Origin of the sequence: Acinetobacter haemolyticus, assembly GCF_900406815.1 — a bacterium.
GTDB lineage: Bacteria > Pseudomonadota > Gammaproteobacteria > Pseudomonadales > Moraxellaceae > Acinetobacter > Acinetobacter haemolyticus_A.
Genome location: NZ_OVCN01000008.1, coordinates 115,343 through 158,623, shown reverse-complemented (window position 1 = coordinate 158,623; position 43,281 = coordinate 115,343). Strand labels below are relative to the sequence as shown.

Below are 43,281 nucleotides of genomic sequence, written 5' to 3'. Positions count from 1 at the left end.
ATATAAGGTTGGGATTGATTTCGAGATGTTAGTAATAAGACGAATCTTTGTTCATAAATAGAAATTTTAATAATCTGATAATGAAATATGATTTTATTTATATTTAAAGGAAAGTAAGGGGGTTCTTTTTTGCATCTGGCTATTATACAAATTTTAGAAAATTTCTCTTTCAGAGAGCGGACAGCGAAAAGTTTCCAACATAAAAATTGGACTACTAGTCGATAAAAAGATTAGCTAGAGGAAGTGCTTAGTAATAGAGATAAAATGAGCTCTGTATGAGCAAAGATAAACTCATGGTAATTATCCATAGCAAACGATTCTGGGTTACATGAAGGTTATCTTAAGGAAATAATAGCTAGGGAATGGAGTTTGAGATCCACAAAATTATTATTAGATTCAACTAACTAAAATGCTCCAGAGGTGCCGCTGCATGGTCGTTACCCTGAACCCGATGAGTTCAAGGTGGAGGTGACGCATATTTAATGGGTTTCCTACTCGGAGGTAGGCATACACTCAAAATATACAGAACACATCCATAAATTTAAGTATCGGCAGGGGACTAGACGTACTGGCGAACACCCTAGAGACAGTATTAAGTATAACTGATCTTGCCCTGATGGCAATGTTTGATAGCCTTTTATCTGTAACGATACTTACTAATTGATGAGGCTTTGTGCAATTTTACTCAACAGTTTGTTCAACATCTTCTAAAATTGTTTGCAGCAAACGTTCACAGTGTGCATATTGCTGTAAAGACTTGTTTAAACTAAAAACTTCCTGAGCCATTTGCAGAGCTACCATAATCACTAATTTATTATGTTCCACTCTCGGAGCATTACGACGCATATCATGAAATTTTTGATTCAATAATTCAGCTGCACGCTCTAATTCTTCACGTTTGTCCTCAGTTGTATTGAGACGAAAAGTTTGCTCAATTAAACGGAGTTCAACAACAATAGTTTCACTCATGATTGTGACTCCTCTTGAGGTTCGGCAATAGGGTGGGCGAGCTGTTGGATTTCTTGTGCATTTTGATCTTGGGCGGTGCCTAGAATCGCTAGACGTTGAATAATTGCTTCAACTTTTGATTTTGCCAATTCATTTTTTTGCAGTAAACGATCACGATCTTGTTGTAGATCCTGAATCTCTTGTATGTTGTTACGCTGTTGCGCTTGCAACTTTTCTTTGATTACACGTAAATCATTTCGCTCAGCCAAAATTTCTTGGAAGCGATTTTTTAGATCCGTGGTGCTTTTTTCCAAACGGCTATAACGTTCAGCTAAAGCTGTTGCATCATTATTCAGTTGTTTGAATTGATCTTGTAACTGAGTGAGTTGTTCAGTTAAGTTATCAACTTCATCCTGTTTTTGCGTGATGATGCTATTTTTTTGCACAATTTGTGCATGATGATCAGTTGCAGCTAATTGTTTAGCTTCAGAAAGCGAGTTATTTTCTCGCTCTAAATGACTTAAGCGTGTTTTTAAAACACCAATATGCGCTTGTAGACGCTGTAATTGTTCTAACATAACGAAGGTCGCACAGAGTTGCAATCAAAGGTAATATATACAGCAGTATAGAGATTGGATAAACGAATGCAAGACGATATTTCAGGTTGGAACGAATGGAATGCTCATTTTGACGGAATTGAAGAGATTTCAAGCCCAAGTGAGTTACATGGTTTACTAACAGGTATAGTTTGTGTGACACAAGCGCCAACTTCAGATGAATGGTCACAAATCTTAAACACCCTCAATGTACCTTCACTTTCACCCGAAGCCCTCAGAAGTTTAACCGATGAGACTGAAGATGTAGCACATGCTTTATCCGATGATGAATTAGATTATTTACCAATGCTGCCAGATGACAGCCATATACTTGCAGATCGAGTTCAAGCATTGGCAGATTGGTGTGCTGGGGTAGTACTGGGTTTTGGTTTAGCTTCTGGACATATTCGAGGTGAAGAGCAAGAGCTGATTGAACATTTACAAGATGTTGCAGCTGTTGAATTTGAAGATTCTGATAATGATGAAGAGGGTGAAGAAAGTTATCAGGAGTTGTATGAGTTTGTCCGACTCATTCCTGTTAGTCTTTCGATTGGCCGAACAAAAGTTCCCGTGGCTGAAAGCTCTTTATTGAGAAATTTCCATGCAAAAAGCCGCAATCAAGATGAAACCATTTCAGATCCACAAACGATTGTAGAAATGTTTACACCACATCGCCCGAGCTAATTGCATCTAATTTTTAAATCCCTCTTCGGAGGGACTTTTTAGTCGTAGGATAATATGAAACTAACTCAAGCAGATTTTAAACAACGTCGAGATCGCCTTGCGGAACAAATGGGCAGTAATAGTATTGCTGTTATTGCGACGCGAGCGGAAATGTATCGTAATCGCGATGCAGATTATAAATATCGTGCAGACAGTAGTTTTTATTATCTTACTGGATTTGCTGAACCTGAAGCTGTTGCAGTGATCGAGACTTTTGCTCAGGGTGAGGCATATCGTTATACGCTATTTTGTCGTGAACGTAACCGTGAAATGGAAATTTGGAATGGTTACCGAGCAGGGCTAGAAGGTGCAGTCGAACAATATCGTGCAGATCAAGCATTTGCCATCCATGAATTGGATCAGAAAATTGTTCCTCTACTTTTAAATAAATCGAAACTCTTTGTTCGATTAGGACAAACGAAAAAGTTTGATGCTGAAGTTGGTGGTTGGTTACACAAAGCAAAAGCAATGCAACGTCAGGGTGGTGATGCACCTCAGCAAATTATTCAAATTGATTCGATTATTGATGAAATGCGTTTGAAAAAATCGGCGCAAGAAATTGAACTGATGCAGATCGCATCCAATATCAGTGCAGAAGCACATACGCGTGCGATGCAAACTGTAAAGCCAGATATGATGGAGTATGCACTTGAAGCAGAACTCAATTATATCTTCGGTAAAAATGGTTGTGTGCCTGCTTACAATAGCATTGTAGGCGGTGGTGAAAATGCCTGTATTTTGCATTACGTTGAAAATAATAAGCCGTTAAAAGATGGTGATCTGGTTTTAATTGATGCAGCTTGTGAGTATGAATGCTATGCCTCAGATATTACCCGTACATTCCCTGTAAATGGTAAGTTCAGTCCAGAGCAAAAAGCACTTTACAATATTGTTTTAGATGCCCAGCTTGCTGCAATCGACGCCACTCGTATTGGCAATAATTATAAATATCCGCATGAAGTAGCAGTAAAGATTTTAACTCAAGGTTTGGTTGATCTTGGTTTACTGCAAGGTGATGTAGATGAGCTGATAGAGAGTGAAGCATTCCGTCAATTCTTTATGCATGGTACAGGTCATTGGTTAGGTATGGATGTGCATGATGTCGGTTCTTACAAGATTGATGAAGATTGGCGTGCTTATGAAGCTGGTATGGTGGTTACCGTTGAGCCAGGTTTATATATTGCACCTGATGATGAAACGGTTGATGCAAAATGGCGCGGTATTGGTATTCGTATCGAAGATGATATTGTCGTGACAGAAAATGGTCCATTGGTTCTGACCAAAAATGTTGTTAAAACTGTTGAAGAGATTGAAAGCTTGATGGCGAGCCATTAAGTTGAGATTGAAAAAAGGTCTATCGATTGATAGGCCTTTTTATTTAGCTTAATGCTCATAGCAACTTTTAAACATATTTTAAAAACACAGACCAAACAAAGTACAAATTCCCTTCCTGATTTGAGTTAGAGTAAGATAGTCCCGAAACTTAAGTCATGAAAAACTGATAAGGAATAATATTATGCAGCAACAAGTCATCATTGTCGGTGGGGGTATGGTTGGACTCAGCCTTGCTTTAATGTTGGCAAAATCTAATATTGCCGTAAAGCTATTAGAAGCTGTGAAATATCCAAATTATGATGATGAAAACCTTGCGCCTTATCATTCTAGTTTTGATGCAAGAAATACCGCATTGTCACGCCGTAGTGTGCAGATTTACCAAAAATTAGATTTATGGGATGCATTACAACAACATGCGACTCCGATTTTACAAGTGCATATTACCGAGCAGGGCAGCTTTGGCAAGGCACGCCTAGTGGCTGAACAAGAAAAAGTAGAAAGCTTTGGGCAGGTGATTGAGAATGCGTGGTTAGGTCGAGTATTGCTGACTCAAGTGCGTCAGCAGCCACTGATCGAATTGATTGATGGTGTACAAGTAACTTCATTGACGCAAGATGCAGATCAGGTACAGATCGAAGCGATGCGCAATGGAGAATATATTCATTCGCTCAAATCCAAGTTGGTGATCGCAGCAGATGGTCGTGATTCGTTCTGTCGTCAGGCGATTGGCGTGGGTGTCGATGAACATGATTATGACCAAGTGGCGATTGTCACCACTGTGCAAACTTCTAAACCACATCAACAAGTTGGCTTTGAACGTTTTAGCGCTTTAGGACCGTTGGCATTATTACCTCTACCGGGTGAATACCGCCGTTCAGTGGTTTGGCCTGTGAAAAAGGGTACGGAAGCAGAATGGTTAGGTGAAGAAAATGATCAACATTTCCTTGATGCTTTACAGGAAACTTATGGTGATCGTGCAGGTAAGTTTGAAAAAACAGGCAAACGTTTTAGTTATCCATTGTCTCAAGTCTTAGCACATAAACAAGCAGTTGGGCGTGTGGTGTTGATGGGCAATGCAGCACACACTATTCATCCTGTTGCAGGACAAGGTTTTAATCTTTGCTTACGTGATGCAGATGTGCTGGTTCGTTTCTTGATGGAACAGTTGGCCAAGTCAGATGATATTGGAAATCCAGATAATTTGCTGGCTTATGAGCAAGCACGCTTGAAAGACCAACAACGTGTGATTAAGTTCTGTGATTCAGTCGTTCGTGGCTTTAGTAATCAAAACCCAATCCTGAAATTATTGAGAAATACAGGCTTGGTTGCCTTTGACGTGATTCCTGGAATTAAACCTTTAGTTGCGAACTATGCGATGGGGCTAAAAGCATGAGTGAAATGTTAGATGTCGTCATCGTAGGTGGTGGCTTAGTCGGTGGCTTAACGGCTTTGTTGCTCGCGCAAGGTGGTGTGCAGGCAACAGTATTAGATGCTGCACCAGTGCTCGATCAAGATAAAACTTTAGCCGTGATGAACCCGCGCGTGTTAGCCCTCAGTCAGGCAACCATTCATCTATTAAAAACTGTGGATGTTTGGGATGATTTAGCCCGCCAGATGCCATATTCAGGCATGCAAGTCTGGAATAAAAATGGTTATGGCGAAATCAATTTTGGCCATGCATCAGAACAGCGACCACATGCAGATCAGGCATTGGGTTCAATGGTTGAGCCAAGTGTTTTAAATATTGCGATACAACAAAAAATGTTGCAGCAGCTCAACGATTATCGCACTCAAGTAAAAGTGGTTCGGATTGAGCCGATTTCACAAGGCTGGTTGATTCAGCTAGCAGATGGTACAACGCTGAAAACTAAGCTGTTGATCGGTGCTGATGGGGCAAACTCATTTGTACGTGAACAAGCTTATATCGATTTGGATGTCTTAGATTACAAACAAGCCGCAATCAGTTGTGCGATTAAAACCACTCAACCGAATCAATATGTGGCACGCCAAATTTTTCTACCAACAGGACCACTGGCTTATTTACCCATGGCAAGTTTAGATCCTCAAGAAAATGGTTATTGGCAATCAATCGTTTGGACATTACCCGATGATTATGCCGATGAATATTCAGCACTCAGTGATCATGCATTTATGCAACTGCTAACTCAAGAAAGTCTTCAAATGTTAGGTGAGGTGGTTGATGTACGTTCAAGAGCTCAATTCCCGTTAAAAGCACGTGCCGCACAACGATATATAAAATCAGGCCTAGCATTGATAGGCGATGCCGCACATGTGATTCATCCTTTGGCTGGACAGGGTGTGAATATCGGTTGTCTAGATGCGGCTGTTCTATGCGATGTGTTGTTGCATGATTTAAAGCGTGGGGTATGGGCAAATGAACAAACTTTATTGCGTTATGAACACCAGCGTAAAGGACAAAACGATGCCATGATGCACAGTATGTCAGCAATAGGATGGTTAGAAAGTTCAGAGTTATTTCCTTTTGTTTGGGCGAGAAATTTAGGTCTGAAACAGGTTGAACAACTGGATTGGCTTAAAGATCGTTTCATGCAACAAGCCAATGGATTGGTCGCATTGAAAGAGACGCGTTATGCGTGCTAAAAAACAGTAGATATTTTTTAAACAATCATTTATAAATCAGAGTGAATTTGGTTGAAAAAAGCGCAAATTGATAAATATTTTGCTTTGATAAACGAGAAGAGCTTGTTAAATTTCATCAAGTTCTGATGACCAAATAGCGATGATGAAGATTTAGTCATTGTGGGGAGAGTAATATGACGGAAATGAATGATTACGACGAAAATACAGAAGATGCGACTGTAGATGATGAGGAAGCGAAAGCCGCCGAGAATGGTGCGACTGACGAGGAATCAAGCATTAATGATGCAGATCTAGCTGAAGCTGAAAGCTTAACTGTTACTGCTAAGCAGAAACAACGCCAGGCTTTAGAAGATGAAGTTGCAGCATTCCTTGCACGTGGTGGGCGTATTACTGAAGTTCCGCCGGGCGAAACTCACGAATAAGTTAGAAGATTCAAAAAGCATCACGATTGTGGTGCTTTTTTATGCTGGTGTGATTCGTGTTCGCATTCTAATGGTTGGTGTAGTTCTTTTAAAATTCCACATTGTTCAATTGTACGATGTTGAGAGCATTGTTGTTTTAAGTGCATTAAATCTTGTTTAAGATGCTTTAAGTTGTTAATTTTTTGCGATACATCGGCAAGATATTGGTCAATCAAACGATCAACTTCACTACATGTCTGATCGGGGTTAGTTGATAACTCTTTGAGTTTTTGTATATCTTGCAAAGTGATACCTAACTCTCGACAATGTTTTAGAAATAACAGTTCTGAAAGCATTTGTTCAGAGTAATTTCGATAATTTCCAGCAGTTCGTTTTGCTTTTTCAAGTAGTCCTATTTTTTCATAATAACGAATGGTATCGACAGAAACACCTGCCTTTTTTGATAATTGTCCAATTGTAAAGTTCATCATGCTTGACTCTGGAGTTACTCTAGGGTTTTAAATCACTATAAAATATTAAGTGAGAAAAGTCATGGCTGGATGTGGATGTAGTACAACCTGTTCCCCAACACAAAAAATTAGCCCAAAATTCCGAAGAGCATTATGGATTGCGCTGGTTTTAAATGCATTAATGTTTTTTGTGGAGATTATAGGTGGATCGCATGCACGCTCAGTTTCATTGTGGGCAGATGCACTAGATTTTGCTGGGGATGCTGCAAACTATGCAATTTCTTTAGCCGTACTATCGATGACATTGTATTGGAGAGCAACTGCGGCATTATTAAAAGGAATGACTATGGCTGCATTCGGCGTGTTTGTTATTGTAAAAGTATTTTGGTCATGGTGGCATGGTATGGTACCAGAACCAATGTTGATGGGTGCAATTGGTGTCCTCGCGTTGCTAGTAAATGTTGCTGTAGCAGTAATGCTTTATGCCTTTCGAGATGGTGATGCGAATATGCGTTCTGTGTGGTTATGTAGTCGTAATGATGCAATTGCAAATATTGCGATTATTGTCGCAGCTTTAGGTGTCTTGGGAACGGGCACTATGTTTCCTGATTTGTTTGTTGCCTTTATTATCGCGTACTTAGGTGTTTCTTCAGGTTATGCTGTTATTAGACAGTCATTGCGAGAAAGAAAACAATCGAGTATTACAATGGGGCGAGAAGCATAGATATGTGTTGTTTAAAAAGTATCATCTACGGATGATACTTTTTCGTTTTTAATAAATTAGAGGAGTAATGAAATTGCGATGCTCCACATCATACAACCAATCATAAAATCTAAGACCTTCCATGCCTTTGGGTTAGTAAATAATGGTTTTAACAGTCTAGAACCATATCCCAGACTAAAAAAGAAAATCCATGATGCAACAATACTACCGAGGGCAAAACTGATCTTGTCCTCAAACTGTGTTGCTACAGATCCAATTAAAACAATTGTATCTACATAGACATGTGGATTCAACCAAGTGAAAGCAAGACCTGTTAAAAGCACTTGAGTTAAGGTCTGCTTTTGATGGCTCATAAGTTCTATGCTTTGAGTGTTTTTAAAAGCTGCATGAAATGCTTTAGCGCCATAGACCAGTAAAAATGTCGCACCTAAATATTTAGCAATTGTTATTAACAGTGGTGACGTAGCCATGATCTCGGCAAAACCCAATACACCTAATGCAATTAAAATGGAGTCAGAAAGTGCACACAATAAGCATAGCCAAAATACATATTGTTGCTTTAAACCTTGTTTGAGAACGAAAGCATTTTGAGCACCAATAGCCACAATAAGACCGCTACCAATACCAAAACCTTTCATAAAGACGCTAAGAGAGAACATAACAAATAAAACGGAAAATCTAGATGTGAGAATTATCTGACTTTTAAAGGTAAAATAAGTAATATTAAGAATAATTAGGTTTGGCTAAAAATAATTTAGGTGGGTGAGTGTTAGATAGTAAACAATGTGAAGCATTTCTTGCTGTAGCTGAAGCAGGAAGTTTTGATGCGGCAGGAGAACACTTATACATTACACCTTCTGCAGTATCGTTACGTGTACAAGCTTTAGAAAAGTATTTAGGACAAGTTTTAATTATTCGCGGACGACCATGTGTGCTTACTCAGGCTGGGCAAACCTTATTGCAACATTTGCGTCATACTCGGTTAATGGAACAAAATCTTTTACAAGGTTTGATGGGAAAATCCTCTGAATCGGAATTTTATAAGATTGCTTTGGCATCCAATGCGGATTCATTGGCAACATGGTTGTTGCCGAGTATTCAGTCCACATTGTTTAGAGAAAAAATTGTGTTAGAGCTTAAAATTGATGATCAATCGCATACCCATACATTATTAGAAACAGGACAGGTGAATGCCTGTATCACTGCCGAAGAGCAGGTTATGTCAGGTTGTTTAGCACAACCCCTAGGCAAAATGCGTTATAAAATGCTGGCTTCTGCCGACTTTGCAGCTCATTGGTTTAGGAAGGGTGTAAATAGAGAAAGTTTAAGAAAAACACCAGCAGTTATTTTTAATCATAAAGACTTAATGCATTCAGAGATTTTATTAAAGGGGTATGGCTTACCGATGCAAAGTTATCCCTATAGTTTTATTCCAGCAACAGATGCTTTCGTCAAAGCAATTCAATTAGGTTTGGGTTATGGCATGGTGCCTGAGTTGCAGGTTCAACCGCTACTCGAAAATGGAACGCTTGTTGATATTATGCCTGATGCCCAACTTGATATTCCACTATATTGGCATCATTGGAAACGACAATCTAAACAACTGGATGTATTAACTGAACGCATTGTTCAAACGGCGAAGCAAGTGTTGAAATAACGGTTGAGCGCTGAAAAAATGGCAAGGTAATACTCTCAGGTGATTACCTCGCATCAATATTTCCAGTTAAGCTTGAGTTAACTCTAGCGCGCGTTGATATGCCACTTTCTTTTTAATTCCAGTTAAGTCTGCGGCAAGTTGAGAAGCTGCTTTTACGGATAAATCTTGCAGTAAGCGTTTTAATAGCTCATCCAATTTATCTTGTGCCATATCTTTTTCAGTGGTTGCACCCCCAACAACGACGACAATCTCACCTTTCTCTTGGTTGTGATCATTTTGAATGAAATGAAGTAACTCTTTTAAAGTCATTTTTTTGATGGTTTCAAAGGTTTTGGTAATTTCACGGGCAAAACCTACAGGACGATCTTCACCAAATACTTCAACCATATCTTGAATACACGCCAAAATACGATGTGGGGCTTCATAAAAAATTAGGGTTTGCGTTTCATCCTTGAGTTTCTCAAGTTGGCTAATTCGTTGAGATGCTTTAGAGGGTAAAAAACCTTCAAAACTAAAGCGGTCACTTGGTAAACCGACTGCACTTAATGCAGCAATTGCCGCACATGCACCCGGTACTGGAATCACACGAATCCCATGTTCTTGAGCAGCTCGAACAAGTTTAAATCCTGGGTCACTAATCAAAGGTGTACCCGCATCGCTGATTAACGCAACTGTTTCTCCATTTAACATTTTTTGGAGAAGTTGATCAATTTTGTTACTTTCGTTGTGATCATGACACGCAGTGAGTGGAGTTGAGATATTATAGTGCTTGAATAATTGAGCAGATTGTCTGGTATCTTCTGCTGCAACCACCGAGACAGATTTTAAAATATCGATTGCACGAAACGTCATGTCATCCAAGTGCCCAATCGGGGTTGCTACAACAAATAATTGAGCACTCATAAAAGGTAACTCCATAATGTATTCAAAAAAATATTGGTTGCTACTCAGTTTGGCAGCATTGATTAGTCCAGCCTATGCGGACGTATTGGTCATTCTACCTGAATCAGGCCCTATGGCGCGAGCTGGTGAAAGTATTAAACGAGGTTTCTTGAGTGCTTATACAGCATCGGGAAGTAAAGAAAAAATTATTTTTGTGGATTCTGCAAAAAGCAACATTAATCAGATTTTTAAAAGCAGGGTCAATAAAAATACAAAATTGGTCGTTGGCCCCTTAGGGCGATCTGATATTGAGACGGTGATTAAATTAAAACCGAAAGTGCCTGTGTTAGCGTTAAATGATGTGAACTCACAGGCAGCGAATGTATGGCAATTTAGTTTGGCTAAACAGCATGATGCTGAAGCTTTAAATAAATTATTGGTCAAGGATCAAATTCAAACTTTATGGGTGTTGCGTGAATCTGGGACTGAGTCAGCAACAGAGCTATTTATGATGTCTCTAATGTCTCAGTCGCATGCTGTGATTGAAGTTATACATGAGTTACCAAAGAAACTACCCAAGAAAACAGGACTATTACTTCTTGGGGATCATGAATGGGTAATGCAACTTGGCTCTTTACCAAAACAAAATATTTATGCGACCCCAATTAGTATAGAAGAGGGTAAGTCGATTCCTATCGGACTACGTTTTTGTGATACCCCAGCTTTATATAATGGACAATGGGCGGACTTAATTGAAGCCTATAAAGAACAACCAGAGAATATGGCATTTCAACGCTTATTGGCTTTTGGTGGTGATGCATGGACGCTTAGCCAGCAGTTCCTAGTCGGTGCTGATAACCAACAATTTTCTTTTGTTGGTCGAACGGGGGCTATTGAGGTGAATGCGGGCAAGATCAATCGACAGCCTTATTGCTTTGAACAGCAGAAAAAACACATCCAAATTTTAAAATAAGATATCTCACGCATGGAACAGCAAACAAATTCTATGGGGCAATGGGCTGAGGAAGCAGCAAAGACATTGCTCCATTCTCATGGGTATCAATGTATCAGTCAAAATTATCATTCACGTTTTGGTGAAATTGATTTAATCGTTAGGCGTGGTCAAGAGCTTGTTTTTGTTGAAGTAAAAGCTAGATCATCGGGTAGTTATGCCCATGCTTATGAAGTCATTACACAAGCGCAAAAACGTAAAATTATTAAAACGGCAAAATTCTTTTTACAACGTTATCCTAGTTATTATGACTTTGATTGTCGTTTTGATGTGATTTGTTTTGATTTTCCACAGAAAATTGCAAAAACAGTACAACCAGATTTTTCAAAATTGCAGTATGATCAGCAATGGATTGAACATGCATTTACTTTGGACTGATTCTGGCAATATGATCTAAAAGTAGATGTGGAAGAATGAGCAAATGTGTGAATAGGGAGTCTTGCCAAGTGTTAAAACGTTTATCGATCACGTTACTTTGCGCTGCAAGTTTATCGGGTTGTGCGAGCTTTATTTCTGGCGGAACAGGGACTGCACCTGTTGGCACAAATAGTGGTGATCGTAGTCTAGGGCAGGTTTTTATTGATTCTTCAATCAAACGTACTGCCAATGTTAATTTATACAAATTAGACCATCGCTTTAGACAGTCTCGTATCAATATTGAAAGTTTCCACAGTAATGTGCTTTTAACTGGGCAAGTGCCTGATCCGTATTTGAAACAGCTCGCTGAAGATAATGTACGTGCAATGACGGATGTGAAAGCGGTACATAACTACATTACAGTCGGCGATAAAGTAGGTTATAGCACCATCATGCAAGACGGGACTGTTACTGCTAATACACGTGGGCTATTGATGAGAGCACCTGTTGTTTCTGATAGTAAAGTCTTAGTCCATACCGAAAATGGTGTGTTGTATGTGATGGGACGATTAAATACAGCAGAAATGAATGACTTGGATGATGTTTTACAAAAAGTTGGCAATGTGACTCGAATTGTGACTTTGGTGGATAACATTGACCAAATGCCAGGAACCACGACTGCGCGCATGGGAGCAACAACACAACCTTTGGTTGAAACCCCTGTGGCTATTGATCCTGATCAAGTTGAGCCTGTGACTATTAATCCTAGTAATCCCTAATTTATGAAACAACTTATTCAACAAGTTCAAGAAAATGTAATACGGGCGAGAGACTTTTATAAAGAATTTCGCCTGTATGACTTTGCAAGTTATTCGATTAACTATTTAACCCCAAAAGATACCTTTGAAAAGGATGAACACCTTGCTTATGGATTAAAGGCACGCCAACGTTTAGATCTATATCGAAGTAAAAATGCGAAGCCACAAAAACCGCTGATCGTTTTTGTACATGGCGGATCATGGCAGCATGGCAATAAGCGGGACTATTTATTTATTGGTGAAACGTTTGCCCGTGAAGGCTATGACGTCGCCGTAATCAATTACCATCTTGCGCCTGAGCATATTTTCCCTGCTTTTATTGATGATATTGCACAAGCTATCCATTATTTGAATCAGAATCAAACCAAATTAAAGATCTCAACGGAGAATCTGATTTTGATGGGGCATTCTGCTGGTGCATTTAATGTGATGTCTGTTGTTTATTCTGCGCAAGCGAAAAACTTTAAATATAAAGATCAAATCAAAGCAATTGTCGGTTTAGCTGGCCCTTATCATTTTGATTATAAAGGTGATCCACTTGCTGAACATGCTTTTGATCTGAATATTTCCTATCAGCAAGTTATGCCATATTATTTTATTGAGCCTAATCAAATTAAGCATTACTTGTTAATAGCCGAACAAGATCAACTTGTGGAGAAAAGAAATACACTTGATTTGGATATTGCATTAAGGGAAAAGGGTAATCATAGTCATATTTCGATTATTCCCAAGACTGGGCATATTACCATTGTTGCGACACTGGCAAGTCTGATGAGCCATTATTTCAAGACCAAACGAACCATTTTACATTTCCTGGATGAAGCATTAGATCCATGAAGTCATAAGAAAAGCATCGATTAGGATGCTTTTCTTTTTTCAGTCATCTGCATAATCATGCTATGGGCAATACTTCCTTTAAATGGAATCTGTGGTAACTGATCGAATTTAAAAAATTGAGCATCACTGATCTCTTCAAGCTGTAATTGGATCTCTCCAGACTCATACTCAGCATGAAACGCGATCATCAGATTGCTTGGGAAAGGCCAAGGTTGGCTTGACATATAACGTATATTTTTAAGCTTCAGACCAACTTCTTCCATCGTTTCACGTTGTACTGCTTCTTCTAAGGTTTCACCAACTTCAACAAAACCTGCAATCAAACCGTACATATTGCTTTTATTATGGGCTGATTTGGCGAGTAATACTTCATTGTTACCGCGTGTGATAATGGTGATCACACAAGGTTGCACACGTGGATATTGATGATAGCCACAAGCTGGACAAATCATGGCATATTCTTTGGAGTGAATTTCAGTTCGATGGCCACAATGACTACAGAACTTATGATTGCGTCGCCATTCGAGCAGTTGTACTGCACGACTAGCCTGAAGGAAATCATTCGTTGACCAAGTCTGAATCAAATCGCGGATGGGTACAAGTTGAAGACCTTCAGGAATGATTTCATCTTCTAACAGGTCACGTGCGATGACATGATCATTTGGATGTATGAGAAGATCACTTGCTAACTTTTCAACTTTGGGTAGTTGAAGATTTTCATCGACTAACAGTTTTTGGTGTTGAAAAATATAAGCAAGTGATCGTTGAGACATTAGGCTGCTATCGTTTGTAATTGCTGACTATTTGATAATGCCACATCAAACATAGATTGCAATACAGGTTGTTTATTTCTCAAGTTATCAACCAACAAATCTAAACCTGCAACAACATTCAAAAGGCAATTGATTTGTTCAGCATCTAAGGTTTGGTTTTGGACCAAACGGTGTTGAGCAAAATCAGCAGCACCTAATAACGCCGTTTGTTGAGCTGTACTGCCTAAGAATTGCGCTGCACCTGAAAGTTCTTTGAGATAATCAGGCAAAGCATCAATATTGTGTGAAGTTGGATCCTGAGCATATAAACTCAATGTCTGAGTTAATGTTTCGATCAAGGTTTTCGTTTCGGTTAATAACGCTTTGTGTGCTTCATCTAAACGATCAAGTGAGATTTGCAGGTTATTTACACGGAGCTGTAAACGACTAGATGTATAATTACGCTCTAAAATTCCAATGGAATTCATTGAAGCCAAAATACCGTTCATTAATTGCTGAACAGAATTGGCATCGGTTAAGAAGTCTGAATGACTGAGTTTCTCAGCTTGCTGTGTGATTTCGTGAGCAGCTTCATTTAAATTGAGTACTTTGAAAACATTGGCAAGTTGATTGAGCTTTTGCTGAATCTCTTGAGTCTTTTCAGTAGACATGTTTTGGTAGTTGTACTCAATTTCATTTCGAATTTGAGCCATCTCATCCGTCATTAATCGGCTAACAGTATGAATTGTTTCATAATCTGGGCCATATAAATGACGACTTAATACTTGAAGCTGGGTGTCGCTCAGCAATTCGTCACCAATATTGAGTTGATCACGAATATGATGCGAAATATTGTTTTCTTGACTAATACAAATCGACAAGACGTCAGCAAGATCACTGAGTTCAGTTTGATATGTAGAAGGCTCAGTTAAGAATTTTGCAATATTGGTTTCAATTTGAATGAGTGTACGTAGTCGAGCTTCAGTAATGGTCACTTCATCAATCAAGCTTAATGCGACGTTGACTAATTGCCAATATTGTTGACTTGGTAGATCAGTTGACAGTCCAGCCAGATAAACACCAACAAGTTTGATACCTTGTAAATCAAGTGGGGTTTCAGTCTGTTTAATCAGTTTATGCAAACATAACTTATAAAGTTGATGGATGTATTGAGATTTTTCTAGCGTTGGGGCAAGTGGCAAATTGAAACGCGGGCTGATCAAACTAAGTAGAGGCTGAATTGTTTGGCCTTCTTTGGTTAAAGGCTTGCCTAAAGCCAGCTCTAAACGATTCAAGGTATCGAGCAAAAACTGAGGGACTTTAACTTCGCGTAAACAGATAAACTCAATATAGCGTTTCAGCATCGTGGTACCTTCACTCAACGCCACCACATCACTGGTTTTAATCTGTTGAGGTTGGGCCATGATCTTACGCATAAGTTCACTTGAGTATTGAGTAATTTGCGATAAATGCGGCATATCGATCAGTGCAAGTACCTGCGTGCATTGCTCAAACTGATTGAGTGCATCATCAATCCCGAAGGGTAAAGCTTGTTCTTCGGCAAGGGTATTGACCGCTGTTTCTACCAATTTAATCGAATTGTCGATTTCATTTTTTATTATTAGTAATGCCGTTGGGTCGAAATGAATCGAGGTTTGGTAAGACATATGACCTACACCTTTCCTGAGTTGTTATATCCATGGACCTCCTTGGGAGGAGGTCTAAATCACTTAGAGTTAATATAACTTAACTTTGAAGGCTTGAAATATAAAAAGCGACATTGATTCAAAAATTTATTTTGCGAAAAGGCAGGGTTCTCCATGTTTTTCCTCAAATTGTTTGACCCACGTCTCATGTTCATTTAACTCATGTTCAGATGGTCGAATCACCGCTAAGTCAATTTGGACGCGTTGACGTGTGGTTTTATTTTGATTTTGTTCGTTTTGAGATAAGGCATCGATGTCAAAAGAAACCTGCCCACCGGTCATCGCGAGATAAACATCGGCTAAAATTTCAGCATCGAGTAATGCGCCATGGAAAGTACGATCTCGTGCAGGAATCTCATAGCGTCTAACCAATGCATCTAAGGAGTTTTTTTGCCCTGGATGTTTGTTCTTTGCGAGTGCTAAGGTATCCGTAACTTCACACACATCTGAAAGTAAAGGTAAGCCCACTCGTTTGAACTCCATATCGAGGAAGTTCATATCGAATGTTGCGTTATGTGCAATGATTTCAGCACCCTTTAAATAAGCAAACAGGGCATCTGCGATTTCTGCATATTTGGGTTTATCTTGTAGAAATTCATCAGTGATACCGTGCACATCAACAGAGTCGCCTACAGGTTTTTCTGGATTGATATAGATATGAATGGAACTACCAGTGAGTTTACGATTGATCATTTCAATCGCGCCGACCTCAATGATGCGATCACCATCTTGGTAATAAAAACCCGTGGTTTCAGTATCGAGGATCAATTGACGTGGACCTTGTAATTTTAACTTGGCATCAGTCACGACAATATGCGGATGTTGAGTAGTTTCGATTGATTCTGTCGTTTGGACTGAACTCTCTATTTCTGTTTCTACCACTGGAGTTTCTAACTCATTTTCAACCTCTAATTCATCGATCATTTCATCTGTATCAAGGTCTAAGCCCAAAGGATCATTTAAAAGCCAATCGGCTTCAGGCTTTTTTATATCAGCGTTAGCCTGTATTGATGCTTTGAGGTGTTGAGCAGTTTGTTCTGCACCTAAGTTTGCGAGTTGATCCGCCATTTCATTGCCCGCATGGCCAGCATGACCTTTGATCCAATTCCATTCGATATCTCGGTTGGCACATACGGCATCTAATTTTTTCCAAAGATCGGGATTTTTAACATCTTTCCAGTTTTTCTTTTTCCAACCATGAATCCATTCGGTAATTCCCTGTTTTACATAGTTAGAATCTGTCCAAATGATCAGGTGTGCATCGATCGGACAAAAAGAAATGCCTTCAATCGCTGCTTGTAGTTCCATGCGATTATTAGTGGTTTCAGCTTCACCACCGAACAGTTTATGTTCTTCTTGCTCTGTGATGATGTATGCCCCCCAACCACCTAAACCCGGATTGCCTTTACATGCGCCATCAACATAAAGTGTGATTGTTTGTGACATATTTGAACCTGAACAATATTTGAGTGAAAAGCTTGAACTATTTTGCAATAAAACCAGCAAAATGGGTAAAGAGAATATTAGCATTCCCCCGAAGATCATGCATTGTAAAGCTAAAATCAAATGTTGTGAGTTACAAAACTCATGTTTTTTAATTTCTTGTAACATTTCCATGCAAATCGCGTTAAATTATTGCCTTGTCTATGTAGCAGGCTTTACTACAATGGCTATCAAAGTAATAACTAGCGTAAGTTGACTGGAAGATTTTATGTCTAAATCGAGCACATTGGTGTCGCGCACATCTGCAACATCATTATTCAAAATTACTGTACTCACTTCTGCTTTAGCTGCGCTGGGAATTACAACAGGTTGTTCATCGACACCTCATTCTGCAAAAACTTCATCTTCTAAGCAACTTGGCTCAGGTTATTTGGATGCGAGTAGCTTAGACTCGCTTGAGGATTTGTTATCTGCAACCGATATGCGTGCTGTAGAGGGTGATCGTTTATTGGTCTTGAAACATGGTGATGTATGGAAACGCATGACTGTGGGTTTTAAGATGGATTTGAATCGTTGGGACTCTCGTATTGAAGCTCAGCGTGGTTGGTTTATTTCTCGCCAACCGTATTTGGATCGTTTGAGTGCACGTGCCAGCCGTTACTTATATCACACAGTGAAAGAAGCTGAACGTCGTGGTATGCCGACAGAGTTAGCATTATTACCTGTAATTGAAAGCTCTTATGATCCAGCAGCAACAAGTAGTGCGGCTGCAGCAGGTCTATGGCAATTTATTCCGAGTACAGGACGTATTTATGGTTTACAACAAACCAGTCTTTATGATGGTCGCCGTGATGTAGTTGAATCTACTCGTGCAGCCTATGAGTTTCTAGGAAGTTTATACAATCAGTTCGGTTCTTGGGAGTTGGCTCTAGCCGCGTATAATGCTGGCCCAGGTCGCATACAACAAGCGATTAACCGAAATCGAGCCGCTGGTTTACCGACTGACTATTGGTCATTGAAATTGCCGCAAGAAACCATGAACTATGTGCCACGCTTCTTGGCAGTTGCACAGATTATTAAAAATCCAAGTGCGTATGGTGTGGCTTTACCACCGATTGCGAACCGTCCACACTTTCGTGAGGTATCATTGGCTGGGCCTATGGCACTGAACGAAATTTCTGCAATCACGGGTCTAAGTCGTGCTGAGTTATATGCATTGAACCCAGCACATCGTGGTGAGGTGATGGATCCGACAAGCCCGATGCGTATTCTGATCCCCGCAGATTTAAGTCCATCTATTGATGCTCGACTTCGTTCAAATAAATCATCTGGCGGTTTCTGGGCGAGTAAAACGCCACCGCCAGCAATGAATACCTCATCCAATACCAGTACAACAGTTCGTACTACGACAAGTGCGACGTCACCGTCTAGCTCCACTGCCGTAAAAACAACACCTACCATAACGGCAAGTAGTACTCCAAATCGTCCAACTACCACGACGGCGAATACCAAGATCTCTACACCTAAAGGTTCTGATGCATTGGCCTCATTTGCGGCAGCAGCAGATGTGCCAAGTGCCCCACGTATTCCAGTGGCAGTTACACCAGCTGCAAATGTAAAACCAGTGAGCACTGAGCCACCGATTTCGGGCAAGGAACGCGAGCAAATTCTTGCAATAATGAAAGCTGAAGGCGAACAAAAATCAGTTGCTCAAGTATTAGAGCCACAAGCCACGCAAGCTGAAAAAGATCAAGTTGTAGCTGAAATCAAGGCAATTGCGCCGAAGGGCACTGAGATCGTCGATCCATTTGATGGGAAAATTAAGTTAACAGCGATCCAAACCAGCCAGTCTGTGGCGGATGAGAAAGGACAAGAGGTCAGTAAAGGCTTTGCTTACCCTAAAAATCTGGTCGAAGATAAAGTTACAGCAAGTAGTGATGATGCCAAACGTAACCAAGGTAAACCTTATATCAGCACAGATACAGAGGTGGTTGTAGTTGCACCAAAAGGTAAGCGTAGTACTTATGTGGTACAGCCAGGGGATACTTTAGCTGTTATCGCTCAGAAAAATGGTGTCAATTGGCGTGATATTGCGAAGTGGAATCAAATTGATCCTACGGGCACTTTATTCGTTGGTACGAGCTTATATCTATATGACGCGAAGCCTCAAACTGAGACTGCTAAAGCGGCTGAAACAAAACCTGAAAGCTATGTGGTTCAGTCTGGTGATAGTCTGACCAGTTTAGCCAGTCGTTTTGATCTAACAATTAAACAATTGGCGGACTATAACAATCTATCTATTACGGATGGATTATTGGTTGGTCAACGATTAACGTTAAAAGAACCAAAGAATAATTCTCGTACATCACAGCAAACAGCGCGTGCAACAGAAACAAAAGCGGCAAATTCACAAAAAGTCGCGACCAAAACATATACCGTTAAACGTGGTGAGTATTTGAAACTCATCGCAGATCGTTATGCGTTGTCAAATCAAGAGCTGGCTGATTTGACGGATGGATTGTCTGCATCAAGTAGTTTGATGGTGGGGCAGCGAATTAATGTCCCATTACAAGAAGTGGGACAGACTGAAGATACGAGCAATACCAAGAACTCGGTAAAACATGAAAATGTGACTGCTTCAACTAGTTACAAGACTGAAAATTATACGGTGCAGCGTGGTGATACCTTGTCGAGTATTGCCACTCGATCAAAGATCACATTGAATGAGTTGGCTGAATTAAACAATTTAAAAACCAACAGTGGCGTTCGACTTGGACAAAGCCTGAAGATTCCTGCTGGATCCACGGTGCCAGAGCAGTATGTGGTTCAGTCAGGCGATAGCTTGAATGCGATTGCGAGCCGATACAATTTACAGGTGAGTTACTTGGCTGATTTGAATGGTTTAAAACCGACCTCTGGCGTTCGGATCGGACAGCGTCTGCAATTAACAGGTGAGGTTGCAAGAGCTGAAACTCCAGCGCCTACAGAACCAACAAGAAATAATGCAAGTACATCAAGCAATCGTAATGCGAATACTGAGCAATATACTGTGAAAGCAGGTGAGTCTTTAAACAGTATTGCGACTCGTTTGGGAATGACAGGGCGCGAACTTGCTGATCTCAACCAGTTGCGTGCAAATACAGGCTTACAACGTGGTCAAACCATCTTGATTCCAAAAACAGTGACTGAATATCGTGTTAAACGCGGCGATACTTTAATTGGGTTGGCAAGTCGTTATGGGATGCAAACCACTGCATTAGCAGAAATGAATGACTTGGCTCCAAATACGCAGTTACGTATTGGGGATGTTATTAAAGTTCCAAATTTATAAGGATAAATATGCACTTGTCTCATGGAAGAGCACAAACTCTCATCCTTTTATTTGGTTTAGGATTGAGCAGCCAATTCAGTTTGGCTGCTCCACAAACTACGCCTTTTTTGGCTGTACACGCAACCCCTCAATACACTCAGTTAAAAGTGATGCCTTATGCAAATGCCAATGCACCTAAAGGTGGGATTCTAAGCCAATCTAGCAATGGTACCTTTGATAACCTGAACAGTATGAATGGCAAAGGCAGTTCAACAGATGGGATCAATTATCTCTTTGATACGCTCATGGATCGTTCTTTAGATGAACCGAATGTCATGTATCCATTGCTTGCAGAAAAGGCAAGCTACGATCCGCATAAGCCTAAATTTGTTATTTTTTATTTGAATCCTAAGGCTCGGTTTAGCAATGGTGATGCGCTAACCGCTGATGATGTTAAATTTACCTTTGATACCTATCAGCAAAAAGCCAATCCCGGCTTGAAGATGTATTTATCAGATTTGGAAAAGACAGAGGTTTTATCGAGGCATCAAGTCAAATTTACCTTTCGGTCTGATGATAATGCAGAAATGCCGCTGATCGTGGCAAGTTTACCGATTTACTCCAAAAAAGACTGGCAGAATAAAGATTTTACTCGGGTAACGATGCAGCCAATTTTAGGCTCAGGTCCTTATTTGATTGATCGGATTGATGCAGGGCGGAGTATTACTTATAAACGGAATCCAAATTATTGGGGCAAAGATCTTCCAGTCAATCGTGGACGTTATAATTTTGAGCGTCTCAGATATGTGTACTATCGCAATTTAGATGTGACCTTTGAGGGGTTTAAATCTGGGCAATTTACATTACATGAAGAAAATACTTCACGCCGTTGGGTGACAGAATATCAATTTCCTGCCATTCAAGCAGGGCTTGTCAAAAAATATAGTGCAAATCTCACTAAGCCTTTAGATTTCCAGAGTTTTGTATTTAATACGAGACGTAAACCTTTAGATGACATTTATTTGCGCAAAGCTTTGAGTTATGCCTACGATTTTGAATGGCAAAATAAGGCTTTGTTTTATGGACAATATCAACGTTTACAAAGTTATTTTGCAAACAGTGAATTAGCCGCAGTGGGACGACCGTCTTCCGCTGAAATGTCGGTCATTGATCCTTACTTATCAAAATTAAACCCATTGATGCAAAAAGGCTTTTTGGCAGATTGGAAATTTCCTGCATCAGATGCCAGCGGTTTTAACCGACAAAATCTTTTGTCTGCTCGCCAAATCCTACAGGACGCGGGCTATCTGGTAAAAAATGGGCGCTTGCTTGATCGACATGGTAAGCCGATTGAAATTGAAATGCTCATTCATCAAGATGGTTTGCAACGCACGCTGATGCCTTTTGTTCGCAATCTAAAGCGCTTAGGAATCACGGTAAATATTCGGCATGTTGATGTGCCGCAATATATTGAAAGAATGCGCCGTAGTGATTTTGATATGACCACCATGCGTTTACCGCAAACCATTACCCCAGGTAAAGAGCAAGCTCAGTTTTGGGGTAGCAAGGCCGCAGATGAGGAAGGGAACTATAATTTTGCAGGTATTAAAAATCCTGCGATTGATCAAGTGATCCAAAAAATTATTGCTGCTGAAAGTCGTGAACAAGTGGTATTACATACCCGCGTATTGGATCGTTTACTACGTGCTGGTTACTATCATATTCCAACCTATGGCAAGCCTGAAACATGGTTGGCCTATTGGGATATGTATCAACAACCTAAGAAAAAACCAAAATTATCTGTTGGTGTGGATTACTGGTGGGTAGATGCTGACAAAGCGAAGAAAGTAGATCAATATTTACGTAGAAAATAATCAGTCTGGACAATAGGGATAAGATTGATGAGAACATATATATTAAAACGGCTATTACTGATTATTCCAACTTTGTTCTTCATTTTGTTGATTAATTTTGCAGTGATCCAAATCGCACCAGGTGGCCCTGTTGAACAAGCAATCCAACAGGCACAAAGCTTTCAAGGGGTTGGTCTAGCTGGCGGCGAAACAGCGCAACAAAGTTCTCAGTCACAGTATCAAGGTGCTCGTGGTTTAAGCGCAGAAATGGTTGAGCAGATCAAGGCACAGTATGGTTTTGATAAATCAGCACCTGAACGCTTTTGGTTGATGTTGAAGGGCTATCTTTCTTTTGATTTTGGAACAAGTTTTTTTAAAGATAAACCCGTGACTCAATTGCTCTATGAAAAAATGCCAGTCACTATTTCATTGGGGTTATGGAGTACTTTACTCATTTATTTGGTTTCTATTCCCTTGGGAATACGTAAAGCAAAACAGCATGGCTTAGTGTTTGATAAATCTACTTCATTATTGTTGGCGGTGGGATATGCCGTCCCATCATTTGTTTTTGCGGTATTACTTATTGTATTTTTTGCAGGCGGTAGTTATTTCCAATGGTTTCCTCTACAAGGGCTGGTATCTGAAAATTTCGCCCAACTGAGTATGCTCGATAAAATTAAAGATTACTTTTGGCATATGAGTTTGCCGCTATTGAGTATCGTATTGGGTGGGTTTGCAGGTTTAACCTATCTCACGAAATATTCCTTTATGGAAGAGTTAAATAAGCAATACGTACTGGCAGCACGTTCTAAAGGATTGACTGAAAACCGCGTGTTATATGGACATGTTTTTCGTAATGCCATGCTGATCGTGATTGCAGGATTGCCTGAAGCATTGGTGGGGATTTTCTTTGTGGGTAATTTATTCATCGAGATCATCTTTAACTTGGATGGACTTGGACTGTTGGGATTTGAGGCCATTGTCCAGCGTGATTACCCTGTGATTTTTGGTACGTTATTTTTATTTACCTTGCTTGGTTTGATTTTGCGTTTGATCAGCGATGTGTTGTATCAGGTGATTGACCCTCGAATTAACTTTGATTCACGAGGAGTAAAATAATGTCACCTGTGATGAAAGCCCGTTTAACACGTTTTAAAAAAAATAAACTTGGTTTCAGATGTTTTATTCTCTTTACTATTATTTTTATATTGTCTTTGGCAGCAGAATTTATTGCCAATGACAAACCATTATTGGTGAAATATCAAGATAGTTTCTATTTCCCTGTTTTTAAAGACTATCCTGAAACCACTTATGGTGGGGTATTTGAAACCGCGACTGATTATCAAGATCCTGCCGTACGTGAATTAATCTCTGCACAAGGCTGGATGATTTCGCCGATTGTTCCATTTTCATATCAAACTCCGAATTTAGACTTAACAGTTCCTGTACCATCTAAACCTACTTCACAAAACTGGCTTGGAACAGATGATCAAGGTCGAGATGTGCTGGCTCGAGTATTGTATGGTTTGAGAGTGTCGTTGTTATTTGGTTTTGCCTTAACAATTTGTGCTGCAGTTCTAGGCATTATTGTGGGTGCTGTTCAGGGCTATTATGGTGGTTGGATCGATTTATTAGGACAGCGGATTCTGGAGGTGTGGGGCGGATTGCCGATGCTATTTATGGTAATGATCTTGGTAAGCATGTTTACACCAAATGTATATTGGCTATTTCTGATTATGCTGCTGTTCGGTTGGACAGCTTTAGTGGGGTTGGTTCGTGCAGAGTTTTTACGCGCGCGAAACTTTGACTATGTGCGTGCCGCTCGGGCACTCGGGGTCAGGGATCGAACGATCATTTTTCGACATATTTTACCGAATGCCATGAGTTCAAGTTTGTCGCAATTACCCTTTATGTTGACAGCAAATATTACGGCATTAACTGCACTGGATTTTTTAGGTTATGGTTTGCCACCAGATGCAGCTTCACTTGGTGAGTTATTACTGCAAGGAAAAAATAACTTAAATGCACCTTGGTTGGCATTGTCGGGCTTTTTTACACTCGCAATTGTGTTGTCATTATTGATTTATATTGGGGAGGCAACACGTGATGCATTCGATCCAAGACAATGATTCTATAAAAGATCAAGTACTCAATGTTAAACAATTAACTGTTAAAACAGAGACGGGCCAAGTTTTAGTTGATCAATTGAGTTTTGATTTAGTTGCGGGTGAAACAGTCGCAATTGTTGGTGAGAGTGGTTCAGGGAAATCAGTTAGCAGTTTGGCTTTACTTGGATTGTTACCTAGCCACTTAAATATTCAGGGTCAAGCATATTTGCATGATCAGGATTTACTGGCTTTGGATTCAACGGCATTACGTCAAATACGTGGACAAAAAATTGCCATGATTTTCCAAGAGCCGATGACCGCCTTAAATCCTTTGCATCGTGTTGAGAAAATTATTGGTGAAACATTATTGTTACAGGGTTGGCCTAAAACAAAAGTCAAAGAAAAGGTCATCGCCTTATTAAATGATGTAGGCATACCTGAGCCTGAACATAAATTACGTCGCTATCCGCATGAGTTATCTGGTGGACAAAGGCAGCGCGTAATGATTGCAATGGCATTGGCACTTGAGCCAGATATTTTAATTGCTGATGAGCCGACCACCGCACTCGATGTAACTTTACAAACACAGATTTTGAATTTGCTGAAACAGTTACAGAACCAACGCAATATGGCAATGATTTTAATTAGTCATGATTTGAACCTTGTTAAGCGTTATGCAGATCATGTGATTGTGATGAATAAAGGAAAGGTGGAAGAGCAGGGCTCGATTACGGAAATTTTTACCCGTCCTCAAGCGAGTTATACGCAGCATTTGCTGGATCACGATTTTGGCCAAGCCATTCCATATACAGAGGGACAGGTTATTCTGCAATTAGAACAATTAGCGGTGAGATTTCCGATTAAACAAGGACTGTTGAATCGATTAAAAGATTATTTTACTGCGGTTGAGCCATTGAGTTTGACCCTAGAACAAGGTGAGTCATTAGGCGTCGTTGGTGAAAGTGGTTCTGGAAAATCAACTTTGGCTTTGGCAATTACGCGTTTGATTGAAAGCGAAGGACAAATTGTTTTCTTAGGAGAAGATCTGAATCGACTCAATGAAAAAAAATTACGTCCTTTGCGAGCAGATTTTCAGATCGTGTTTCAAGATCCATTTAGCAGCTTAAATCCACGTATGACCATCGGGCAGATCATTGGTGAAGGATTGGCACTAAAAGCAATGAATCAAACTGTGGTAGAGCAGCAGATTGAAAAGACATTGGAAAAGGTGGAGTTACCGATAGACTTTAAAAATCGATATCCGCATGAACTTTCAGGTGGTCAACGACAACGCGTTGCTTTGGCCCGTGCTTTGGTCTTGCAACCAAAACTTATGATCTTGGATGAACCGACTTCAGCATTGGATCGTACAACGCAACGGGCGATTGTGAAGTTATTGAGACGACTACAGCAACAGGAACAGATTAGTTATATTTTTATTAGCCATGACTTACAAGTCATCAAAGCGATTTGCCAAAAAGTGATGGTACTACGGCACGCAAAACTTATGGAATATCAAGCCACTGAGCTGCTTTTTTCACAACCTCAAACTGATTACACCCGTCAGTTGATTGCAGCGAGTCAGTACTAGTCTTGTAATTAAATTGACATATGGTATTGTCAAATTATAGGAAGGTTATTTGACCATATAAATAATGAGATAACATTGGAGCATAGGCTCTAATTGAGATAGCAGAGGATGACCATGAGTCAGATTGCAGACAATATTAAGATTCGTAATACGACATTTAAAAATCGCATCATCAAGGGAGCGATGAGTGAAGCTTTAGCCAACCATGATGGACAACCGAATGACTTGCATATTGGTTTGTATGAGGCATGGGCAAAAGGTGGATTAGGTTGTGCGATTACTGGCAATGTCATGGTCAATATTGCTGCAAAGAATGAACCTGGTGTTGTGGCAATTGAAACTGAGCGCGATTTGGCTAAATTGCAGCAATGGGCAGCGGTAGGAAAAAAATACGGTATGGTGCAATTAATTCAATTGTCCCATCCAGGCCGTCAATGTCCTAAGGGATTAAATAAAGAAACTGTCGCGCCTTCAGCTGTTCCTTTTAGTCCAATGTTAGCGACGATGTTCGGTACACCTCGTGAACTTAGACATGACGAAATTTTAGATATTATTCAACGTTTTGCGACCGCTGCTGCCATTTGTGAGAAAGCTGGCTTTGAAGGTGTACAGTTGCATGGTGCTCATGGCTATTTGATTAGTCAATTTCTATCACCACTGACCAATAAGCGTACTGATGAGTGGGGCGGTTCGATCGAGAATCGTATGCGTTTCTTGTTAGAGATTTATAAGGCTGTCCGCGCAGCGACATCTGATGATTTTATTATTTCTGTAAAACTAAACTCTGCTGATTTCCAGCGCGGGGGGATTACTGAAGAAGATGTAATCAATGTGTTTAAAACTATTGATGCGGCTGGCATTGATCTCATTGAAATTTCAGGCGGTACATATGAAGCACCAGCGATGGCGGGTGCAAAAGCTGAAAAACGAAAAGCAAGTACGATTGCACGTGAAGCTTATTTCTTAGAGTTTGCTGAGAAAATACGTCAGCATGTATCTTGTAAGTTGATGGTTACAGGTGGTTTCCGCACCGTGGAAGGCATGAATGCCGCGCTTGAAAGCGGTGCATGTGAATTCATTGGTATTGCTCGTCCACTTGCAGTTGAAACAGATTTAACTGATCGTTTGATTGCGGGTCATGATGTGCGTTATGCCGTAAACCAAATTAAAACGGGCATTCCTTTTGTCGATAAAATGGCAATTATGGAAATCATTTGGTATGCAGCACAATTTAAAACAATTGGCCAAGGGAAAAAGCCAAATCCTAAATTATCGCCATTATTGGTATTCTTGAATTATGCGAAAGGGAATATCAAAGCAGTGGTCAAAGGACGTGTGAATTCTCGAAAATCAGCATAATATCTAGGACTCTTCGGAGTCCTTTTTAATTTTTAGTGTATAGAAAAAGCCACTGTCTTATGATGCAGTGGCTTTTTTGAATTTGGCGTCCCTACGGGGATTCGAACCCCGGTTACCGCCGTGAAAGGGCGATGTCCTAGGCCTCTAGACGATAGGGACTTCTTGAGGTGGGTGTATATTAGGGTTCTGTCACCAAACTGTCAAGAAGGTGAGGAGACAGTTTGTTCAAAATATAGCAAAACAGTTCAGCTGTCTTTTGAGTATCGTACAAAGCAGAGTGTGCTTCTTTACCATCAAACTCAATACCCGCTTGGATACATGCTCTTGCTAGCACTGTTTGGCCAAACATGACCGCACTAAGCGTCACCGTGTCAAAGACTGAGAAACTATGAAATGGATTTTGATTTTTAGTGCCAGAACGCGCAATGGCAGCTTGTAAAAAACCAAGATCAAAGTGAGCATTATGCCCAACCAATACCGCATGCGTACAATACTGAGCTTTACGCACTTCATTAAGTGATTTGAAAATACGACGTAATGCTGTACGTTCATCTTCTGCCATGGCAACACGCATTGGATTGAATGGATCAATACCAATGAAATCGAGTGAGCGACGGTCTAGATTTGCACCCTCGAAAGGATTGATATGCGCCTGAAATGATGGGCCGGGTACAAATTGCCCGTGCTCATCATACACAATGGGTATACAAGCGATTTCAAGCAGGGCATCGGTTTGGCAGTTAAAACCTGCTGTTTCAACATCGACAACAACAGGTAAAAAACCACGAAAACGCTGACCAATTACAGGAACTTTGTTTTCTTCTGTCACACTTTTCTCCATTGCAGTGTTTTACCTGCATGAAGTGGAATAATTTTTTGATCGTCAAGATAATCAAAAGACTCAGCAACGGTATGCTCTTCTTTGACCAGCGTGATAGTTGAAGTATTACGCGGTAAACCATAAAAGTCAGCACCGAATATACTGGCGAAGCCTTCTAAACGCTCTAATTTTCCTACTTGATCAAATGCTTGTGCATACAGTTCAATCGCATTTGGTGCACTATAACAACCTGCACATCCACATGCATTTTCTTTGGCATTTTGTGCATGTGGTGCACTATCTGTACCTAAGAAGAATTTTGGATTGCCGCTTGTTGCTACTTCCAAAAGCGTGGTTTGATGCGTTTGACGTTTTAAAATCGGTAAGCAATAGAAATGCGGTTTTACGCCACCAACCAACATATCATTACGGTTAAACAATAAATGTTGAGGGGTAATCGTTGCAGCAACATTACGATCTTGTTCAAGAACAAAGTTTGCGGCATCACTGGTTGTAATATGCTCAAGAACGATTTTAAGTTTTGGAAACTGCTTGAGTAGGGGTGAAAGAATTTCGTCTAAAAATCTTTTTTCACGGTCAAAGATATCAACATGGTTATGAGTAACCTCACCATGCAATAACAATGGAACTTGGTGTTCTTCGAGCTGCTCAATCACCGCATAAACTTTACGAATGTCACTTACGCCGCTATCTGAGTTTGTTGTTGCGCCAGCAGGATAAAGTTTGATGGCATTAACATGATCAGATGCTTTGATTTTACGTACTTCATCAGGAGAGGTGTGATCGGTAAAATACAGCACCATACGAGGATCAAAATGAAGCCCTTCTGGAACATGGGCAAGAATACGCTCACGATATGCCAAAGCTTCATCCACAGTTTTAACAGGTGGAACTAAATTTGGCATACATATTGCGCGGGCAAATTGTTTTGCTAAATCAGGAACTGTACGTTTTAAAGCTAAACCATCACGCAGGTGTGCGTGCCAATCATCGGGTTGTAAAAGAGTAAGTGTATTCAAGGTGCACTTCAAACTTAAAAATAATACAAATAATAATGCATAAAGTGTGAAAATGGTAACTACAATTACGGATAAGTGGTTAAGTAAAGTTCATGACAAAATGAGAATTTGTGTTATTTTTATCCGGCATCTGAACGCCAAATTATAAAAAGAGTAAAAAGGATGGAAAATCAATATGATCTTGAGCAGTTAAGGAGGTCCAAAGAAGCACTTGAACAGCTTGTTGCTCAACATTTTAAATCAAGACGGACACATCATGCTTTACCTCCAAAATTAGAAAATGATTTTTGGAAGTTTAACCTTGAACGTACACGTATCAACGCTATCCAATTTTTTGGTCAGGGCGTAATTACTTATACGATTTTTGTTCTGCTGATTTTACCGTCTAACTATATCGTCATCCAAGGCACTGAAGATTTTCTCTCAGACTTTGTATATAGCATACTCAGTTTGATTGTCGTTGGTTTGGCTTTATTTCTATTTTGGGCATTCGCTCGATTCAGAAAGTTTAGCCGCCTATTTTATCCAGCAGTCTGCACACTGGTTTTTTGTACAATTGTTTTTACATCTATTTTGATGATGAGTGTATCCAATGTCGTACTTCAAAATCAGGCAATGGTGTTGATTGCTTTTCTGTATATGCTTGGTTTTATTCTTAGCGGTATTAAACCATTACATATGCTGATCATAGGAACTTGTGCGGCAATCGTTATTCTATTTTTCCTCTATTTATTTGATGTTTCTTATGATTTATTGATGATTGGTCGAACCTTTATTGGCAGTATTTTGTTGGGGTTTTCGATTAGCGTGATGTTGACTTCGAAAGAGCGTCGGATTTTTATAAAATCAAAAATTTCTGAGATTGATGAGAAAATATTACGCTTGCAGGCTTCAGAACTTTTACATTTAAGCCAACATGACGATCTAACCAATGTTTCCAATCGCCGTACTTTTGAAGAGATGTGTATATATTATTATGACTTAGCATGCCAAGAACAAAAACCACTGGCTGTGTTATTTATTGATATTGATTATTTTAAAAACTATAACGATTTTTATGGACATCAAATGGGCGATCATGCGATCTCTGAGATTGCCAAGACAATCAAAGGTTCCATTCGACATATGGATTTTATTGCACGTTATGGTGGGGAGGAGTTTGTGGTACTTTTACCTGAAACACCTGCACAAGGTGCATATGCTGTAGCTACAAATATTTATCGTGCAATTGATCGGTTGATGATTCCACATGCAAAGTCCTTGGTATCTAATCATGTGACGATCAGTTTAGGTATCACCGTATTCAACGGTAATCGAGCGATTAGCCAAGAGCTGCTCATTGATACGGCAGATAAAGCACTCTATAGAGCAAAGCAATTGGGACGTAATCAGATTTATTATCAGCCTTTACCTAATCTTCAAGAGCATCTACAAAAATAAAAAACCGAATATCAGTGTTGATATTCGGTTTTTTTAATATTTTTGGATGATACAAATTATTCTAAGAAGCGAACTGTTACACCAGCACGTACTTTATTACCAAGATCATTTGCGTCCCAGTTGGTTAGACGAATACAACCATGTGAAGCATTTTTAGAGATCATTGATGGATTTGGAGTACCGTGGATGCCGAATGATTTTTTGCTCAGACCAATCCAAATGTTACCTACAGGGCCATTTGGACCCGGTGGCAGTGACAATGGTTTAAGGTTTTTACCTTGGACAAAGTTAGATGGTGAGTAGCTATACCATGGGTTTTTAGCAACACCAGTTACTTTGTAAGTACCTGTTGGAGAAGGAGTGCTTGTACTGCCAATTGTTGCAGGAAACGAAGCGATCATTTGATTGCGACTGTTAAATAAATACAGTTGTTTTGCACCTTTGTGTGCAACGATTAAATGAATATCTTCAGGTAAATCATTACGGACATTGGCTACAACAATTTTTTCACCCACCTTGTTAAAGTTTGCTCTAGGATTAAGCTGTCTTAGAAAACGCTCATCCATATGGAACTTTTCACCTAACATTTCAGTTACGCGGGTGTAATACAATCCTTTCATTTTCGCTTGTAAGGCATAGTCTGTTGGAATTGATTCAGCATAGGGACCTTTGAGGTCCGCTTCTGTAATTGTATATTCAACATAAGCAGGTTTAGTTTGTTTCGCTACTAAGGCATCCCACGTTTCTTTGGTGAGTTGTCCTGTAGGTGTTAAACCATTCATCTGTTGAAATGATGCAATTGCTTTTAACGTGTTTTGACCATTCGAACCATCGATTGCACCTGGTGAAGCATGTGCGTTATTCAACATAACATGAGCACGCGCATACACAGGTAACTGGCGTCTAGGCATGTCTTCATACCATTCAGCCGAATTAATTGCATCCATAGTCCAAGATGCAGGAACTTCAGGCGCTTGAGATGGTGTTTTAGTCGCTGTTGTCGCTGTGTCTAGCGTAGCTTCGCGTGCTGGTGCAGCTGTTACAGGTACTTCAGGCGTGTTTTCTATTGTTTGAGCAACATTGGCTGCTGGATTTGGGCTAAGCTGTGGCTCAGATGCAGCAGAAGAAACAGCACTACTGCTTGATGCGGTATAATCAATTGCCAAAGGATCAATCGGATCTTGGACTGCGGAAATTTTTTGCGGTTTTAATGGTTGCTCAGTTGTTGGCGCAGCAAAAGCAACATTAGCAAGAATACAACTTAAACTCATAGCGAGTAATGAGCGAACAAACATGTAATTCAACCTTAAGAATTATTCATATTGAGATATAAGACTTTGCAAGTATTACAGAAAATACTCAAGCTTGCAGTAGCAATTTTGTGACCAGACAATTTTTTCGTCATCAAAATGGATCAACGGTATACGTGGTTATATATCTTAGGTGATTTTTGTTATCATGCCTTTCACATGAAAGATTATAGAGATTGGTAATGACAACGTTGAAAAATGATCGTTTCTTACGAGCTTTGCTACGTGAACCTGTAGACACCACGCCAGTATGGATGATGCGTCAAGCAGGGCGTTATTTGCCAGAATATCGAGAAACTCGTGCAGAGGCAGGGGATTTTCTTTCTTTATGTAAAAATACGGATTTTGCTTGTGAAGTGACATTACAGCCTTTACGCCGTTATGCACTTGATGCTGCAATTTTATTTTCAGATATTTTAACTGTACCAGATGCTTTGGGTTTAGGCTTATATTTTGAAACAGGTGAAGGTCCGAAGTTTCATAAAACAGTGCGTACTGAACAAGATGTCGCGAATTTACCTAAATTAAATGCAAAGTCTGATCTTGCTTATGTAATGAATGCTGTCTCAACAATTCGATCTGCTTTAAATGGACAAGTACCATTGATTGGTTTTTCTGGTAGTCCATGGACTTTGGCAACCTACATGATTGAAGGTGGATCGAGTAAAGAATTTCGTTTTACCAAGCAAATGATGTACGCACAACCTGAAGTGCTACATGCATTGCTTGATCACCTTGCAGATTCAGTCATTGATTATTTAAATGCACAAATTGATGCGGGTGCTCAGGCAATCCAAATTTTTGATAGTTGGGGTGGCGCACTTGCGCATCGTGAGTATGTTGAATTTTCATTGAATTATATGACCAAGATTATTGCTGGGCTTCAACGTGAAAAAGATGGACGTCGTATTCCAATTATCGTTTTCACCAAAGGTGGGGGACAATGGCTGGAAACTATGTTAACGACAGGTGCTGATGCTTTTGGTCTTGACTGGACAACACCGTTGTATACAGCTCGTGATGTTGTTGCTGGTCGTGCAGCCTTGCAAGGAAACTTAGATCCTGCGGTACTTTATGGCTCTGCTGCTTCTATTGAGAAATCTGTTAAAGCGATGCTTGATGATGCATATCAAAATGGTGAAAAGACAGGCTATATTGCAAATCTAGGTCATGGAATCACACAGTGGGTTGATCCTGCTCAACCCAAGATTTTTGTTGATACAGTGCATGAATACAGTGCGAAATATTTGGGTTAAATGATTAGAGGCTGAAATGCCATCAAATCCTAATCATTTTTGAAAGGTTTATTTTGTGCCGTTATTTTTAATCTCACTCGATTTCATGACTAAGGCAGCTTCTGCTGCCTTATTTGGTATATTACTTTTAATTGCTTTCGCAGTCACAGCACCGATGGGAAGCCATGAATATTATGGCTTTTTTCGTTATGACTATTTGTTATTTTATGCATTGATTATCCAAGTTTGTTTGATCTATTTAAAGTTGGAATCATGGGCAGAAGCAAAAGTGATTGCTTTATTTCATATCCTTGCAATGGGGATGGAAATATTTCTTACGCACCCTGCAATTGCTTCTTGGCAGTATCCACAGCCTGCAGTATTTAAATTACTGACAGTTCCTTTATTTGCTGGCTTTATGTATTCAGCCGTGGGAAGTTTTTTTGCACGTTCATTGCGACTTTATCAAGTTTCTTTTGAAAACCTGCCCACTTTTAGCAATATGTTGTTATTGGCGGTGTTGTCCTACCTCAACTTCATGACAAAGTTTTTTATTCCTGATATTCGCATTGGGTTGTTTATTTGGAGTGTGGTTATTTTTTGGAAAACGAAAATATATTTCCAATTACGACAATATCGTTTCAAAATTCCAATGCTACCAATTTTATTATTGCTCGCCTTTATCATTTGGATCGCAGAAAATATCAGTACCTTTTACAAAATTTGGCTATATCCAAGTCAAGTCGATGCTTGGCATATGGTGGGATGGGGTAAATTGGGTTCTTGGTATCTATTATTGTTATTGAGCTTGGTGCTTGTACTTAAAATATTGGGTGTTCGTGATCAAAAGGGAACTTGGACATTGCATTAATATATTTTTCGGCTTCGAAAATGCGCCGCATTTGTGTTAAACCGATCGTTTATAAATATTTCAATAATATTTAAAATTTTATTTGCTAAAAAACCTGAACCTCGTTATTTTAATTTGTGTCTGTGTGATGTCACAGCACATTAGTAATAACAAAATACTAAAGAATAATTGATACTGGAGACTTTTCCGATGTTAAAAAAAATTGCATTAGCTGCGTTATTAGCTGCTGGTTCAACTGTAGCAATGGCTGATAACGATGTAGGTTGTGGTGTTGGTACACAAGTATGGGCGGGTAAAAAAGGTGTGGGTCCTAAAATCCTTGCTGCAACGACCAACGGTATTTTCACTAACCAATTATTGGGTATTACTTTTGGTACATTGGGCTGCCGCCAAGGTGGAACAGTAACAGCACAAGTGGTTCAATTTACCAATGAAAACTCTGAGTCTTTAGCGCGTGATATGGCAGTGGGTCAAGGCGAAAGCTTGAACGTACTTGCTGAATTGATGCAAATTAAAACTGAAGATAAAGCACGTTTCTTCGCGGTTTCTAAAGCAAACTTTGCTGAGATCTATTCAAGCAAGAACCAAAACACACTTCAAGTTTTAGATTCTTTGCAAAACGTAATGTCAAATGATGATGTATTAAAAGCTTACGTTTAATCTGTCGCATTTAAAAACCCTGTCCTTGTGACAGGGTTTTCTTATAGTCAATCCGAATTATATTTAAAATATTTGTTGCTGAATGAAATTTTTAACTTTTGCGATTACAGCTTTTTTATCTCATATTGCACACGCCGCGATTGAGCCAAATATCAATAATTACCAGCAACTTGCTGAACAGAAGAAATTAGACCAGCATATTACGTGGCAGCGTTTAATGTATGCGGAGCAGACAAAGAAAAGCGAAGTCACTTATAAAGGATATTTTTACGCCGAGGATGGGCGGTTAAACTTACTCAATGAATTAAAAGCAGATATTCAGGCCTTATTTATAGCATCTGATGATAATCAATCGATTCGTTGTAAATTTCCTGCACGAAGTCGTTGGTTGATGCAACAGTTAAACATCGATTCAAAACAACTTCCAGCGGTGAACTGTCCTGAATTCGATGAATGGATCAACCAAATTAATCCTCACAAAGCAACATTGATTTACGCAACAGATTTTATGGGTAATCCGAGCTCTATGTTTGGACACACCTTATTGCGTTTAGACCCTAAAGATCAACAACAATTGAATTTAGTCTCTTATGCAATTAATTATGCGGCTACGGTAAACAATCAAGATAATTGGTCTTATGCTTGGAAGGGTTTAACTGGGCAATATCCTGGCGAATATTCTTTAATGCCGTATTACCGAAAAGTAAAAGAATATGGAGATTTTGAAAGTCGTGACTTATGGGAATATGAGCTTAATCTCGACCCCGAAGAAACACGATTCTTAGTTGAGCATATTTGGGAAATGCAACAGGTAAGTTTTCCCTACTATTTTGTGAGTGATAACTGTGCTTATCGTTTATTGGGTCTGATTGATTTAGTCCGCCCAAATCTCAATCTAAAAGCACAATTTAATTATGCCGCTATTCCAATTGAGACGCTCAAAGCAGTCGACCAGCAGGAATTAGTCAAAGAAATTGTTTATCGTCCTGCACTAGAAACACAACTATTATCTCAAGCAAAACAACATGGAAGCAGTTTAGCTAAAGTTGCTCACAAAGTCGCATTTACACCGATCGAGCAAGTGTCTGAAATTTTGCAACCATATGAAATACAAGATCAAGCTAAGATTCTTGAAATGGCATATGATGACTTATATTTAAAATATATTAGTCATAAAGCTGATGCTGATTTCGCACCCACACATTTGCGCCAGCTACTTGCAAAGCGTAGTCAGATTCAGGTGGATAAACAACGTCAAGAACCTGAAAGACCTGAGATCCAACCTGTTGAAGGACATCATGCTCGAAATCTTTCTGTGAACGTTGGAGAGGTGCAGGGCAAAACCTTTATTGAGCTGGGTCATCGCCAAGCTTATCACGACTTAATTGATCCATCTGGTGGTTATCGTTTAGGGACCCAATTACTTTTTCTGAATGGTGCTGCTCAATATCGCGAGGATAAGCTCAAACTTGAGCATTTGGATTTGCTCGCTGTCAATTCATATAATCCCATTCAGCCCTTTAAAGCGCCTTTAACTTGGGGTTTTAACTTAGGTTGGAAACAAGAGGCGATTGAGCAAGGTGATTTTACAGATCAATCCCAACATGGTGTCATGAATTTAAATATGCAGGTGGGTTACAGTTTAGCGGACTATGATCGTAAACACCTGTGTTACGCACAAGTACAAGGGCATTTACAAGGTGGCAAAGCACTCGATCAGGGGTGGAGGATTGGGGCTGGACCAACACTTGGATGTATGAACCAGTGGACCAATCAGGTCAATAGCCTATTGCAAGTCGAGCTACCATACTGGGAAGATCAAAATCAATGGGGACTGAGGGTAGGAACACAAGTTCAGTATAGTTTAAATGCCAATAACGCCATCCGCTTAAATTGGAAATATGAACAACAAGATCATAAAGACTGGAATAAATTAGGTTTGGCTTTTATTCGTTTCTTTTAAAAAAGATAATTGTTGAGGTGTGAACCTTTGAGAAGCCTACACTTCAACAATAACATAGTATTTTTTAACTGCTTCAACCACTTCAAATGTACCGACAAATGCAGGAGGAATAATGCCTGCATTTCCAGCGGTCACTTCAACAAATGAAGCTGTTTTGGCATCATGGATTCGCACGATACCTTCAATGACTTGAAAGAACTCTTGTTTATTGTCCGCAAACTGGATATTCCAAGCACCAACTTCACACTGCCAAATGCCGCAGTCCATATGAGGATGTTCATATAGGCTATAAGTCAGGCGCTTTGGATTTCCAGTGACCAAACGATCTGGACGTGGGTAATCAGTGCTCGCTTCAGTTTGAGATAATTCACCAAAGCCTGCTAAGTGAAGAGATGACATGATTAATGCTCAGTTTAATAACTTTCTGGAACGGCACTTAAAAATTCACGACGTGCATCTTTGTCTGTTTTAAAGTCACCGACAAAAGAAACGGTACGTGTGGTTGACTCTTGTTTGCCAACACCACGCATCATCATGCACATATGCGCTGAGTCGATCACTACAGCTACACCACGCGCTTGAGTGACTTCTGCAACCGCTTCGGCAATTTGTTGAGTTAAATTTTCCTGAATCTGTAAACGACGTGCAAACATTTCAGTAATACGTGCAAATTTTGATAATCCGAGAACCTGACCTTCAGGCAAGTAGGCAATATGCACACGCCCATAAAATGGAAGCAGGTGATGCTCACAAAGTGAATAAAATTCGATATTTTTAACCAATACCATTTCATGGTTATCGGATGGAAAGACAGCACTATTTGTCACTTCAGCAAGCGTTTTGCTATAGCCAGAAGTTAAAAATGAGAAAGCTTTAGCCGCACGCATAGGTGTATCTTGTAGACCTGGGCGAGTAAGATCTTCACCAACGGCAGTTAAGATATTTGCGTACGATTGCTGCATAGACATAACAATGTTCACTTAGGTGGGTTGAACAAAACGGGAATTGTATCAGAAAACCGCTAAAAAAATTAACTTTGAACTAAGTACCGATTATTGTTTGTACTTTGGATTCTTTTCTGCACGTTTCAGCAAGACTAAAACGGCACCTGTACCGCCTTGATTTTCAGGTGCACTAACGAATGCTAGTACATCACGATGTTGTCTGAGCCAGCCGTTTACATAGGTTTTTAAAATCGCTTCTGGGCCTTTGCCATGTACGATTTTGATGACATTTTGATTTTCATCTTTAGCCATTTGAATGATTTGCAAGACAGCGGCACGTGCTTGTTCGACGGTACAACCGTGTAAATCCACAGCTTCAAACCAGCGAATTTTACCTGCTTTCAAATCTTCAAACACTTTATGCTGTAGTGTTGCGATGCGATAACTTAAAGTAGCTTGGCTTGCCACAGGATTTAAAATCGCTTGCGTATCCGAAATCTCTGTGAGTTCCTGCTCAGCGCCACCTTCTGCTGCGGCACGTTTCGCTAAAATTTGAGCATCTACTTTCTTTGAAGGTTTAGTCCGAAGCTGAGCGATATTGCCATGATCAATCGGTTTTACACCCGACAGTGCTTTTTTAAAAAGCTCGGTATCTTCCATTTCTTCTTCAACCGCCTGAGCTTTTTTTGACTCAGCTTGTTGACTAAGTTTGCTGGATTGAGGATTTGAGATCTGCTTTTTAAAGACTTTCAGTAAATTAAACTGATCTTTAGAAAGCGATGAATCATTTTTACTCATAATTTTATGGAAATATACAAGATACGAGAGAGATCTAAAATTATAGTCCGAATCTACTGGAATTTGAAATGAATTTGGGATGCGTAAATTGTTGATATTGATCTTAGTCAAATGTCAAAAATTTTCAACAAAATAACGTAACTTACAATTTTCACTCTAACCTAATTCCATGAATAAGAACCACTTGGATTTATTTCAATATGTTTGGTTTAAGATATTATACAGTGATATTGGTGGTTCATTACTTTAGATAACAAGGAAATACTAATATTGTGGAAATTAGTATTCCATAAACTTTGAAGAGTCAAAATAATGAGTATATTGAAAACACATATAGAGTTTCGTTCGGAAAGCTTTCCAAAAAATGATATAGAGCTTAGTGATAAGGATGGTTCTATTTGGGGATATACTTTAGCAGTTTTTTTATCTGGAGAATTACAAAGAAATGGATTGCAAGTATTTGAATTCATATGTGAAGATTGGGGATACCTAATTCCTCTAGCCAGTGAAGATTTAGAAGGTATTTGGATTGGATGCACTCATTATGAGGAGTTTGAAAATGGCTTTTTAGTTTTTATCGAACCTTCGAATCCAATAGTGAAAAAAGGATTTTTTAGAAAGATAGATATATCTGAGAAAATAATCAAGGTTTCAAATGTATTAGATAAAATATTAACAAATAATCCAAATATTTATGCCCAGCGTTGGTGGGGTGAAAGCGACATGAAGTTAATTGCGCGGTAATTTGTTTTAGGAAATAAATAATAAAGTTGTTTATATTGATATAATATTCAGTTGTATAAATATATATTAAGGTTCATGGCATAATTTTACCTTGAACCTTATTTACTTAGATCCGTTCAGGCATACCAAACAATTCACCAAACGCCACATCAGGATGAGGCTGTTTCATAAAACTTTCACCAACAAGGAAGGTATGAATATCATTAGCTTGCATCATTTCAACATCAGCAGGCGTGGCAATTCCACTCTCAGTGACCAAAACACGAGAAGCTGGTAGTAATTTTTTCAAACGTAATGATGTATTTAAATCCACATCAAAAGTTTTTAGGTTGCGGTTATTCACACCCAAAATACATTGCTCAGAAAGCTTTAATGCACGTTCGAGTTCAGCTTCATCATGCACTTCAACCAACACATCCAGTTGATGTTCAAATGCAGTTTTTGACATTTCCTCAAGCTGTTGATCCGATAAACATGCCACGATCAATAAAATACAATCGGCATGTAAAGCTCTTGCTTCAACGACATTATAAGGATCAATCAAGAAATCTTTGCGTAATGCAGGTAGGGCACAGTGATTACGTGCAATCGCAATATTCTCATCTGCACCTTGGAAGAAATCTACATCGGTCAGAACAGAGAGACATGCTGCACCTGCTTGTTCATATTGCTGTGCAATTTCAGCAGGGTTAAAGTCTGCACGAATGATGCCTTTTGATGGTGACGCTTTTTTAATTTCAGCAATCACAGCAGGGCATTTATGCTGCAAAGCATTCGCAAAACCACGAACAGGTGTTGCTTCTTTTGCCCATTGTTCAACATCATGCAAGCTACGTTGTTTTAAACGTGTAGCAAGTTCCTCATGTTTGCGGTCAACAATTTTACCTAAAATGGTATTTTGGATATTGATCATGAGGAATCCTTAGTCTGCCTGATATTGTTTCAATGTTTTGGTAAATTCAGCCAAGATGCTCATTTTCTCTAAGGCTTGTCCGCCGTAAAGAATATCTTGCGCCAGTTCAACTGCTTGTTTATAGGTTTTTGTCAGTCCTGCAACATATATGCCTGCGGCAGCATTCAGCGCAATCATATTTGCGGCTTTTTCACCGATTTCAGATTTATCACGACCCAAAGCATCCTTGATCAGTTTCAAGCTTTCTTCAGAACTGTTGACGACTAAACCTGTCAATGTTTGTGATGGAATGCCAACATCATCCGGCGTGAGTGTCCATTCAGTAATTTCACCATCTTTTAATTCAGCAACAGCTGTAGGTGCTGCGAGACTGATTTCATCTAAACCATCTCTTGAATGTACAACCAATACATGGACTGCACCGAGTTGTTTCAGAACTTCCGCAATAGGGTGACAAAGCTCATCTGAAAATACACCGATAACAAAGCGATTTACACCAGCAGGATTGGTCAATGGACCGAGTAAATTAAAAATGCTTCGAATCCCAAGTTCACGACGTGGCGCAACAGCATACTTCATGGCTTTATGGTGATTCGGTGCAAACAGGAAACCTACGCCCATTTCACGGATGCAGCGTTCAGTTTGTTGCATGTCTAAATCAAGTTGAATGCCCATTTTTTCAAGTACATCTGATGATCCTGATTTACTTGAAACCCCACGATTCCCGTGTTTGGCAATCGTTGCACCAGCGGCTGCAATCACAAAGCTTGAGGCTGTTGAAACATTAAATAAATTTTGACCATCACCACCTGTACCCACAATATCGACAAGGTGTGGGATATCACTCACATCAATCTTGATTGCGAACTCTCGCATGATCCGTGCTGCTGCAGTGATCTCATCAATGCTTTCACCTTTCATACGTAGGCCCATCATCAATGCGCCAATCTGAGCATCGGTTGCTTCGCCTTGCATGATGCTTCGCATGACATCTTCCATTTGCGTTTGAGTCAAATGAATGTTTTTTGTAATGTGATTAAGTGCCTGTTGAATATTCATAATTTGGATATAGCGTTCATGCTCTAATGTTTTGAAGGAATGAGGTGGATGAAGGTTTTAATATGACTACTGACCTACATACGTCAGGCGTTATGTTATCAGAAAATAGTTTGGATTTTACAGAGGGTGCCGATATTTCACACACCTTATCAAGCCTAAAAAATGGCATGGCTGCTAAACTTTGGTTTAGTTGTTATAATTTTGAATCATTATAAAAAGATATTTGTCATAAGCCAGCTTCATTGTTCTTGAATTATTCAAACTGTTCTTAAAGGTATTTCGTTGTGCATGTCAGTCAACTCTTTCATTATCCTGTCAAGTCACTGTGCGGAAACGCACTTACTGAGATGGAAATCGATTCTTTCGGACCAAGATGGGATCGTAGATGGATGTTGGTTGATCACGAAGGACGTTTTGTCACTCAGCGTCAATGCACGATTATGGGGCAGATTAGTTTTAAAATATTCGCGGAATCAGTACGTTTTGAATTCCAAGATGACCATATCACTTTAAGTCTTGATGAGGCGCAAGGGCATGCTGATAATTGTCTGATCACAATATGGCGAGATCAACTACAAGGCAACCGCATAGATCACCCTGTTAATCAATGGTTAAGTCAAATATTAGGGCGAGAAGTTCGTTTGGTTTATATGCCACAGCAAACTATGAGACAAGTTGATTTGACCTATGCACAAGAAGGAGATCGCGTTGGTTTTGCTGATGGTTTTCCATTTTTAATTCTTGGGGAAGCCTCAGTAGAATTTCTTGCTGAAAAAGTTGGATTTCCATTAGATGTGCAACGTTTTAGACCGAATATAGTGATTTCAGGTTGTGAAGCATTTGCTGAAGATCACTGGAAACAGATCCAGATTGGTGAGATGCAATTTGATTTGGTTAAGCCTTGCTCTCGGTGCGTAATTCCTACGATTGATTTAAAAACCAGTCAAAAACAACCTGAGGTCATGCAAGCTATGCTGGCGTATCGAAAGCAGGGCAATAAAGTTATGATGGGACAAAATGCATTGCATCGAGGGATCGGGGAGATTTCACTTGGACAGGAAATTCGAATTTTGAAATGACCATGGCTTAAATTTCCCCTTTATCGATATTCAAAATTAAAAAAGCCAATCGATAGGTGTCGATTGGCTTTTTAATTCTCGCTGAGGAATTTATTGTTGATCTTCTACTGGCTCTCTCACGCCAAGCAATTGACTCGTAGCAGTACCAGCAGTCATTGAACCATTTACATTTAGGGCAGTACGTCCCATGTCAATCAGGGGCTCAATCGAAATAAGTAGGGCAACCAGCGTTACTGGAAGTCCCATAATCGGGAGAACAATCAATGCTGCAAATGTTGCACCGCCACCCACACCAGCCACACCAATAGAGCTGAGTGTAACGATGATTACCAGTTGAGCAATCCATAGCGGGTCAAGTGGGTTAATTCCCACAGTAGGAGCAACCATTACTGCTAACATCGCTGGATACAAGCCTGCACAACCGTTTTGACCAATAGTCGCACCAAAGGAAGCTGAGAAACTGGCAATACCTTCAGGTACACCGAGCTGCTTTGTTTGCGTTTCTATATTCAACGGAATACTCGCTGCACTGGAACGACTAATAAATGCAAAGCTTAAAACAGGGAATGCTTTTTTGAAAAAGTCGATTGGGTTAACGCGTACCAACAATAAAATTAGTGCATGTACGATAAGCATGATGATCAGCCCCAAATAAGAAGCGATCACAAACTCACCGAGTTTGATGATGTCGGCTAAATTTGCTGTTACAACCATTTTGGTCATCAACGCGAGTACACCATAAGGCGTAAATTGCATGACTAAACGAACCAAACTGATAATCAATGCTTGTAATGCCTCAATCCCATGTCGAATCCGCTCTCCATTCAATGTGTCTTTTTCCATGAGTTTTAAGGCTGCCACACCCAAGAAAGCAGAAAAAATAACCACACTAATAATTGCG

41 protein-coding genes, 1 tRNA gene and 1 other RNA gene (1 of these 43 running past the window's edge) are annotated in these 43,281 nt (G+C 39.7%); 24 read left to right on the top strand and 19 right to left on the bottom strand.

The genetic code is table 11. The features are described from left to right. Positions 1–407: 407 nt before the first annotated feature. From ssrS to DK207_RS07545, 3 genes are all read right to left on the bottom strand, one after another. Positions 408–590: non-coding RNA, 6S RNA (ssrS, locus tag DK207_RS07555), on the bottom strand. A 91-nt stretch (positions 591–681) separates the two neighbouring features. Next, complete coding sequence (locus DK207_RS07550) at positions 682–969, bottom strand: cell division protein ZapA (protein ID WP_109440646.1); 288 nt, start codon at positions 967–969, stop codon at positions 682–684. Further along, positions 966–1,526: a hypothetical protein gene (locus tag DK207_RS07545; RefSeq protein WP_109440645.1), complete on the bottom strand. Its 561-nt coding sequence runs from the start codon at positions 1,524–1,526 to the stop codon at positions 966–968. Before DK207_RS07545 ends, DK207_RS07550 begins: the two co-directional genes overlap by 4 nt. A gap of 66 nt (positions 1,527–1,592) precedes the next feature. Here DK207_RS07545 and DK207_RS07540 point away from each other — a divergent pair, with 66 nt between their 5' ends. From DK207_RS07540 to DK207_RS07520, 5 genes are all read left to right on the top strand, one after another. Further along, entirely contained in the window at positions 1,593–2,228 is a 636-nt protein-coding gene (locus DK207_RS07540) for a UPF0149 family protein (protein WP_109440644.1), read from the top strand. A gap of 54 nt (positions 2,229–2,282) precedes the next feature. After that, entirely contained in the window at positions 2,283–3,602 is a 1,320-nt protein-coding gene (gene pepP / locus DK207_RS07535) for a Xaa-Pro aminopeptidase (RefSeq protein ID WP_109440643.1), read from the top strand. A gap of 181 nt (positions 3,603–3,783) precedes the next feature. Further along, the gene (gene ubiH, locus DK207_RS07530; RefSeq protein ID WP_109440642.1) at positions 3,784–4,995 is read left to right on the top strand and encodes a 2-octaprenyl-6-methoxyphenyl hydroxylase; all 1,212 of its coding nucleotides are present in this window, start codon (positions 3,784–3,786) and stop codon (positions 4,993–4,995) included. Next, positions 4,992–6,224, top strand: coding sequence for an FAD-dependent monooxygenase (locus DK207_RS07525; RefSeq protein WP_109440641.1), 1,233 nt, complete (start codon positions 4,992–4,994; stop codon positions 6,222–6,224). The genes ubiH and DK207_RS07525 overlap by 4 nt, the downstream gene beginning before the upstream one ends. 173 nt (positions 6,225–6,397) lie before the next feature. After that, positions 6,398–6,646 (top strand): hypothetical protein, encoded by a 249-nt coding sequence (locus tag DK207_RS07520; protein WP_109440640.1) that lies wholly within the window; start codon positions 6,398–6,400, stop codon positions 6,644–6,646. A gap of 20 nt (positions 6,647–6,666) precedes the next feature. On the opposite strand, the gene DK207_RS07515 is transcribed toward DK207_RS07520, so the two are convergent. Next, positions 6,667–7,116 carry a Cd(II)/Pb(II)-responsive transcriptional regulator gene (locus tag DK207_RS07515; protein ID WP_109440639.1) on the bottom strand — a complete coding sequence of 150 codons (450 nt, stop codon included), beginning with the start codon at positions 7,114–7,116 and terminating at the stop codon, positions 6,667–6,669. A 61-nt stretch (positions 7,117–7,177) separates the two neighbouring features. Here DK207_RS07515 and DK207_RS07510 point away from each other — a divergent pair, with 61 nt between their 5' ends. Then, entirely contained in the window at positions 7,178–7,819 is a 642-nt protein-coding gene (locus tag DK207_RS07510; protein WP_109440638.1) for a cation transporter, read from the top strand. Between the two features lie 56 nt (positions 7,820–7,875). Here DK207_RS07510 and DK207_RS07505 read toward each other — a convergent pair whose 3' ends face one another. Further along, a complete protein-coding gene (locus DK207_RS07505) occupies positions 7,876–8,478 on the bottom strand; it encodes a LysE/ArgO family amino acid transporter (RefSeq protein ID WP_005091056.1) in 603 nt (200 codons plus the stop codon). A 107-nt stretch (positions 8,479–8,585) separates the two neighbouring features. On the opposite strand from DK207_RS07505, the gene DK207_RS07500 reads away from it, so the two are divergent. Beyond that, positions 8,586–9,476 (top strand): LysR family transcriptional regulator ArgP, encoded by an 891-nt coding sequence (locus tag DK207_RS07500; protein ID WP_109440637.1) that lies wholly within the window; start codon positions 8,586–8,588, stop codon positions 9,474–9,476. A gap of 66 nt (positions 9,477–9,542) precedes the next feature. On the opposite strand, the gene rsmI is transcribed toward DK207_RS07500, so the two are convergent. Continuing rightward, a complete protein-coding gene (rsmI, locus tag DK207_RS07495; RefSeq protein WP_109440654.1) occupies positions 9,543–10,379 on the bottom strand; it encodes a 16S rRNA (cytidine(1402)-2'-O)-methyltransferase in 837 nt (278 codons plus the stop codon). Between the two features lie 16 nt (positions 10,380–10,395). Here rsmI and DK207_RS07490 point away from each other — a divergent pair, with 16 nt between their 5' ends. The 4 genes from DK207_RS07490 to DK207_RS07475 all read left to right on the top strand — a co-directional run bounded on the left by DK207_RS07490 (position 10,396) and on the right by DK207_RS07475 (position 13,382). Beyond that, positions 10,396–11,331 carry a penicillin-binding protein activator gene (locus DK207_RS07490; RefSeq protein ID WP_109440636.1) on the top strand — a complete coding sequence of 312 codons (936 nt, stop codon included), beginning with the start codon at positions 10,396–10,398 and terminating at the stop codon, positions 11,329–11,331. A 12-nt stretch (positions 11,332–11,343) separates the two neighbouring features. After that, entirely contained in the window at positions 11,344–11,748 is a 405-nt protein-coding gene (locus tag DK207_RS07485) for a YraN family protein (protein WP_109440635.1), read from the top strand. A gap of 68 nt (positions 11,749–11,816) precedes the next feature. Continuing rightward, complete coding sequence (locus DK207_RS07480) at positions 11,817–12,506, top strand: BON domain-containing protein (protein WP_109440634.1); 690 nt, start codon at positions 11,817–11,819, stop codon at positions 12,504–12,506. A 3-nt stretch (positions 12,507–12,509) separates the two neighbouring features. After that, positions 12,510–13,382, top strand: coding sequence for an alpha/beta hydrolase (locus DK207_RS07475; RefSeq protein WP_109440633.1), 873 nt, complete (start codon positions 12,510–12,512; stop codon positions 13,380–13,382). 20 nt (positions 13,383–13,402) lie between these two features. Here the strand turns inward: DK207_RS07475 and nudC are convergent, their stop codons facing one another. The 3 genes from nudC to dnaQ form a co-directional block, all read right to left on the bottom strand. Further along, on the bottom strand, positions 13,403–14,155 hold the full coding sequence (nudC, locus tag DK207_RS07470; RefSeq protein ID WP_109440632.1) for an NAD(+) diphosphatase: 753 nt from the start codon (positions 14,153–14,155) through the stop codon (positions 13,403–13,405). Continuing rightward, positions 14,155–15,801: a chemotaxis protein gene (locus tag DK207_RS07465; RefSeq protein WP_109440631.1), complete on the bottom strand. Its 1,647-nt coding sequence runs from the start codon at positions 15,799–15,801 to the stop codon at positions 14,155–14,157. Before DK207_RS07465 ends, nudC begins: the two co-directional genes overlap by 1 nt. 126 nt (positions 15,802–15,927) lie before the next feature. Then, positions 15,928–17,286: a DNA polymerase III subunit epsilon gene (dnaQ, locus tag DK207_RS07460; RefSeq protein ID WP_109440653.1), complete on the bottom strand. Its 1,359-nt coding sequence runs from the start codon at positions 17,284–17,286 to the stop codon at positions 15,928–15,930. A gap of 265 nt (positions 17,287–17,551) precedes the next feature. Between dnaQ and DK207_RS07455 the strand changes: the two genes are divergently transcribed. From DK207_RS07455 to DK207_RS07430, 6 genes are all read left to right on the top strand, one after another. Beyond that, positions 17,552–20,614 (top strand): LysM peptidoglycan-binding domain-containing protein, encoded by a 3,063-nt coding sequence (locus tag DK207_RS07455; RefSeq protein ID WP_109440630.1) that lies wholly within the window; start codon positions 17,552–17,554, stop codon positions 20,612–20,614. Between the two features lie 8 nt (positions 20,615–20,622). After that, a complete protein-coding gene (locus tag DK207_RS07450) occupies positions 20,623–22,467 on the top strand; it encodes an extracellular solute-binding protein (RefSeq protein ID WP_109440629.1) in 1,845 nt (614 codons plus the stop codon). A 27-nt stretch (positions 22,468–22,494) separates the two neighbouring features. Further along, a complete protein-coding gene (gene yejB, locus DK207_RS07445) occupies positions 22,495–23,565 on the top strand; it encodes a microcin C ABC transporter permease YejB (protein WP_109440628.1) in 1,071 nt (356 codons plus the stop codon). After that, positions 23,565–24,575, top strand: coding sequence for an ABC transporter permease (locus tag DK207_RS07440; RefSeq protein ID WP_109440627.1), 1,011 nt, complete (start codon positions 23,565–23,567; stop codon positions 24,573–24,575). Before yejB ends, DK207_RS07440 begins: the two co-directional genes overlap by 1 nt. Then, complete coding sequence (locus DK207_RS07435; RefSeq protein ID WP_109440626.1) at positions 24,553–26,145, top strand: ABC transporter ATP-binding protein; 1,593 nt, start codon at positions 24,553–24,555, stop codon at positions 26,143–26,145. The genes DK207_RS07440 and DK207_RS07435 overlap by 23 nt, the downstream gene beginning before the upstream one ends. Positions 26,146–26,259: 114 nt before the next feature. After that, on the top strand, positions 26,260–27,504 hold the full coding sequence (locus DK207_RS07430) for an NADH:flavin oxidoreductase/NADH oxidase family protein (RefSeq protein ID WP_109440652.1): 1,245 nt from the start codon (positions 26,260–26,262) through the stop codon (positions 27,502–27,504). An 83-nt stretch (positions 27,505–27,587) separates the two neighbouring features. Here the strand turns inward: DK207_RS07430 and DK207_RS07425 are convergent. The 3 genes from DK207_RS07425 to pyrC all read right to left on the bottom strand — a co-directional run bounded on the left by DK207_RS07425 (position 27,588) and on the right by pyrC (position 29,364). Further along, positions 27,588–27,663, bottom strand: a tRNA-Glu gene (locus DK207_RS07425). Positions 27,664–27,682: 19 nt separating this feature from the next. After that, complete coding sequence (rnt, locus tag DK207_RS07420) at positions 27,683–28,345, bottom strand: ribonuclease T (protein ID WP_109440625.1); 663 nt, start codon at positions 28,343–28,345, stop codon at positions 27,683–27,685. Continuing rightward, on the bottom strand, positions 28,330–29,364 hold the full coding sequence (gene pyrC / locus DK207_RS07415) for a dihydroorotase (RefSeq protein ID WP_109440624.1): 1,035 nt from the start codon (positions 29,362–29,364) through the stop codon (positions 28,330–28,332). Before pyrC ends, rnt begins: the two co-directional genes overlap by 16 nt. Before the next feature lie 162 nt (positions 29,365–29,526). On the opposite strand from pyrC, the gene DK207_RS07410 reads away from it, so the two are divergent. Further along, a complete protein-coding gene (locus DK207_RS07410) occupies positions 29,527–30,804 on the top strand; it encodes a GGDEF domain-containing protein (protein WP_109440623.1) in 1,278 nt (425 codons plus the stop codon). Positions 30,805–30,860: 56 nt separating this feature from the next. Here DK207_RS07410 and DK207_RS07405 read toward each other — a convergent pair whose 3' ends face one another. Continuing rightward, positions 30,861–32,099 (bottom strand): L,D-transpeptidase family protein, encoded by a 1,239-nt coding sequence (locus DK207_RS07405; protein WP_004638446.1) that lies wholly within the window; start codon positions 32,097–32,099, stop codon positions 30,861–30,863. A gap of 197 nt (positions 32,100–32,296) precedes the next feature. Here DK207_RS07405 and hemE point away from each other — a divergent pair, with 197 nt between their 5' ends. The 4 genes from hemE to DK207_RS07385 all read left to right on the top strand — a co-directional run bounded on the left by hemE (position 32,297) and on the right by DK207_RS07385 (position 36,843). Then, complete coding sequence (hemE, locus tag DK207_RS07400; RefSeq protein ID WP_005091031.1) at positions 32,297–33,370, top strand: uroporphyrinogen decarboxylase; 1,074 nt, start codon at positions 32,297–32,299, stop codon at positions 33,368–33,370. 85 nt (positions 33,371–33,455) lie between these two features. Further along, positions 33,456–34,220, top strand: a complete 765-nt coding sequence (locus DK207_RS07395) for a DUF817 family protein (protein ID WP_162540212.1) — start codon at positions 33,456–33,458, stop codon at positions 34,218–34,220. A gap of 189 nt (positions 34,221–34,409) precedes the next feature. Further along, positions 34,410–34,880: a DUF3015 family protein gene (locus DK207_RS07390; protein WP_109440621.1), complete on the top strand. Its 471-nt coding sequence runs from the start codon at positions 34,410–34,412 to the stop codon at positions 34,878–34,880. A gap of 82 nt (positions 34,881–34,962) precedes the next feature. Further along, positions 34,963–36,843 carry a DUF4105 domain-containing protein gene (locus DK207_RS07385; RefSeq protein ID WP_109440620.1) on the top strand — a complete coding sequence of 627 codons (1,881 nt, stop codon included), beginning with the start codon at positions 34,963–34,965 and terminating at the stop codon, positions 36,841–36,843. A gap of 36 nt (positions 36,844–36,879) precedes the next feature. Here DK207_RS07385 and DK207_RS07380 read toward each other — a convergent pair whose 3' ends face one another. The 3 genes from DK207_RS07380 to DK207_RS07370 form a co-directional block, all read right to left on the bottom strand. After that, the gene (locus tag DK207_RS07380) at positions 36,880–37,242 is read right to left on the bottom strand and encodes a cupin domain-containing protein (protein ID WP_109440619.1); all 363 of its coding nucleotides are present in this window, start codon (positions 37,240–37,242) and stop codon (positions 36,880–36,882) included. 14 nt (positions 37,243–37,256) lie between these two features. Then, positions 37,257–37,805, bottom strand: a complete 549-nt coding sequence (folE, locus tag DK207_RS07375) for a GTP cyclohydrolase I FolE (protein WP_017394508.1) — start codon at positions 37,803–37,805, stop codon at positions 37,257–37,259. A 90-nt stretch (positions 37,806–37,895) separates the two neighbouring features. Then, entirely contained in the window at positions 37,896–38,585 is a 690-nt protein-coding gene (locus tag DK207_RS07370) for a Smr/MutS family protein (protein ID WP_109440618.1), read from the bottom strand. Between the two features lie 312 nt (positions 38,586–38,897). On the opposite strand from DK207_RS07370, the gene DK207_RS07365 reads away from it, so the two are divergent. Then, positions 38,898–39,329, top strand: coding sequence for a hypothetical protein (locus DK207_RS07365; RefSeq protein ID WP_109440617.1), 432 nt, complete (start codon positions 38,898–38,900; stop codon positions 39,327–39,329). Positions 39,330–39,435: 106 nt separating this feature from the next. Here DK207_RS07365 and trpC read toward each other — a convergent pair whose 3' ends face one another. Together trpC and trpD are read right to left on the bottom strand one after the other, a co-directional pair. After that, a complete protein-coding gene (trpC, locus tag DK207_RS07360; RefSeq protein WP_109440616.1) occupies positions 39,436–40,242 on the bottom strand; it encodes an indole-3-glycerol phosphate synthase TrpC in 807 nt (268 codons plus the stop codon). A 9-nt stretch (positions 40,243–40,251) separates the two neighbouring features. Then, the gene (gene trpD, locus DK207_RS07355; RefSeq protein ID WP_109440615.1) at positions 40,252–41,301 is read right to left on the bottom strand and encodes an anthranilate phosphoribosyltransferase; all 1,050 of its coding nucleotides are present in this window, start codon (positions 41,299–41,301) and stop codon (positions 40,252–40,254) included. A gap of 284 nt (positions 41,302–41,585) precedes the next feature. Between trpD and DK207_RS07350 the strand changes: the two genes are divergently transcribed. After that, positions 41,586–42,380, top strand: coding sequence for an MOSC domain-containing protein (locus tag DK207_RS07350; protein ID WP_109440614.1), 795 nt, complete (start codon positions 41,586–41,588; stop codon positions 42,378–42,380). A gap of 90 nt (positions 42,381–42,470) precedes the next feature. On the opposite strand, the gene DK207_RS07345 is transcribed toward DK207_RS07350, so the two are convergent. Beyond that, positions 42,471–43,281 carry the 3' portion of an L-cystine transporter gene (locus tag DK207_RS07345; RefSeq protein WP_109440613.1) on the bottom strand. Its footprint extends 551 nt past the window's final position, so the window shows 811 of its 1,362 coding nt (coding positions 552–1,362); its start codon lies off the right edge, out of view — the gene reads right to left on this strand; its stop codon occupies positions 42,471–42,473.

Coding starts and splice junctions, on each gene's coding strand:
- rsmI (WP_109440654.1), bottom strand. CDS start 10,379: ATGAGTGCTCAATTATTTGTTGTAGCAACCCCGATTGGGCACTTGGAT.
- nudC (WP_109440632.1), bottom strand. CDS start 14,155: ATGTCTCAACGATCACTTGCTTATATTTTTCAACACCAAAAACTGTTA.
- DK207_RS07390 (WP_109440621.1), top strand. CDS start 34,410: ATGTTAAAAAAAATTGCATTAGCTGCGTTATTAGCTGCTGGTTCAACT.
- DK207_RS07475 (WP_109440633.1), top strand. CDS start 12,510: ATGAAACAACTTATTCAACAAGTTCAAGAAAATGTAATACGGGCGAGA.
- yejB (WP_109440628.1), top strand. CDS start 22,495: ATGAGAACATATATATTAAAACGGCTATTACTGATTATTCCAACTTTG.
- DK207_RS07435 (WP_109440626.1), top strand. CDS start 24,553: ATGCATTCGATCCAAGACAATGATTCTATAAAAGATCAAGTACTCAAT.
- DK207_RS07540 (WP_109440644.1), top strand. CDS start 1,593: ATGCAAGACGATATTTCAGGTTGGAACGAATGGAATGCTCATTTTGAC.
- DK207_RS07385 (WP_109440620.1), top strand. CDS start 34,963: ATGAAATTTTTAACTTTTGCGATTACAGCTTTTTTATCTCATATTGCA.
- DK207_RS07450 (WP_109440629.1), top strand. CDS start 20,623: ATGCACTTGTCTCATGGAAGAGCACAAACTCTCATCCTTTTATTTGGT.
- DK207_RS07505 (WP_005091056.1), bottom strand. CDS start 8,478: ATGTTCTCTCTTAGCGTCTTTATGAAAGGTTTTGGTATTGGTAGCGGT.
- DK207_RS07510 (WP_109440638.1), top strand. CDS start 7,178: ATGGCTGGATGTGGATGTAGTACAACCTGTTCCCCAACACAAAAAATT.
- trpD (WP_109440615.1), bottom strand. CDS start 41,301: ATGAATATTCAACAGGCACTTAATCACATTACAAAAAACATTCATTTG.
- DK207_RS07380 (WP_109440619.1), bottom strand. CDS start 37,242: ATGTCATCTCTTCACTTAGCAGGCTTTGGTGAATTATCTCAAACTGAA.
- DK207_RS07520 (WP_109440640.1), top strand. CDS start 6,398: ATGACGGAAATGAATGATTACGACGAAAATACAGAAGATGCGACTGTA.
- ubiH (WP_109440642.1), top strand. CDS start 3,784: ATGCAGCAACAAGTCATCATTGTCGGTGGGGGTATGGTTGGACTCAGC.
- hemE (WP_005091031.1), top strand. CDS start 32,297: ATGACAACGTTGAAAAATGATCGTTTCTTACGAGCTTTGCTACGTGAA.
- DK207_RS07525 (WP_109440641.1), top strand. CDS start 4,992: ATGAGTGAAATGTTAGATGTCGTCATCGTAGGTGGTGGCTTAGTCGGT.
- DK207_RS07490 (WP_109440636.1), top strand. CDS start 10,396: ATGTATTCAAAAAAATATTGGTTGCTACTCAGTTTGGCAGCATTGATT.
- DK207_RS07410 (WP_109440623.1), top strand. CDS start 29,527: ATGGAAAATCAATATGATCTTGAGCAGTTAAGGAGGTCCAAAGAAGCA.
- DK207_RS07395 (WP_162540212.1), top strand. CDS start 33,456: ATGACTAAGGCAGCTTCTGCTGCCTTATTTGGTATATTACTTTTAATT.
- rnt (WP_109440625.1), bottom strand. CDS start 28,345: ATGGAGAAAAGTGTGACAGAAGAAAACAAAGTTCCTGTAATTGGTCAG.
- DK207_RS07485 (WP_109440635.1), top strand. CDS start 11,344: ATGGAACAGCAAACAAATTCTATGGGGCAATGGGCTGAGGAAGCAGCA.
- dnaQ (WP_109440653.1), bottom strand. CDS start 17,286: ATGTCACAAACAATCACACTTTATGTTGATGGCGCATGTAAAGGCAAT.
- DK207_RS07440 (WP_109440627.1), top strand. CDS start 23,565: ATGTCACCTGTGATGAAAGCCCGTTTAACACGTTTTAAAAAAAATAAA.
- pepP (WP_109440643.1), top strand. CDS start 2,283: ATGAAACTAACTCAAGCAGATTTTAAACAACGTCGAGATCGCCTTGCG.
- DK207_RS07515 (WP_109440639.1), bottom strand. CDS start 7,116: ATGATGAACTTTACAATTGGACAATTATCAAAAAAGGCAGGTGTTTCT.
- DK207_RS07550 (WP_109440646.1), bottom strand. CDS start 969: ATGAGTGAAACTATTGTTGTTGAACTCCGTTTAATTGAGCAAACTTTT.
- DK207_RS07370 (WP_109440618.1), bottom strand. CDS start 38,585: ATGAGTAAAAATGATTCATCGCTTTCTAAAGATCAGTTTAATTTACTG.
- DK207_RS07455 (WP_109440630.1), top strand. CDS start 17,552: ATGTCTAAATCGAGCACATTGGTGTCGCGCACATCTGCAACATCATTA.
- folE (WP_017394508.1), bottom strand. CDS start 37,805: ATGCAGCAATCGTACGCAAATATCTTAACTGCCGTTGGTGAAGATCTT.
- DK207_RS07430 (WP_109440652.1), top strand. CDS start 26,260: ATGAGTCAGATTGCAGACAATATTAAGATTCGTAATACGACATTTAAA.
- trpC (WP_109440616.1), bottom strand. CDS start 40,242: ATGATCAATATCCAAAATACCATTTTAGGTAAAATTGTTGACCGCAAA.
- DK207_RS07365 (WP_109440617.1), top strand. CDS start 38,898: ATGAGTATATTGAAAACACATATAGAGTTTCGTTCGGAAAGCTTTCCA.
- DK207_RS07405 (WP_004638446.1), bottom strand. CDS start 32,099: ATGTTTGTTCGCTCATTACTCGCTATGAGTTTAAGTTGTATTCTTGCT.
- DK207_RS07545 (WP_109440645.1), bottom strand. CDS start 1,526: ATGTTAGAACAATTACAGCGTCTACAAGCGCATATTGGTGTTTTAAAA.
- DK207_RS07465 (WP_109440631.1), bottom strand. CDS start 15,801: ATGTCTTACCAAACCTCGATTCATTTCGACCCAACGGCATTACTAATA.